This is a genomic window from Streptomyces sp. NPDC035033 (assembly GCF_040636735.1).
GTDB lineage: Bacteria > Actinomycetota > Actinomycetes > Streptomycetales > Streptomycetaceae > Streptomyces.
The window spans coordinates 1-56,623 of sequence record NZ_JBEZUZ010000036.1 but is presented as its reverse complement, the minus strand read 5'-3'; the positions used below and the strand labels follow the sequence as shown (position 1 = coordinate 56,623).

Genomic DNA, 56,623 nt, shown 5'->3' with positions numbered 1-56,623 from the left:
GGGCCGCCGTTCGCCGGCGCCGCCGTCCGATCTGCGTACGATCATGAAATGTCCGCAGCTGGCCCCCGGCCCCGGCCCCGGCCCGCCCCCACGACCCGGACCCAGGTCACCCTCGGCCGTGCCCTGCCCGTCCTGGTCATGGCCCTGGTCGTCGCCGCCGACCTCCTCACCCCCGAATCCGAGCGCGTCGACCGGCTGCTCATCACCGCCCCCGCGCTCGCCGCGGTCACCTGGAGCGTCCGCGGCACCGTCGTCATGGGCCTCGTCGCCATGGCGCTGCGGGCGCTGCTCCTCGTGGCCCGCGGCGAACCCGCCACGGACGAACTCCTCGCCAGCGAGGGCCTCCTCCTCGGCATCACCACCGCCTCCGCCTGGGTCAGCGCCGTCCGCACCCGCTACGAGCAGGACCTCGCCGAGGTCACCGCCGTCGCCGACGTCGTCCAGCGGGTCGTGCTCCGCCCGCTGCCGCCCCGCCTCGGCCCCGTCGAACTGCACCTGCTGTACGTCGCCGCCGCGGCCAAGGCCCGCATCGGCGGCGACTTCTACGAGGCCGTCCAGATCCCCGGAGCCGTACGGATCATGCTCGGCGACGTCCAGGGCAAGGGCCTCGGCGCCGTCGAGACCGCCTCCGTCCTCCTCGGCGCCTTCCGCTCCACCGCCTACGACGCCCCCGACCTCGCCGCGCTCGCCGACCGCCTCGACGAGGGACTGGCCCGCTACGCGGGCTGGGACCCCGACTCCGACGCCGCCGAACGCTTCGCCACCGTCGTCCTCGTCGAACTCCCCGACGGCCGCGGCACCGCCCGCCTCCTCAACTGCGGCCACCCCGCCCCGCTGCTCCAGCACGGCACCGACGTCACCACCGTGGACGTCGCCGAACCCTCGCTCCCGCTCAACCTCGCCGGCCTCGCCGACTCCCGCCACCACGTGGAGGAGTTCCCCTTCGGCCCCGGGGACCGGCTGCTGCTCTACACCGACGGCGTCAGCGAGACCCGCGACCGGGACGGCATCTTCTACCCGCTGGAGGAACGCGCCCGCCGCTGGGTCGCCGCCCCCTCCGACCGGGTCCCGGAGCTGCTCCACCAGGACCTCGCCGCCTACGGCGCCGGCGGCCTCGACGACGACGTCGCCGCCCTGCTCGTCGTCCGCACCGATCCGGCCGCGGCGGAGCCCCTGCCCCGGTGACGACCGCCGGAACGCCTCCGTCCGCCCCCAAACACCGACTTCGGGGCGGCCTGGGTCGTTACCGCCCCCTTCCATGATCTGTGCGCCCTTCGTGCGCTCTGGCCGCTCCCTTCCCGATACGTGAGGCTTGCGTGCGTCCGGCAGGCGGACAGGCGTACCCCAGTCGAGAGGAACGGGTGCACGTGCCCCAGGAGACCCCCATCACCGACGGCTCGTCCGAGGAGTTCCCGGGCTTCCCCGGCATCACGGCGGCCCTCACCGAGGCCGACGCGGACCGCGTCGCCGCCGACGGCCCGTGGGCCTCCGGCGGCACCGTCCACCCCGAGGCCGTCCGCTTCGGTCAGACCGTCGTCACCGCCCTCCTGGCGCGGGACACGGCCCCCGGCGAGCTGCTCCCCGTCGCACTCGCCGAGCGGGTGGCCCGGGTGCGCGGCCTGGCCCTGCCCGGCCACCACCGCATCGAGACCGACGACGGCCACCGCCTCTCCGCCTTCAGCCTGCGACAGCTCGCCCCCGGCCCGCACCCCCTCGTCGTCCTCCCGTCCGGCTGGACCCCCTACGGCTGGGGCCTCTTCCCCGGCGCGTACCTCGCCCTCGCCCTGCGCGGCTACCACGTCCTCGCCTACACCCCGCGGGGGCTCGGCGTCCCCGGTCTCCCCACCACCTCCGAGGGGCACGTCGACGTCGCCGGCCCGCACGACGTGGCCGACGGGTCCACCGTCGTCGACTTCGGCGTCGAACGGTTCGGCCCCGCCGTCATCGGCTTCATGGGCGAGTCGTACGGCTCCGGCATCAGCCGGCTCGTCGCCGCCCACGACGAACGCGTCGCCGCCGTCGTCGCCCTCAGCGGCTGGGGCAACCTCGCGACCAGCCTCTACGACCACCGGACCCGCCACCTCGCCGCCGTGAAGGCCCTCATCGGCTTCACCGGCGGGCCCGTGGAGGAGAAGTTCGACGAGGAGAACCGCCGGATCCTCGGCGACTTCCTCGACGGACGGAACCTCGACGCCGTCGTCCGCTGGGCCGAACGCCGCTCGCCGGAGACGTACCTCGACCTCACCGAGGACCACGGCACGCCCACCTTCTGCTCCCACACCTGGCACGAGAGCCTCTTCCCGGTCAACCAGACCGTCGACGCCTTCGACCGGCTCCGGGTGCCCAAGCGGCTCAACCTCTGGATCGGCGACCACGGCGTCCCCGAGGGCGCCGGCCTCCTCGGCGTCGCGCCCGGCGCCCCCGACCCGGTCCTGGACGAGGCCTACGCCTGGCTCGACCACCACCTCAAGGGCGAACGGAACGGCGTGGAGGAGTGGGACGAGGTCTGCTCCCAGGTGATGTTCACGTACGTCACCGAGCCCGCGCCCGACCCGGTCGCCGGCCGGCCCGCCGGCGCCCCGCGGATCGTCGAACCCGCCGTCCGCGAGTCCCGCCCCACCTGGCGGGACGTCACCCTCCGCCACGAGCTCCTCGGCCTCACCGGCGACGGCCCCGGCGGCACCGACGGCCGGCTCGTCCCCGCGGAGGGGGCCGGGGGGACGACCGGCTGGCGCCGCACCTTCCTCGCCGGCGTCGACACCGAGGCCACCGCGATGGGCGAACCGCTCAGGACCGGCCAGGCCGAATGGAAGGGCGACCCCAAGATCTACGACACCCGCAAGATCGACCGGCGGCACGCCCTCGCCTGGACCACCGACCCCCTCGTCCCGGCCGACGGCGGCCCGGTCGGCCGCCGCGTCCGCGGCGCCCCCCGGCTCCGCCTCACCGTCCGCTCCACCGTCACCACGGCCGGCCTCGTCGCCCACCTCTTCGACGTGGCCGGGGACGGCACCGCCCGGATCATCACCCACGAGCCGCTGAACGCCCACGACCTGACGGCCGACCAGGACACCACCGTCACCTGGCGCCTCCAGGCCGCCGCGTACGACATCCCCGCCGGCCACCGCCTGATGCTCGTCGTCGACAGCAAGGACCCGCTGTACGGGGACGCCTCCGTCACCTGGACGCAGACCGGGATCGGCTCGCCGCCCGCCGCCGAGTCCTTCCTGGAACTGCCGCTCGGCTGACACCCCCGCGGCGGGGGCGCGGCGCCGGGGTCAGGCGCGGTACGCCGGGACGTGCGCGGCCGCCCAGTCGGCCAGCTCGCGGGAGCAGGCGGCGACCGCCTCGCGCCAGGTGCGGTCCGCGCCGTCGCCGGCGTCGTCGCTCACGTGCTTCACGATGCGCAGCGGCACCCCGGTGAGCTCCGCCACGGTCGCCAGGGCGTAGCCCTCCATGTCGACCAGCGGGGCCCGCTCGGCGAGCCGGGCGCGCGTGGCCTCGTCGGAGACGAACGCGTCCCCGGTGGCGAGGACCACGTCACCGCCGTCGGGGAGCGCGATCGGCGCCCCGCACGTCTCGCCGGTCAGCGTGGCCAGCAGCTCGCCGTCCAGGTCGTGCTGGAGGACCGTGCCGACGACGTGCGTGCCCGTCCAGCCCGCGCGCAGGGCGCCCGCGGTGCCGAGGTTGACGATCCCCGAGGGACGCGGGCCCCGGGCCAGGACCGTGGCGAGCGCGGTCGCCGCGTTCACCTTGCCCATGCCGGTGAGGAGCACGGGCAGGGCCGTGTCGAGGAACTGCGCCTCCTCCTTGACGGCGAGGACGAGCAGCGGGCGGTCGGGGGCGATGTCTCCCAGGAGTTCCATGGGCCCCACGCTAATTCGCCCGCCCCGGGCCCGTACAGCCGGAACGGCGCGGAGGGCGCCGCGGGGCCCACCGGGATCGGACCGGCAGCAGGCGCCGGATCGGGTCGCCGAGCTGCCGGGCGTTGCGGCGGGGCCGCGTGTCCACCAGCTCCGCGTCCAGGGGCGCCATCGAGTCGCCCGTTCCCCACGGCGCGGGCTGTTCGGGGTCGAGCCGGTGCACCCGCCGGGCCCGCCCGGCGATCGCCCGGAGCGACTCCGGTCGACCTCGTCGACGGAGCCGAGGACCCCGTTCGTCATGGCGGTCCCCCGGGGAGCGAAGATTTTTACTGACCGGTAGCCTCTGGCTGTACTTGACCGATCCCGCACCACCGCACAACCGTTCCCGCGCCACCGTGCGCCGCGCGCGGAGCCCCGGCCGCTGGTGCAATGGGGGTGGGCGGGCGCCCGCCGCCCGCCCGGTGACCGCACGGCGGTGGAGGTGTCGTGGCGGAACGAGACGGGGTCCCCGCCCCCGCGCCGGACGCCGGTCCCCCGGCGCCCGGGAAGCGGCCCGGCGACGGGCGGACCGGGGAGCGGGCGCGCGCCGGGGCCGGGGAACGGCCCCTCCCGGCCGCGCTGGACGCGGCCATCGCGGAGATCGGCACCACGCTCGACGAGACCACCACCTGCCGCGAGCTCATCGCCTTCCTCACCCGGCACCTCGGCGGCACCGTCACCCTCGAACCGGCACCCGGGCCCGGCGAGGAGACCTCCCCCGCCCCGCTCCTCTCCCGGTCGGAACCCGGTCGCCCCGAACCCGTCACCGCCCCCGCCCCCGCCCCCACCCCCACTCCCACCCTCACCGTCCCGCTCGCCGTGGACCGCGAGCGCCCCCTGGGCACGGTCACGGCCGGCCGCGCCGCGCCCCCGTACACCGACGAGGACCGCGCCCTGCTGCGGCAGGCCGCCCGGCTCGCCGCTCGCCACATCCGGCACGCCCGCCGGCTCGCCGCCACCGAGGACACCGCCCTCCACCTCCAGCGGGCGCTCGTCGCCGAACCGGGCCGCCCCCACCCCAACCTGGAGATCGCCGGCCGCTACCTGCCGGCCGGGCCGCGCACCCTGGTCGGCGGCGACTGGTTCGAGACGGTACGGCTCCACTTCGGCCGCAGCCTGCTCGTCGTCGGGGACGTCATGGGACACGGCCTCGACGCGGCCGTCGACATGAACGCCTACCGCTCCGCGCTCCGCGAGGTCGCCGCCACCGACCTCCCGCCGCACCGCGTCCTGCGCCACCTGGACGCGGTCGTCGCGGAGGACGGCGCCCGCCGCCCCGCCACCTGCCTCCTGGTCCGGGTGGACCCGGGGCGCGGCACCGCCACCTTCGCCAGTGCGGGCCACCTCCCGCCGGCGGTCTTCGCCCCGGACGGCACGGCCGAACTCGTGGACCTGCCCGTCGGCCCGCCGCTCGGGACCGGCGTCGGCGGCTACGACCCCGCCACCCGCCCGCTCGGCCAGGGCGACACGCTGCTGCTCTTCACGGACGGCCTGGTCGAGCGCCGGGGCGAGGACATCGACGTCTCGCTGGCCCGGCTGGCCGGACTGCGCCTGCCGCCGGACCTCGGACCGGAAGGGGTCGCCGACGAGGTCCTGGGGCGGCTCGACGCCCACCGCGCCGAGGACGACGTCGCCGTCCTCGCGGCCCGGGTCCGCGCCCGCCCGGCGCTGTGACCCGGCGGCGGTGACACAGCGCTGCCCCGACCCCACCCATAGTGGTGACAAACCGTCACCGTGCCCTTCCCGACGGCCGGTTTCCGGCCTCGACGGGATTCTTTCGCCAGGACGCTTGTGCCGCGCCCCGTCGCCCGGCACGCTCCTCGTATGAACACGGCCAGGCATGCCAGTGAACGTCTGATGAGCTGGCCCTCGCTGACCCGTGGCCGTGCGCACTGCGGTGCGGAACTCGGTCTCGGGACGGCGACGGAGGAGATCGTCCACTTCCACGGCGAGCACGAGGCCGACGTCCACCTCACCCGCGCGATGGTCGCCCGGCTGCGCCCCGCCCTCCAGAACTCGACCGCGGTACGGCTCCGGGCCGGCTCCGGCTGGGTGACGGTCCGGCTCGACGCGGGCTCCGACATCGACCTGCTCGCCACCCTCGTCAGCGCGGCGCTCCAGGCCACCGCGGCCCCCGACGCGGCCCCGGACCGCTGTACCCGCGCCCGCCCGGCCCTCGTCGTGCGCTGACCGGACGGGCACGGGCCGGGCGTCAGGCGCGAGCGCCGTCGCCCGTCTCCCGGCCGGGAACCGGGAAGAGCATGCAGGTGCTGGTGGCGTGCGCGAGGAGCCGGTCCTCCGCGTCGTACAGCCCCGCCTCCGCGAGCGCGGTGCGCCGGCCCCGCGAGATCACCGTGCCGACCGCCCGCACCTTGCCCGTGTCCAGCGTGATCGGCCGCAGGAAACGGGTCTGCAGGTCGAGCGAGGTGTACGCGGTCCCCAGCGGCAGCGTGGTGTGCACCGCGCAGCCCGCCGCGGAGTCCAGCAGCGTGGCGTAGACCCCGCCGTGCACGCTGCCGATCGGGTTGTAGTGCTCCTCGCCGGGCTCCAGGGCGAAGACCGCCCGCCCGTCCTCGACCTCCTCCAGCGAGAACCCGAGCAGCGCCGCGATCGGCGGGCCGGGCAGCCGGCCCGCGATCATCTCGCGCAGGAAGTCGAGGCCCGCCATCGACGCCGCCGCCCGCGCCGTGGCGCCGGCGTCCTGCCACTCGACCGTCCGTGACCGTCCCATGTCCGCTCCGCTCCGCCGTCCCCGTCCGCCGCTCCGACGGCTGACTCTGTACGGCGAAGCTAGACCTCGCCCCGGCTGACTGTCAATGACGCAGCCAGGTGGCTAGAGTGGGGCGATGAAGTGGCTGGAGACGGACACCGAGAACTGCTCGGTCCGCCGCACCCTGGACCTGGTGGGCGAGAAGTGGAGCCTGCTCATCCTGCGCGACGCCTTCAACGGCGTCCGCCGGTACGACGACTTCCGCCGCCACATCGGCCTCTCCGAGGCCGTCCTCGCCGACCGCCTGCGCAAACTCGTCGCCGCCGGCGTGCTCCGCGTCGTCCCCTACCGGGAACCCGGCGCCCGCACCCGCAACGAGTACCGCCTCACCCCCAAGGGCATCGACCTCTGGCCCGTCCTGCTCGCCCTGAAGCAGTGGGGCGACACCCATGTCGGCGACCCCGAGGGCCCCTCCCTCGACATCCGCCACACCGCCTGCGGCTCGCCCGTCGAGGTCGTCGTCCGGTGCGCCGGCGAGGACGCCGAGGTCCTCACCGCCCGCGAGGTCACCGCCACCCCCGGCCCCGGCGCCCGCCCCCTGCCCTGAGCCGGTCCCCGCCCCACCCGTTCGGCCGCATCGCTGCGGGGCCCGGCCCTCCGGCGGGTACCGGACCAGACATGCCCCCCACCTCCGGTACGCCGCGCGACCAGCCGCCGCCCGAACGCGCTCCCTGGTTCCGGCGGTCGCACGCCCGCCTGCTCGAATCGTCCGTGGGGCTCGCCTGGAACCGCGGCCGCGCCATGGAACTCATGCACCGCGCCATGGGGTTCGCCGCCCTCAGCCTCCTCACCCTCGTCCCCCTCCTCATCGTCGTGGCCGCCGCCGACCTCTCCAGCGGCCAGGGCTTCGCCCGCTGGCTCGTCCAGGGCCTCGGCGTCACCGAGGTCTCCCAGGAAGAGGTCGAACGGCTCTTCGGCCAGCCCGGCCAGGCCCTCCAGCGCACCACCGCCTTCGGCCTCGCCGCCCTCGCCGCCTTCGGCGTCACCTTCGGCTCCGCCGTCCAGACCGGCTACGAACGCGCCTGGGACCTCCCCACCGCCCGCTGGCACACCATGTGGCGCCACGTCGTCTGGCTCGCCGTCCTCGTCGCCGCCCTCCTCCTCTTCGTCGCCTTCCCCGCCCCCGAGGGCGCCCCCGCCGCCGTCACCGGCCTCGTCGCCCTCGGCGACCTCCTCGGCACCTTCCTCTTCTTCTGGTGGTCCCAGCGCTTCCTCCTCTGCGGCCGCATCCGCTGGCGCGCCCTCCTGCCCGGCGCCGTGCTCACCGCCCTCGGCCTCCTGGGACTGCGGATCTTCTCCCAGCTCGTCTTCTCCCCCCTGATCGCCTCCAACGTCGTCACCTACGGCGAGTTCGGCACCGTCCTCGTCCTCCAGTCCTGGCTCGTCGGCGTCGGCTTCGTCGTCTACGGCAGCGCCCTCGTCGGCCGCCTCGTCCACGAGAACCGCGTCCGCCGCCGCCTCGCCCGCACCGGAACCGCCGCCCGATAGCCCCATCCGTCGCGCCTCACCGGTCCCCGCGCCGCCGCCCCCCTCGGCGCCGCCGCGCCCGCGCCGACCGGTCGACCCGCCCCCGGGACCGGTCACACGATCCGGTGATCGGCCCCGGAGCGGCCGGACCGCCCGGAGCGGACCGCTTGGATGGGAGGGAACCGTCCGGCCCGTCGAGAGAGAGCCGCCCATGGCGAACACCTGGCTGCCGCCCGTCGAGTACGTCGCGACGCTGCCCAGAGCGACCGCGTACGCCTGCCTCTACTTCACCGACGCCACCGGCCGGGCCCTCCAGCTCCGCGCCGCCCGGGGCGAGGACGTCTGGCAGTGGCCCGGCGGCAACATGGACCCGGGGGAGAGCCCCTGGGAGACGGCGGTACGGGAGTGCCGGGAGGAGACCGGACTGGTCTTCACCGGGGAACCCCGGCTCCTCGGCACCCACTTCACCGGCGACCGCGGCGCCCACTGGCCCGCCAACCACATCGGCTTCATCTTCGACGGCGGCGAGCTGACGGACGAACAGATCGCCGCCGTCGTCCTCGACCCGGCGGAGCACACCGCGTACGCGCTGCGCACCCTCGACGAGTGGCGCCGGGAGATGCACCCCGCCGAGTTCGCCCGCCTCGCCGCGGTGGACCGGGCCCGCAGGACCGGCGTCCCCGTCTACCTGGAGTCCGACGCGGCCGCCGGGCACCCGTAACCCTTTCCCGCCCCAGCAGTTGACCAGGGCATGAAGAAGCGCAGCATGCTCGCCATCGCCTCCCTCGCCGCAGGCGTCGTCACCGCCCTCGTCACGCCGCCGCCGCAGGCCAGCGCCGCGGAGAACCCCCTCGGCGCGGGCGGGGCCACCGGTCTCCTCCAGCAGGACGGCGCCGCGGACGTCCTCCACGAGACCGTCACGACCGTCGAGAACACCGTCGCCGACGGCTCCGCCCAGGGCCTCCGCTGACCCCCGGTCCCCTCCGCTCCCGGTGCCCCGCGTCCCGTCCGGCGCGGGGCACCGGCGCGCCGTGACCCGCCAGGAGGCGGCCCGTGCGCGCGCCGGGCACGGGTGATGACAGGATGTCCCCATGAGCAACAACGTTTTCTTCGACATCACCATCAACGACGAGCCGTCCGGCCGGATCGTCTTCAAGCTGTTCGACGACGTCGTCCCGAAGACGGCGAAGAACTTCCGCGAGCTCGCCACCGGCGAGCACGGCTTCGGCTACGAGGGCTCCTCGTTCCACCGCGTCATCCCCGCCTTCATGCTCCAGGGCGGCGACTTCACCGCCGGCAACGGCACCGGTGGCAAGAGCATCTACGGCGAGAAGTTCGCCGACGAGAACTTCGAGCTGAAGCACGACCGCCCGTTCCTGCTCTCGATGGCGAACGCGGGCAGGAACACCAACGGCTCGCAGTTCTTCATCACCACCATCGTCACCGACTGGCTGGACGGCAAGCACGTCGTCTTCGGCGAGGTCGTCGAGGGTCAGGACCTGGTCAAGAAGATCGAGGCCCTGGGCTCCCCCTCCGGCAAGACCCAGGCCAAGATCACGATCAGCAAGTCCGGCACCGTCGAGGGCTGACCCGGCCCCGCCCGGCACCCCACGGAACGGGGCGGGCGGAGCGGCGTCCACCGGACACCCCTCCCACCGCCCCGGCCTCCGGGAACCTCAGCTCCCCTCGCCGCCGTACCGCCGCTCGAACTTGGCGACGCGCCCCTCCGTGTCCACGGTCCGCGCCTTGCCCGTGTAGAACGGGTGGCTCTCCGAGGAGATCTCGACGTCGATCACCGGATAGGTCTCGCCGTCGTCCCACTCGATCGTCTGCTCGCTCGTCGCGGTCGACCGGGTCAGGAACGCGTACCCCGCCGAGCGGTCACGGAAGACCACGGGCCGGTACTCGGGCTGCTTGTCCTGCTGCACAAGGCCTCCTCGCCTCGGGCGGCCGCCGCGCGACCGCCCCGCCGCGTCCGGCCGAACGGCACGGACCCTCCCCACCCTCCCCGGGCCCGCCCCCGCCGACCAGCGCCGCTGACCCGACCGGGTGAGCCCTATCCACCGTGCCGCGGCCAGCGGGCCGCCAACAGCAGCGCGATGTCGTCGGGCCGGTCCGACGCGCGCACCGCCTCGTGCATCAACCGGTCCGCCGCCTCCGTCAGCGTCAGCGAACCCGTCGCCGCCAGCGTCCGCCGCAGCCGCTCCACCCCCTCGTCGATGTCCGCGCCCGGCCGCTCCACCAGCCCGTCCGTGAACAGCGCGAGGACCGCGCCCTCGGCCAGCCGCAGCCGCGTCACCGGATACGTGGCGCGCCCGTCCACCCCGAGCACCACCCCGCCCGCGACGTCCAGCGGCTCCGCCGTCCCGTCCGGATGCCGCAGCAGCGGCTGCGGATGCCCGGCCCGCACCGCCCGCACCTCCCCCGACCGCGCGTCCAGGACCAGGTAACAGCAGCTCGCGAACTGCCCCGGATCCAGGTCGATGAGGAGCCGGTTGGTGCCCCGCACGACCTCCTGCGGCGGCAGCCCGCTCAGCGCGAACGCCCGCACCGCGCTCCGCAGCTGCCCCATCGTCGCCGCCGCCGCGACCCCGTGCCCCTGCACGTCCCCGATCACCAGCGCCAGCTCCCCCCGCGCCGTCTCCACCACGTCGTACCAGTCGCCGCCCACGTCCATGCCCTGCGTCCCGGGCAGGTAGCGCGCCACCGTCTCCACGCCCTGCCGCACCGGCAGCCGGTGCGGCAGCAGCGCGTCCTGGAGCCCCCGCGCCACCGCGGCCTCGGAGTCGTACCGCTGCGCCCGCTCCAGCGCCTGTGCGATCAGCCCCGCCAGCGCCGTGAGCACCGCCCGCTCCTCCGGGCCGAAGTCCCGCGGCCGGTCGAAGCCGAGGATGCACGAGCCCACCGGCCGGCCCGAGGCGATCAGCGGCAGGAAGGCCCGCGCCCCCGTCTCCGCGTCCAGCGGCAGCTCCGGATAGGTCCGCCGCAGGCTCTCCATCGACTCGAAGAACAGCGCCCGGCCGGACGTCAGCGCGTCCACCCCCGGCACCCGGGCGTCGAGCGCCACGCCGTCGAACGGGTCCAGGAAACCCGGCGGGAACCCCGTCTCCCAGGCCAGGTACAGCCGCCGGTCGCTCAGCAGGTAGATCGCCAGCTGCCGGCCGCCGAAGGCCGGCAGCAGCTCCTCGGTGACCACCGCCGACACCTGCCGCGCCGTCACCGCCTCCGTCAGCGCGATCGCCAGCGCCACCGGCCGGTAGAGCCCCGCCGCCCGCGCGTCCGCCGGCCCGAGCCCGTCCCCCGCCCGCGCGGACGGCTCCGGAGGCGGTACGGAGGGGGGTACGGGCGCGGCCCGCGCGCCGTCCTCCGCCACCGGGACGTCCTCCGGCACGAGGACCATGGTCACCCCGTCCCGCCCCGGGTGCAGCGACACCGACAGCCAGTGGCCCTCCTCCGGACGCGCCAGGAACCGCACCGGCTCGGTCGACAGCAGCGCGGCCCGCAGCTGCTCCTCGTGGAACGGGTGGGCGAACCACGGCAGCGCCTCCCACAGCGGCCGCCCCGCCAGGGCCCGGCGCGGCCGGCCGAGCAGCCGCTCGGTGCGCTCGTTCACGTAGGTGACGCGGCCGAGCCGGTCGATGGCCAGGATGGCCCGCGGCAGCCGGTCCGTGGCGTCCGAACCGACCAGCCCCGTCCCCAGGTCCACCAGGGCGCCCGCCAGATGCCGGTGACCGTCCGCCCCCACGAACCGCGAGCGCGTCGACACCTCCAGCAGGTGCAGCCCGCCGTCCGGTCCCTTCAGCCGCAGCCGCCGCACCGACCCCCCGCCGTCGGCCGCGCCCGTCCGGCGGGCCGCCGCCCACAGGGCGTAACCGTCCTCCGGGTCCAGCCGCGAGGTCAGCGCCTCGACCGGCAGCGGGGAGGCGTCCGGCACGCCGAGGATCGCCCGCAGCCCGTCGTCCATGGTCACGGTCCCCGCCGCCAGGTCCCAGTCGAAGGAGCCGAACCGGACCGGCGGCACCGCGCCCGACGGCAGCTGGACACAGAGCGGCTCGCCCGGCCACGCCACGGCCGTCCCGCCGGCCGCGAGCCCCGCGAGGACCTCCCCGAGCCGCAGCCCCGCCCCGGTCATCCGCTCCCGGTCCCGCGCGCCGACCGGCAGCCCCGGCGCCGGGGGCCGCAGCACCACGAGGACCCCGAACCGCTCCCGGCCGGCGACCACGGGCGCGTACAGCGACGCGAACGGGAACGGCAGGCTCGCCACCAGCTGCGGGAACCGCCGCATCGACTCCTCGACGTCCGACAGGTACACCGGCTGCCCGGACCGGTGCACCTCGGCGACCGGGAACGGCCGGTTGGTGTGCATCCGTGACCACGGCCGGAACAGCTCCCCCGGCAGCCCCGCGAGCACCGAGAGCCGCAGCAGCCCCTCCGTACCGGAGCGCAGGTACACCCCGCCCGCGTATCCGCCGACCGACTCGACGGCGTCCGTCGCCGCCTCCGCCAGCACCTGCGTCAGGGCCTGCGGCGACGCGCCGGGGAACGCCCGGCCGGAGGAGGGACCGGAGGACGGGCCGGGAGGCGGGCCGAGCGGGGTCACACAGCCAGCATGCGCCCGCCGCGAAACCCGCCGCATCCCGGGCGCCGGCCCCGGAAGGCCGCCGCCCTGGTTGACCGCGCGCTTCCGGACCGTCACACTCGGTCGTCGTCCACCGCCGCCACCGGCGGCCTGGGACACCCCACCACCCTCACCACCACCTCGCGCGCAGGGGGCACCGATGACCGGCCGGGTACTTCCGTACGACGTCCACGGCGACGGGCCGGGGAGGGCCCTCGTCCTCCACAACTGGTTCGGCGACCGCAGCAGCTTCGATCCGCTCCGCGCGCACCTCGACGCGTCGGCGGGCAGCTACGCCTTCCTCGACTGCCGCGGCTACGGCGAGGCCCGGGACGCCGACGGCGCCTACACCATGGAGGAGGTCGCCGCCGACGCCCTGGCCGTCGCCGACGACCTCGGCTGGGACTCCTTCTCGGTCATCGGCCACTCCATGGGCGGCAAGGCGGCCCAGCTGATGCTGCTCGACGCGCCCGACCGGGTCCGTTCGATCGTCGGGATCTCGCCCGTCTCCGCCGCGGGCTTCCCCCTCGACGAGGAGAGCCGGCGGCTGTTCGCCGGCGCCGCCGACGACCCCGCGCTGCGCCGGGCCATCATCGACCGCACCACCGGCGGCCGGCGCGACGCCCCGTGGCTCGACGCCGTCGTCGACCGTTCGGTGACCCGCTCCTCGGCCGCCGCCTTCCGCGCCTACCTGGACTCCTGGTCCGGCACCGACTTCCACGAGCGGGTCCGCGACAACCCGGCGCCCGTGCTGCTGGTCGTCGGCGCGCACGACCCGGCGCTGGGCGCCGAGGCGATGGAGGCGACCTGGCTGCGCTGGTACCCGAACGCCCGTCTGGAGGTCCTCGCGGACGCCGGGCACTACGCGCCGGAGGAGACCCCGAAGGACCTCGCACGGGCCATCGAGGCCTTCCTCGCCGCCTGACCCCGCGGAGCCGGCCGGTCGCACGGCACCGGCCGGCCGCGGGGTCCTCCGCGGGGCGGGACGGCCGGCGGGTGGGACCCTGGAGGTACGGGCAGGGCCGGCCGGCCCTGCCGCGCGGGAATCGCCCACCGGGAAGGCGGCGCGCCATGTACTTCGCCGACCGCACCGACGCCGGGCGGCAGCTCGCCGCCCGCCTCGCCCACCTCGAGGGCCGTGACACCGTCGTCCTCGGCCTGCCCCGCGGCGGGGTCCCGGTGGCGGCCGAGGTCGCCGAGGCCCTGGACGCGCCCCTGGACGTCTGTCTCGTCCGGAAGCTGGGGGTGCCGTACCGGCCCGAGGTGGCCATGGGAGCGATCGGCGAGGGCGGGGTCCGGGTCGTCAACGAGCAGATCGTGCGGGACGCGGGCGTGACCGCGCGGGACCTGGCGGAGGTGGAGGAGCGCGAGCGGGCGGTCCTGGCCGAGCGGTCCCGCGCCTACCGGGGCAGCCGCCGGCCGGTGGCGCTGGAGGGGCGGACGGTGGTCGTCGTCGACGACGGGATCGCCACCGGCGCGACCGCGCTGGCCGCGTGCCGGGCGGTACGGGCCGGCGGGGCCGGCCGGATCGTCCTCGCCGTCCCGGTCGCCCCGCACGACTGGACGGCCCGGCTCGGGGGCGAGGCCGACGAGACGGTCGCCGTCCACACCCCGGTGGGGTTCGCCGCGGTCGGCCAGTTCTACCGGCGGTTCGACCAGACGCCGGACGCCGAGGTGGTGGCCCTGCTCGCGCGGAGCCGCGCGGAGCACGGTCCGGCCGTCCAGAACACCGCCGTACGGATCCCGGCCGGGGGACCGGTGCTGCCGGGCGACCTGGCGGTGCCCGACGGGGCGGCCGGGCTCGTCCTCTTCGCCCACGGCAGCGGCAGCGGCCGGCACAGCCCCCGGAACCGGGAGGTGGCCGCCGCCCTGAACCGGGCGGGGCTCGGGACGCTCCTCTTCGACCTGCTCACCGAGGCCGAGGCGGCCGACCGCTCCCGCGTCTTCGACACCCCGCTCCTCGCCGAACGGCTGGGCCGCGCCGCCGCCTGGGCGGCCGGCGAGGCCGTGACCGGAGGGCTGCCGCGGGGCTACTTCGGCGCGAGCACCGGGGCGGCCGCGGCGCTGTGGGCGGCGGCCGAACCGGGCGACGACGTGGCCGCCGTGGTGTCGCGGGGCGGCCGTCCCGACCTGGCGGAGGAGCGGCTCGCCGGGGTCAGGGCCCCGACCCTGCTGATCGTCGGCGGGAGCGACGACCTCGTCCTCGACCTCAACCGGCGGGCCGGGGAGATGCTGCGCTGCGAGAGCCGGCTGGAGGTCGTGCCCGGCGCCGGCCACCTCTTCGAGGAGCCGGGGGCCCTGGAGGAGGTGGCGGAGCTGGCCACCGCCTGGTTCGGCCGCCACTTCGGGGCGGCGGCCGGGGCGGGTCAGTAGGCGCCGTTGACGTTGTCGATGGAGCCGTACCGGTCGGCCGCGTAGTTGCAGGCGGCGGTGATGTTCGCGACGGGGTCGTACGGGTCGAGCGAGGTGCCCGGCACGTGGTAGGCGGCGAACGTCGGGTCGATGACCTGGAGGAGGCCCTTGGAGGGGATGCCCTTCGCGGCGTTGGAGTCCCAGAGGTTGATGGCGCGGGGGTTGCCGGAGGACTCGCGCATGACGTTGCGGAGGATGCCGTCGTACGAGCCGGGGATGCCGTAGCGGGCCATGACGTCCAGCGACTCGCGGATCCAGCCGTCGAGGTTGTCGGCGTACCGGGTGGCGGCGGCGGGAGCGGCCTGGACGGCGGGGGCGGCGGCGCGGCTCGCGGACCGGCTCGCCCGTTCGGCGGAACCGGTGGAGGCGGGCTTCGCCGAGGTCTTCGTCACGGTCTTCGGCGCGGCCTTCCCGGCCGACTTCTGGGCCGGCTTCCGGGTCGTCTTCTCCGGCGCGGGGGCGGCCTTCGCGGAATCCCGACGAATCGTCAGTTCGAGGCCCGGGTGAATGAGTGACGGATTGTCACCGACGGCCGTCCTGTTCGCCTGGTAAAGCGCCTTCCAGCCGCCCTGAATTCCCTTCCGGTGGGCGATGAGGGAAAGCGAGTCGCCCTTCACCACGGTGTACGCGCGGGCGGCGGGGGCCTTCGGCGCGGTGGCCGGGGCGGCGTTCTGCGCGGCGGTCACGGCGGCGGGGGCGGCGGCCGAGGGCGCGGCGGCGGACTGCGCGACGGGCGCGGCGCCGGCCGTGGCGGGCGCGACCAGGGGGAGGGCCAGGGCGACCCCGCCGGTGCCCGCGAAGGCGAGACCACGGGAGACGGGACGGCGTCGGGGGCGGCGGTGCTTGCCGTGAGCGGCCATGACGGTTTCCTCTCCGGCGCCTGCGAGGTGAGCTGTCGGGTTCGGACGGGAGGTGTCCGGCCGCGCGCACGCGGCTTCACCCCGAGCCGTTCCGGAGAGCCGGACCGGCGGTGTGGTGGGTCCCCCGCTCCTGCCGTCGGGTGCAATGGGAGGTCTTCCGAGCGGTGGCAGGATTCGGCGATCCGCTCGAATGGGGGTGACCGTAGGCGAGAAATGCGGCGGGGAACAAGACGTGAAAGCGCGGGAAAAGGAACGGCAAAGATCGCTCGCCCGGAATTCAAGATCGACCGTTCCGGCGGCCCCTCCCGAATCCCTTGCGCCGTCCGGCTCGTGACGGAACGGGGCCCGCCGGGGAGGCGGGAAAAGTGAGTCGCGTCACGGAAAAAGAAATGTCCGAATAGGCCGTCTCATTCCCTTCGGGGGCAGTGTGGCGTAATGCCCCTGCTCGGGCGTGTCGGCGACGACCGGGGGAGTGGTGAACGACACGCGCGGAGCATATGTCGCAAAACAGACATTCATCCTTAATGATGCGGGAATGTCGTCCTCCATCCCGTTGCTCGACCCGGACGCCCTCGACCGCGAGGCGGCCCGGCTCTGCGAGAGCGCCGCCTGGGAGCGGATGCTCCTCCCCGCCCGCCCGACGCCCGACCCGGAGCCCTGGCGGCGCCTGCTCTCCGTCCCCGTGGACCGGCTCGTCGCCGACGCGCTCGACGCCCTGCCGCCGGCCCCGCCGGCCGAGCGCCCGCTGCCCGGCCGGATCGGGGCCGTCCTCCCCGACCGGCTGCACGTCTGGCGCCGGATCGGCCGCCCCGACGTGCGGCCCTCCGTCCACCTGGCCCACGCGCGCCGGGTGCTGACGGAATGGGGCTGGCAGAACACCCCGTACAAGCTGCGGGACGTGCGGGGCGCGCGCTGCGTCTGCGGCGCCCTGCTCGCCGCCCACCGGCTCGGCCACGGCAGCGCCGCGACCATGAACGAGGCCGGCGCCTGGATCATGACCGAGCTGCGGTCCCGGGGGTGGCACGGCCTCATCGGCCCCTGGAACCGCGCCCCCGGCCGCACCGCCGAGGACGCGCTCGCGCTCCTCGACGCCACGATCCGACGGGCGGCCCTGGCCGGCCGCTGAGCGACGCCCGACGCCCGGCGGCCCGGCACCGCCGAAGGGTTCACCCCTCAAGCGCCTCGCGGGCGGGGCTCGCATCGAGGGCGCCGGGGCCCGGGCCCGCTGCCCGCCGTGCCGGTCGGCGCCGGGCTCCTCGTCCACCCCGCCGTCATCGAGCCCGGCCCTTTCGAAGCCGCCCTCTAGTGGGAGACCGGCTGCTGGCCGGCGCGCTCCGCCTCGTTCTGCACGAGCAGGGAGAGGAGCGAGGCCAAGGGGAGCCCCGCTTCCGCGGGGTGGCGCAGCGCCTTGCCCGGCTCTATGCGGTAGGTGTTCGTCCGCCCCTCTCGCGTGTGGGAGAGGTAGCCGTCCCGTTCGAGGTCGACGATGATCCGCGACACGGCGCGCTCGGTGAGCCGGCACCGTGCGGCGATGTCACGGATGCGGGCGTTCGGGTTGTCCGCGATCGCAGCCAGTACACGGGCGTGGTTCGTGATGAACGTCCATCCGGTGTGGGATTCAGGGACTCCAAGCATGGTCCTGGATTTTACGCGACCGGGCTTGCCAGAAGGGAAATGCATGACATAACTTTCCTGCATCAGACGTCCTACACCCCTCCGACGGAGGGATCAGTCGGAGGGAGTTCCCGTATGCCCTGGGACGATGTCGCCGCCGGACGCCTGTCCGCATGCGACGGTGAGCCATGGACGGGGCAGGGGGCCGAGGGCGCGTCGCCGCAGGGCGTGGTGCTCCAGTACGAGTACCGCGAGGCGCAGGTCGTCGAGGCCCGGGGGGAGTACGACATCCACTCCATCGGGCCTCTGGCCGACGCGCTGAAGGCCGCGACCGCAACGCATCCGAAGGTGATCCTGGACGTCTCGGGGGTGGCCTTCGCGGACTCGTCCTTCTTGAACCTCATGATCCTCACCCACCAGTCGGGAAAGCTGCGCGTGGCAGCGCCGTCGGCCCAGATCAGGCGACTGTGCGCGATCACCGGCGCCGACCAGGTCCTGCAGATCCGGGACACGATCGCCGACGCCGTCGCCACGTAGCACCGCGGCCGGGCTCCGGTGGGTCCGGCGACGAGGCCCTTTCCGAGAGGCGTGGCACGGCCTGAGCGCTGCTGCTGGTCGTGGGCCGGGCCGACTTCCTGCGAGGAGGTCCCATGGCCGGATGCGGATGCGGATGCGGATGCGGATGCGGCGGCGACCGCTGCTGTGTGCCGGCGTCCCGCTCTGCTTTCCGATGCCGGCTCCTCACCGACGCGGCCGCCTTCGCGTACCGGCGATCGCCGGAGGACGAATCGCCCTCGTGACCGGCGCATCGCGGCCACACCTGGCGAGGAGCGGCTTCGACGGCGCTTGTCGGTTCTGGCGTGCGCCGGTGGCCCGTCCTGTTCTCGACCGAGCGGACCGGAAGAGCGCCTCCGCCGTTCTGCGGCGGCCCGGGAGGCGCTCCTCGCGGCGGTCGCGCCCGCTATCCCCGCGAGTCTCGGTGGACTTCCGCGACCGCCTCCAGGGCGGCGCGCCACGGGTACGCGGTCGGGTCGCCCTCTCCTGGCGGGTTCGGTACGAACCCGCCCTCGCCGTACACCACGCGCACGCCGGCACCGCGCAGGGTCTCGATCGACCGCTCGAACTGCGGGTGCGCGACGTACGCCTGGTTGACGCACGGCACCATCGCCATGGGGAGGCCCTTGCCGATGCCCTCGGCGACGACGCCGACCAGCCAGTTGCCCGTCAGCCCGAGCGCCCAGGAGTTCACCGTGTTGAAGGTCGCGGGTGCGACGAGGACGGCGTCCGGCTTCGGCCACACGTCCGGCTGACCGGGAAAGCGGTGGTCCCACCGCACGGGCCGGCCTGTCAGGGCGGCGAGGCCGTCCAGGGACTCGTGGAGCCAGCGGGCCGCCGTCGGGGTGAGACCCAGGCAGACGTCCCACCCATCGGCCTGTGCCTCCTCGATGACCCGGGCGACGTCGAAGACCGGGGGTGCCGCGCTGCAGAACAGGTACAAGGTCCGCGTACTCATGGATCCATCCGATCACATGGAATCGCCCCCGATCCAAGGGAGTCGGGGCGAAGCCCTCTCGTGCGGCACTGGGCGCGAGGAGCGTTCCGGACGGCGGGTCAGGAACGGAGTGCCGGTACGCCTGCCCCGGACGGCGACCACACCGGAAAACGCGCCGAGGAGCAGCGCGGGCCGGCGAGACGGACGCGACGCGGACCCGCTGGGCGAATCCCGTACTCGTACGGCCGGCTGATCGGTCGGTGGACGGGTGTGAGGTGCGACCCACACCTGTCCTGAAGCCGTGTCAGGTCGTCTGCGTGCCGGGGCGTGCCGGTCGGCTTCTCCCGTGGGCGGCGCTTCGGTCCCGCGGTGCCGTGCCCGGTGAACCCTGGCAGACGCATGCGTGAATCTGCTTGAATGATGCACATCGCAAGCAGGTTCACACATCGCGAGTGTCTCTTTCGTGCAAGGAGTGCGCATGGCCCCCTCCCGTACCGCCGTCGAGATCGCCACCCAGCCCGCCGTCTGGCGCGAAGCGCTCCGCACCCTGCCCGCGCACACGGCCGCCCTGCCCCGCCGCGGCGAGCGCGTCGCCGTGATCGGCTGCGGCACCTCCTGGTTCATGGCGCAGGCGTACGCGGACCTGCGCGAGGCCGGCGGCCACGGCGAGACCGACGCCTTCGCCGCCTCCCGCTTCCCCTTCGCCCGCCGCTACGACCGGGTCGTCGCCCTCACCCGCTCCGGCACCACCAGCGAGGTCCTCGCGGTCCTCGACCGGCTCTCCGGAACCGTCCCCACCACGGCGCTCACCGCCGACCCGGCCACCCCGGTCATGGACCTCGCCGACGCCGTCGCCGTCCTCGACTTCGCCGACGAGGAGTCGGTCGTCCAGACCCGCTTCGCCACCACCGTCCTCGCCCTCCTCCGCGCCCATCTGGAGGCCGAGGACGCCCTCCCGGACGGCGTCGCCCCCGTCGCCCGCGCCGCCGAGGACGCCGAACTCGCCCTCGTCCGGCCGCTGGAGACCGCCGTCCGCGAGGCCGAACAGTTCACCTTCCTCGGCACCGGCTGGACCTACGGCCTCGCCCAGGAGGCCGGGCTCAAGATGCGGGAGGCGGCCGGCGCGTGGACCGAGGCGTACCCGGCGATGGAGTACCGCCACGGGCCCGTCAGCATCACCGGCCCCGGCCGTGTCGCCTGGAGCTTCGGCCCCCTGCCCGGCGGCCTCGCCGAGGAGATCCGCGCGGTCGGCGGCGTCCTCGTCGCCGGCGGCCTCGATCCGCTCGCCGAACTCGTCCTGGCCCAGCGCCTCGCCGTCGCGGTCGCCGAGGCCCGCGGCCTCGACCCCGACCGGCCCCGGAACCTCACGCGCTCGGTCGTCCTCGCGGACGCCGGCGCCTGAACCGGCCGCCGCGCGCCGCCCGTCCCCGTGCCCGCGCGCACAGGGCCCCGTCCCCGTACCCCCGCGCGCCCCGTACCCCGCCCCGTACCTCCGCCCGTCCCCGTCCCGTCCCCCGCATCCGGAGCAGGACCATGCCACTGACCCCGACCCACGAGATCGTCCGGCGGGCCCGTGCCGCCGGCGCCGGTGTGGGCGCCTTCAACGTCCTCCAGCTGGAGCACGCGCAGGCCATCGTGGCCGGCGCCGAGCGGGCCGACCGGCCCGTCGTCCTCCAGGTCAGCGAGAACACCGTCCGCTACCACGGCGCCCTCGAACCCGTCGCGCTGGCCTGCCTCGCGCTCGCCCGCGCCGCCAAGACGCCGGTCGCCGTCCACCTCGACCACGCCGAGAACCCGGAGCTCGTCCACGAAGCGGTGGAACTCGGCCTCGGCTCCGTCATGTTCGACGCCGCGAAGCTCCCCTACGAGGAGAACGTGGCCGCGACCCGCGAGGTCGTCGAGCACTGCCACCGGCACGGCGTCTGGGTCGAGGGCGAGCTCGGCGAGATCGGCGGCAAGGGCGGCGCCCACGACCCCGGGGTCCGCACCGACCCCGACGAGGCGCGCGCCTTCACCGCCGCCACCGGCGTCGACGCCCTCGCCGTCGCCGTCGGCAGCGTCCACCAGATGGTCACCCGGGACGCCGTCCTCGACCTCGGCCTGATCGCCCGCCTCCGGGCCGCCGTCGACGTCCCCCTCGTGCTGCACGGCTCCTCCGGCGTCCCCGATCCGCTGCTCGCCCGGGCCGTCGCCGCCGGCATGACCAAGGTGAACGTCTCCACCCACCTCAACAGGGCCTTCACCCGGGCCGTCCGCGACCACCTCACCGCCCACCCCGCCGAGGTGGACCCGCGCCGCTACCTCACCCCCGCCCGCACCGCCGTCGCCACCGAGGTCACCCACCTCCTCGGCCTGCTCGACCCCCGCTGACGGCCGGGCCGCCCGGCACCGGTCCCGGCACCGGACCCGGTGGCGGGCCCGGTGGTGAGCCTGGTGGTGCCGACACCAGGTCCGGCGCACCCTCCCGTCCCGGCGCCGGCCCGGCCAGGATCACGTCCATGACCGAACTCCCCCGTCACCACACCACCCTCGTCACCGGGGCCACGCAGGGCCTCGGCCGGGGCGTCGCCCTCGACCTCGCCGCCCGCGGCGGCACCGTCCTGCTGCACGGCCGCGACGCCGGCCGGCTCGCCGCCGTCGCCGCCGAGGTCCGCGCCCTGGACGCCGGCGGAGAGGTCCGCACCTACCGCGCGGACCTCTCCGACCTGGACCAGGTCGAGGCCCTCGCCGCCCGGGTCCGCGCGGCGGAACCCCGCCTCGACGCCCTCGTCCACAACGCGGTCGCCGGCGGCGGCCCCCGCCCCCTCGAACGCGAGGTCTCGGCCCAGGGCCACGAACTGCGCCTCGCCGTCAACCACCTCGCCCCCTACGCCCTCACCCGCGGCCTGCTGCCGCTGCTCACCGCCTCCGCGCCGGCCCGCGTCGTCAACGTCGCCTCCATCGGCCAGGAGACCGTCGACCTCGACGACCTCATGTTCGAGAAGGAGTACGAGGGGCTGCGCGCCTACTGCCGCAGCAAACTGGCCCTGATCATGGCGACCTTCGCCCTGGCCGAGGAGCTCGACGGCACCGGCGTCACCGTCAACGCCCTCCACCCGGCCCACCTCATGGACACCGCGGCCGTCCGGGCCTACGGCCTCACCCCGCTCGTCGGCGTCGAGGAGGGCGTCCGCCCCACCGTGCGGCTCGTCGTCGACCCCGAGCTGGCCGGGGTCACCGGACGGTACCTCGACCGGTTCACCGACGCGCGCGCCCACGAGCAGGCGTACGACACGGAGGCCCGCCGGCGCCTCATGGCGCTGACGGACCGTCTGGTGGGGCGGGTGCCGGCGGGCGCGTGACGCCCGCCCCGGTCACCGGCGGCGGTCGGGGGCCGTGCCGCGGACGCCGGGGACGGGGGCGCGACCACGGCGGCACGGGACGGCGGGGGTCCGCCGGGGACGGGGGCGCCCCCGGGACCGTGGAAGGTCCCGGGGGCGCGGGGTGCCGGGCGGTCCCGGCGGACTCGCGGTGGCGCGGGTCAGCGGAGGTCGAAGCGGTCCAGCTCCATGACCTTGGTCCAGGCCGCGACGAAGTCCGTCACGAACTTCTCCTTGGCGTCGTCGCTCGCGTACACCTCGGCGAGGGCGCGCAGCTCCGAGTTCGAGCCGAAGACCAGGTCGGCGCGGGTGCCGGTCCACTTGACCTCGCCGGTCACGTCGTCGCGGCCCTCGAAGGTGTTGGCGTCGCCGGAGGTCGCCGACCAGGTGGTGCCCAGGTCCAGCAGGTTGACGAAGAAGTCGTTCGTCAGCTTGCCGGGGGTCTCGGTGAGGACGCCGAGGGAGGTCTGCGGCGCCGTGATGCCCAGGACGCGCAGGCCGCCGACGAGGACCGTCAGCTCGGGGGCGCTGACCGTGAGCAGGTTGGCGCGGTCGACGAGGAGGTACTCGGCGGGGAGGCGGACGCCCTTGCCGAGGTAGTTGCGGAAGCCGTCCGCCTGCGGCTCCAGGGCGGCGAAGGACTCGACGTCCGTCTGCTCCTGGGAGGCGTCCACGCGGCCCGGCGTGAACGGCACCTCGACGTCCTGGCCGGCGTCCTTGGCCGCCTTCTCGACCGCCGCGGAGCCCGCGAGGACGACGAGGTCGGCGAGGGAGACCTGCTTGCCGTCGGTCCGGCCGGCGTTGAAGGACTCCTGGACGCCCTCCAGGACGCGCAGCACCTGGGCCAGGTCGTCCGGGTTGTTGACCTGCCAGCCGCGCTGCGGCTCCAGGCGGATGCGGCCGCCGTTGGCGCCGCCGCGCTTGTCGCTGCCGCGGAAGGAGGAGGCGGCGGCCCAGGCCGCGCCGACCAGCTGGGCGACGGTCAGGTCCGAGGCGAGGATCTTCTCCTTGAGGGAGGCGATGTCCGCCGCGTCGATCAGCTCGTGGGTGCGGGCCGGCAGCGGGTCCTGCCAGACGAGCTCCTCCGACGGGACCTCGGGGCCGAGGTAGCGCACGACCGGACCCATGTCACGGTGGGTCAGCTTGTACCAGGCGCGGGCGAAGGCGTCCGCGAACTGGTCGGGGTTCTCGTAGAAGCGGCGGGAGATCTGCTCGTAGACCGGGTCGAAGCGGAGCGACAGGTCCGTGGTGAGCATGGTCGGGAGGTGCTTCTTCTCCGGGTCGTACGCGTCCGGGATGATCGCCTCGGCGTTCTTGGCGACCCACTGGTGGGCGCCCGCCGGGCTCTTCGTCAGCTCGTAGTCGTACTCGAAGAGGTGCTTGAAGAAGTCGTGGCCCCACCGGGCGGGCGTGGTGGTCCAGGTGACCTCCAGGCCGCTGGTGATGGCGTCGGCGCCCTTGCCGGAGCGGTAGCCGCTCGCCCAGCCGAGGCCCTGCGCCTCGATCGGGGCGGCCTCCGGGTCCGCGCCGACGTTCTCGGCCGGGCCGGCGCCGTGCGCCTTGCCGAAGGTGTGGCCGCCGGCGATGAGGGCGACGGTCTCCTCGTCGTTCATCGCCATCCGGCGGAAGGTCTCGCGGATGTCGCGGGCGGCGGCGACCGGGTCCGGGTTGCCGTTGGGGCCCTCGGGGTTGACGTAGATGAGGCCCATCTGGACCGCGCCGAGGGGCTCCTCCAGCTCGCGGTCGCCCGAGTAGCGCTCGTCGCCGAGCCAGGTGGTCTCCGGGCCCCAGTAGACGTCCTCGTCGGCCTCCCACACGTCCTCGCGGCCGCCGGCGAAGCCGAAGGTCTCGAAGCCCATCGACTCCAGGGCCACGTTGCCGGTGAGGATCATGAGGTCGGCCCAGGAGATGGCCTGCCCGTACTTCTTCTTCACCGGCCACAGCAGACGGCGGGCCTTGTCCAGGTTGCCGTTGTCCGGCCAGCTGTTGAGCGGGGCGAAGCGCTGCTGGCCGGCGCCGGCGCCGCCGCGGCCGTCGCTGATGCGGTAGGTGCCCGCGCTGTGCCAGGCCATGCGGATCATGAACGGGCCGTAGTGGCCGAAGTCGGCCGGCCACCAGTCCTGCGAGGTGGTGAGGACCTCGGCGATGTCCCGCTTCACGGCGGCGAGGTCGAGCGACTTGAACGCCTCGGCGTAGTCGAAGTCCTCGCCGAGCGGGTTGCCCACGGCGGGGTTCTTGGCCAGGATCCGCAGGTTGAGCCGGTTCGGCCACCACGTGCGGTTGCCACCGCCCTGCGTGGGGTGCGCGGCGCGCCCGTGGGCGACGGGGCAGCCGCCCGCTCCCTCGGCCTTCACGTCGCCGCCGTGTGCATCGAGGTTCTCAGACATGGGTATTCCTTCCGGACACGCGCGGGAAGGCCGCGGACACGGAGGTCCGACGGGGCGGCGCCGGCCGGGGTGCTCCCCGGAGCCGGTACGTCACGTCCTCGTCTCCCGCCGTGCGCGGACTCTTCCTGTCCCTTGGCCATCAACGAAACTGATCCTACAATGGACTAAGTCCAAGTCAAGAAGAATGCCAAAGTGGTGGGGCCGGGCCCGGGCGCAGGACGCCCCGCGCCCCCGTCCTCGCCGAGAAGGAACAGGTAGGCCCCCTATGAGTGACCTGCTGGAGCGGCTGCGGGCCAGAGGCTGGCGGATGACGTCGCAGCGGCGCGTCGTCGCGGAGGTCCTCGCCGGCGAGCACGTGCACCTCACCGCCGACGAGGTGCACGCGCGCGCCGTGGAGCGACTTCCCGAGATCGCCCGGGCGACCGTCTACAACACCCTGGGCGAACTGGTCTCCCTCGGGGAGGTGGTGGAGCTCTCCACCGACGGCCGCGCGAAGCGGTACGACCCCAACGCCCACCGCCCGCACCAGCACCTGGTCTGCACGGAGTGCGGCACCATCCGCGACGTCCGTCCCACCGGTGACCCGCTGGCCGTCCTGCCCGACTCCGAGCGGTACGGCTTCACCGTCTCCAAGGTCGACATCACCTACCGCGGCCGCTGTCCGTCCTGCTCGGCCTGACGCCCCGCCCCGTTCTGCCCGTCGCCCGCGCCGCGCGCTCCGCCGTCCCCCGGTGGAGCGCGCGGCGCGCGGCATGTCCGGGGGAGGGGCCGGGCTTGACGGTCCGCGGGCCCGCGCTGTTGGATGGGCCGCAGGCTATTGGTCGTACGGCCAATAAAGTGCCGTCCGCCCGCCGCCCAGGAAGCCCGCCATGTCCCTCACCGCCTTCCCCCGCCCCGAACACCGGCTCCACGTGGCCGTCGACGCCGCCGACCCGCGCGAGCGGGGACGGCTGCGGGGGGCCGGGCTCGCCGCGGGGCTGCACGCCGCCCTCGACGTCTACGACCGGCTCTTCGCCCTCGCCGGCATCGCCGAGGGGACCGTGCGGGACGACGCCCGCCGGGCCCTGGACGCGATCGACGCCTTCCGGCCCGCCCTGCGCGAGCAGATCGAGGGCCTCGCGGAGGGAGCGGGCGTCGCACCGTGGCGGGTCGCCGCGCTCAACGCCCGCACCGAGATCCTCGCCCGGGGGCGCGCCGTCCCGCCCGGCGAGTGCTCCACCGTCGTCCGCCGGGTCCCGGCCCCCGGCGGCGGCACCACCCACCTCGGCGTCCAGACCTGGGACTGGCACGTCGAACTCGGCGCCTCCTGGCACACCGTCGACGCCGCCGGCGGCACCCACCGCCACGTCGGCCTCACCGAGCACGGCATCCTCGCCAAGATCGGCGTCAACAGCGCCGGACTCGCCCTCCACTTCAACATCCTCGGCCACCGGTACGACCGCGTCGGCGGCCTGCCCGTGCACGTCCTCGCCGCCCTCGTCCTGGAGGAGGCCGACGGCGCCGCCCACGCCGTCGAGCTGATCCGCTCGGCCCCGATCGCCTCGTCCGGCTCCTTCCTGCTCTTCGACGAGGAGCGGGCCGTCCTGCTCGACCTCAGCCCCGAGGGCGTCTTCGAGGTCCCGGCCGCGGCCGACGCCACCCACCTGCGCACCAACCACTTCCTGAGCCCGCGCCCCGCGCGCCACGAGAAGACCTGGCTCTACCAGCCCGACTCCGGCGAGCGGTACGACTTCCTCCGCGACCGGCTCGCACGGGAGTCCGTCACCACCCCGGACGACCTGCTGCGCCTCCTCGTGACCGGCCCCGGCGAGCCGCCCGTCACCTGCGTCCCCGACCCGGAGGCGCCCCTCGGCCGGCGCTGGGCCAGCCTCGCGACCGTCCTCCTCGACCCGGCGGCCCGCACCGCGCGGATCCTCGACGGCACCCCCGCCGAGCACGCCGACCGCCCCTGGTACACGCTGCGCGCCTGACCGCCGCCGGGCGGGCGGTCCCGCCGCGCGCGGGCGCCGGTCCGGCCGCACCCTGGAGAGGGCGCGCCCGCCCGCCCCGCGGCCGCTGCGCCCCCAGCGACGCCGGAAAGGAACGCGCCATGAAGGCCCTGCAGTACCGCACCGTGGGTGCCGCCCCCGAGGTCGTCACCGTCCCCGATCCGGAGCCCGGCCCCGGACAGGTCCTCCTCAAGGTCACCGCCGCGGGCGTCTGCCACTCCGACATCGCCGTGATGAGCTGGCCCGCCGAACAGCTGCCCTTCCCGCTGCCCCTCACCCTCGGCCACGAGGGCGTCGGCACCGTCGCGGCCCTCGGCGACGGCGTCACCGGCCTCGGCGAGGGCGACGCCGTCGCCGTCTACGGCCCCTGGGGTTGCGGAACCTGCTGGACGTGCGCCCAGGGCAAGGAGAACTACTGCCTGCGCGCCGCCGGGCTCGGCATCCACCCGCCCGGCCTCGGCGCGCCCGGCGCCATCGCCGAGTACATGGTCGTCGACAGCCCCCGCCACCTCGTCCCGCTCGACGGCCTCGACCCGGTGAAGACGGTGCCGCTGACCGACGCCGGCCTCACCCCGTACCACGCCGTCAAGCGCTCCCTGCCGAAGCTCGTCCCCGGCTCGACCGCCGTCGTCATCGGCACCGGCGGCCTCGGCCACGTCGCCGTCCAGCTGCTGCGCGCCATGACCGCCGCCCGGGTCGTCGCCCTCGACGTCACCGAGGAGAAGCTCGCCCTGGCCCGGGCCGTCGGCGCCCACGAGACCGTCCTCTCCGACGCCTCCGCCGCCGCCACCGTCCGCGACCTCACCGGCGGCCGCGGCGCCGAGGTGGTCCTCGACTTCGTCGGCGCCCCGCCCACCACCGCCGCCGCCGGCGCCATGGCCGCGGTCGAGGGCGACGTCACCATCGTCGGCCTCGGCGGCGGCACCCTGCCGGTCGGCTTCGGCGCCCTCCCGTACGAGGTGAGCGTCGCCTCCCCGTACTGGGGCACCCGCGCCGAACTCGTCGAGGTCCTCGACCTGGCCCGCGCCGGAGCCGTCGACGTCCACGTCGAGACCTACGGCCTGGACGAGGCCCCCGAGGCGTACGAGCGGCTGCACGCGGGCCGGATCAACGGCCGCGCGGTCATCCTCCCGAACGGCTGACCCGCCCCCACGCGCGCGTGGCCGGGCCCCACGGTCAGGACCACGGAGACGGCGGTCGTGACCCGCCCCCACGCGCGCGTGGCCGGGCCCGCCGGCCGTCCACCGGCGCCACGTAGGCTCGTGACGTGCCACCCACCCGTCTCTACCGCGTCGCCGTCCTCGTCCTCGAAGGGGCCAAGCCCCTCGACGTCGGCATCCCCGCCCAGGTGTTCACGACCCGCGCGAGCATGCCCTACGAGGTACGCGTCTGCGGCGCCGTCCCCGGCCTGGTGACCGGCGGCGACGGCCTGTCGTACAACGTCGCCCACGGCCTGGACGCGCTCGCCTGGGCCGACATCGTCTTCGTCCCCGGCTACCGCTTCCCCGACCGCGAGGACCCGCCCGCCGCCGTCGTCGAGGCCCTGATCGCCGCCCACGCGCGCGGGGCGCGGCTCGCCGCCATCTCCACCGGCGCCTTCGCCCTCGCCGCCACCGGCCTCCTCGACGGCAGGCGGGCCACCACCCACTGGCACTACGCCCGCGCCCTCGCCGAGAAGTGGCCCCTGGTCCGGGTCGACGAGAACGTGCTCTTCGTCGACGAGGGCAGCGTCCTCACCTCCGCGGGCGCCGCCTCCGGCCTCGACCTGTGCCTCCACATCCTCCGCGGCGACCTCGGCGTCGGCGCCGCCAACCACGCCGCCCGCCGGCTCGTCGCCGCCCCCTACCGCAGCGGCGGCCAGGCCCAGTACGTCCCGCGCAGCGTCCCCGAACCGCACGGCGAGCGCTTCGCCGCCACCCGCGAGTGGATCCTGCACCGCCTCGACGAACCCCTCACCCTCGACGTCCTCGCCCGCCACGCCGCCGTCTCGCCCCGCACCTTCTCCCGCCGCTTCGTCGAGGAGACCGGCTACACCCCCATGCAGTGGCTGCTCCGCGCCCGCGTCGACCGGGCCCGCGAACTGCTCGAACGCTCCGAGCTCGGCGTCGAGCAGATCGCCGCGGAGACCGGCCTCGGCACCGGCGCCAACCTGCGGATGCACTTCCAGCGCATCCTCGGCACCACCCCGAGCGACTACCGGCGCACCTTCACCCGGGGCGACTGAGACCCCCGCCGGGCCGGATCGCCAGATCTTGGCACGATCCTTGCGGACCGTGGCGATCTCGCCCCTGCCGCGCCGGGGCCGGACGAGCGAGGCTGGGGGCGAAGAAACGGAAGGGACACCCGCTCATGACTCGCATCGCCATCAACGGTTTCGGTCGCATCGGACGCAACGTGCTCCGCGCCCTCCTGGAGCGCGACACCGCGCTGGAGGTCGTCGCCGTCAACGACCTCACCGAGCCGAAGGCGCTCGCCCGTCTCCTCGCCTTCGACTCCACCTCCGGCCGCCTCGGCCGCCCGGTCTCCGTCGACGGCGACACTCTCGTCGTGGACGGCCGCCGCATCAAGGTCCTCGCCGAGCGCGAGCCGGCGAACCTGCCCTGGGCCGAGCTCGGTGTCGACATCGTCCTGGAGGCCACCGGCCGCTTCACCAGCGCCAAGGACGCCCGCCTCCACCTCGACGCCGGTGCGAAGAAGGTCCTCGTCAGCGCCCCCTCCGACGGCGCCGACGTCACCCTCGCCTACGGCGTGAACAGCGACACGTACGACGCCGAGCTGCACACGATCGTCTCCAACGCCTCCTGCACCACCAACGCGCTCGCCCCGCTGGCCGCCGTCCTCGACGAGCTGGCCGGCATCGAGCACGGCTTCATGACGACCGTGCACGCCTACACCCAGGAGCAGAACCTCCAGGACGGCCCGCACCGCGACGCCCGCCGCGCCCGCAACGCCGCCGTCAACATCGTCCCGACCAGCACCGGCGCCGCCAAGGCCATCGGCCTCGTGCTCCCGCAGCTGGACGGCAAGCTCTCCGGCGACTCGATCCGCGTCCCCGTGCCGGTCGGCTCGATCGTCGAGCTCAACACGACCGTCTCCCGCGAGGTCACCCGCGAGGAGATCCTCGACGCCTACCGCAAGGCGGCCGAGGGCAAGCTCGCCGGCGTCCTGGAGTACTCGGAGGACGAGCTGGTCTCCTCCGACATCACCGGCAACCCGCACTCCTCCATCTTCGACGCCGCCCTCACCCGCGTCGACGGCCGCCACGTCAAGGTCGTCGCCTGGTACGACAACGAGTGGGGCTTCTCCAACCGCGTCATCGACACCCTTCAGCTGCTCGCCGGCTGACCCCGCGTCACCACCCGCGACGCCCCCTCGGCTTCGGCCGAGGGGGCGTTGTCAGTGCCGGATGGCAGCATGTCGATCATGAGCCGAATCATCTCGTACACCACCGGCGACCGGGCCGGGGCCGTCGCGTACCTGGGCGCCGCCGACCGCCTCACCGACGACCAGCGGCGCGTGCTCGCCATGATGCGCGAGCGGGCCGAGGCCGACCGGCGCGACCTCGACCACCAGGGCCTCGACTGGGGGCTGACCGTCCCCGAGGCCCTGGAGCACCTGATCGAGGGCCGCGCCGACGCGGAGGGGGAGTACGCGGGCAAGGCGTACGCCCGGGCGCTCCAGCACATCATCGACCACTGCGGCTCCGACCCCGCGGACCTGGGCGTCTACTCCAGGCCCAGCACCTTCTTCGGCCTTCTCGACGAGCAGTTGAGGCGGCACGGCGTGCCCGCCGACCTGCTGCCGCACGGCTACCTCTTCTCCGGCCCGCCGGACGAGATCCCCTTCCACATCCCCCACGCGATCGACGGCCCGGACATCGGCATGCTGCCGCTCGCCAAGGCGAAGCCGGCCGTCGACGCCTACCGGGCGGTCCGCGACAAGATCGACCCGGACTTCGTCCACGACCTCGACCTCCTCACCGAGAAGCTGGAGTTCGAGCACGAGGAGTGGGAGTCCACCAGGGCGCGGGGCTACGACTGGTACACCCACGACACGATCTTCTTCTCGATCACCGGCTGAGGCGGCCGAGGCGCCCGGGACGGCCGAGGCGTCCGGAGACGGCCGGGTGTCCGGACACGGCCGTGGGCCGGCCCGGAGTTCCGGGCCGGCCCACGAGCGGGGGACGGGTGCGGGGGGACTAGTCGGTGCCGGTCTCCATGGCGGCGCGGTCCAGCGCCGTCTCCTCGCTGTCGGGGGTCTCGCCGCGCGAGGCGATCGCCTCGGCGCCGCCCTCGGCGAGCGAGCCGATGAGGCCGGTGGCGGCGGCCTGCGCGGCGCCGATGGCCGGGCTGCCGGTGCCGATGAGGCCGATGCCGGCGTACTGCTCCAGCTTGGCGCGGGAGTCGGCGATGTCCAGGTTCCGCATGGTCAGCTGGCCGATCCGGTCCAGCGGGCCGAAGGCGGAGTCCTCGGTGCGCTCCATGGACAGCTTGTCCGGGTGGTAGCTGAAGGCCGGGCCGGTGGTGTCGAGGATCGAGTAGTCCTCGCCGCGCCGCAGCCGCAGGGTGACCTCGCCGGTGACGGCGGCGCCGACCCAGCGCTGGAGCGACTCGCGGATCATCAGCGCCTGCGGGTCCAGCCAGCGGCCCTCGTACATGAGGCGGCCGAGCCGGCGGCCCTCGTTGTGGTACTGGGCGAGGGTGTCCTCGTTGTGGATCGCGTTGACGAGGCGCTCGTACGCCGCGTGCAGCAGCGCCATGCCGGGGGCCTCGTAGATGCCGCGGCTCTTGGCCTCGATGATCCGGTTCTCGATCTGGTCGGACATGCCCAGGCCGTGCCGGCCGCCGATGGCGTTGGCCTCCATGACCAGGTCGACGGCGGAGGCGAACTCCTTGCCGTTGATGGTGACCGGGCGGCCCTGCTCGAAGCCGATCGTCACGTCCTCGGCGGCGATCTCGACCGACGGGTCCCAGAACCGCACGCCCATGATCGGGTCGACGGTCTCGATGCCGGTGTCCAGGTGCTCCAGGGTCTTCGCCTCGTGGGTGGCACCCCAGATGTTGGCGTCGGTGGAGTACGCCTTCTCGGTGGAGTCCCGGTAGGGGAGGTCGTGGGCGACGAGCCACTCCGACATCTCCTTGCGGCCGCCGAGCTCGGTGACGAAGTCGGCGTCCAGCCACGGCTTGTAGATCCGCAGGTGCGGGTTGGCCAGCAGGCCGTAGCGGTAGAACCGCTCGATGTCGTTGCCCTTGAAGGTCGAGCCGTCGCCCCAGATCTGGACGTCGTCCTCCAGCATCGCCCGCACCAGGAGGGTGCCGGTGACGGCGCGGCCCAGCGGGGTGGTGTTGAAGTAGGCCCGGCCGCCCGAGCGGATGTGGAAGGCGCCGCAGGTGAGCGCGGCCAGCCCCTCCTCGACCAGCGCGGCGCGGCAGTCGACCAGGCGGGCCACCTCGGCGCCGTAGGTCCGGGCGCGCCCGGGCACCGAGGCGATGTCGGGCTCGTCGTACTGGCCGATGTCGGCGGTGTACGTGCAGGGGACCGCGCCCTTGTCACGCATCCACGCGACCGCGACGGAGGTGTCGAGACCACCGGAGAAGGCGATGCCGACGCGCTCGCCGACGGGAAGGGAGGTGAGAACCTTGGACATGGAAAGAGTATGCATCAATCCGCATGGCTATGCAACGCCATGCCCGGGCGCGACCGGACGGGCCCGGTGGACCGGCCTCCCGCGAGGCGCCGGTCCACCGGGCCCGCTGTTCAGCCGGCCGCGCGGTAGGCCGCGGTCAGCCGCTCCACCGCGCCCGCCGGGTCACCGGAGAGCAGCCGGTGGTCGGCCTCGGCGAAGGGCTTCGCCACCGCCTCCGTGACCCGCTGCCCGACGCGATCCTGCACCAGCAGCCGGGCCCGGGCCACCAGGCGCCGCGCCTCGGGTGAATCGCCCCGCCCGGCCGCCTGGAGCACCCGGGCCGCGAGCCCGAGCGCCTTCAGCGTCGTCTCCCCGCCCTTCGGCGCCGCCGTCAGGGTGGTGAGCCCCCAGCCGTACGGGTACTGCGGGTCGTACGCGGCGTCGCCGACGTTCACCGGCAGCTGCGCCTCCGACCTCGGCCAGGTCACCGGGAGCTGTCCGGTGAACGGCACCCGCCCGTAGAGCACGTCGGCGACGCCGTCGCCCTCGGTGCCCGGCAGCCAGGACGCCACCAGGGCGTCGATCCCCGGCAGCCGGTCGCCGATCAGCTGCGGCCGGCCGGAGACCACGAGCACCGCGCACGGCATCGCCGCGCACACCCGGTCCACGGCCGCCTTGTCGGCGGCGCTCAGCTCCAGGTCGTGCCCGTTGCCGACGTCCCCGACGCCCTCCGCGTACGGCGTCTCGCCGACCACCACGACCCCGGCGTCGTACCCCTCGACCGGCGCGGACGCGTCCTGGGACCAGGTGAGCCCGGGCGCGTTCTTCCGCATCCCTTCGAGGATCGTCGTGCCGGTGGTGTGCTTCCCGGAGGAGCCCTGCCAGCTGATGGTCCAGCCGCCGGTCTGGTTGCCCAGGTCGTCGGCGTTGGAGCCGGCCACGTACACCTTCTGCGCGGGCTTCAGCGGCAGCAGCCCGCCCTCGTTCTTCAGCAGCACCTGTGAGGCGGCGGCGGCCTCGCGGGCCACCGCCCGGTGCTCGGCCGAGCCGACCGAGGAGAGGTGGGTGGTGTCCGCGTACGGCTTCTCGAAGAGACCGAGGCGGAACTTCTGGGTGAGGATCCGGGCCACGGCGTCGTCGATCCGGGAGACCGGGATCCGGCCGGCCCCGACCTCGGCGACCAGGGTCCGGGTGAACCCCTGGTAGTCCGTCGGCACCATGATCATGTCCAGGCCGGCGTTGACCGAGGTCCGCACGTCGCTCGGGTAGTCGCCGGGGATCTGGTCGATGGCCTGCCAGTCGCTGATGACGAAGCCCTCGAAGCCCATCCGGTCCTTCAGCACCCCGTTGATCATCTCGGCGTTGGCGTGCATCTTCACCGGGCCGTGCTCGTCCCCGATGACGTCGAGCGAGGAGTACGAGGGCATGACCGTGCCCGCGCCGCGCTTCACCGCCTCCGCGAACGGGGCGAGATGGACCGCCTCCAGCTCCTCACGGGTGACCCGGGTGACGCCCTGGTCGATCGTGTACGAGCCGGTCGTCGACGAGCCGAACTCCGTGCCGCCGTCGCCGACGAAGTGCTTGGCGCTGGTGAGGACCTTGTCGTTGCGGTCGAGGTCCTTGCCGTTCCGCGCGCCCTGCATGCCCTGGATGACCGTCTCCATCGCGGTCACCAGCGCCGGGTCCTCGCCGAAGGCCTCGTACGACCGGCCCCAGCGCTCGTCCCGCGTCACGCACAGGCACGGCGCGAAGTCCCACGGGACTCCGGTCGCCCGCACCTCCTTCGCCGTCACCGCGCCGGTCCGGGCGGCGAGCGCCGGGTCGCGGGTCGCGCCGATGCCGATGTTGTGCGGCATGACGGTCGCCCCGGCCACGTTGTTGTGCCCGTGCACCGCGTCCACCCCGTAGATCAGCGGGATCTGGAGCCGGGTCGCCCGGGTGCGCAGCTGGTAGCCGTCGATCATCCGCGCCCACGCCTCCGGCGTGTTGGGCGAGGGCACCGAGCCGCCGCCCGAGAGCAGCGAACCGAGCGCGTACCCGGCGATGTCGCCGGGGGCCCGCAGCGCGTTCCGCTCGGCCTGGGTCATCTGCCCGGCCTTCTCGGCCAGGGTCATCCGGGCCAGCAGGTCGGCGACCCGCCGCTTCACCGGCAGCCGTGCGTCGAGGTACGGCAGCCCGTGCGCGTTCACCACGACGACCGGGTGCTCGGCGGGCGCCTTGGCGCCCTCGACCGTCAGCCGTACCGGGATCGTCTCGGCGGCCTCGCCCGCGCCGTCCTCCCGCGTCTCGACGGTGATCGAGCGGGTGGTGCCGGAGGGCGTCCCGGCCGGGAAGACGAGCGTTCCGGCGACCGGCCGGTAGTCCTCACCGGGCTCGGCCGGCCCGTCGTCCTTCGTCGCGTAGGCGACGGTGACGGGCCGGTCGGTCGGCGCCGCGCCCGTGGTGGTCACGGTGACGTCGATCCGGGCGGCGGTCCCCTCCGCCACCGGGTGCACGGCGGCCCCGGTGACGACCTGCGTGGTCAGCGCGGGGTCGGCCGTGCCGTACAGCTCGATCCCGTCGAGCGCGAAGGAGCCCGGCGCGCCCGTCGGCAGCGTCAGCGCGTACCCCCACATCCGGTCCAGGCCGAGGACGTGGTCGATGCCGCCGACCGGCTGGTAGTCGGCGCGGTACCGGAAGGAGGAGAAGGGGAGTTCGACCAGGTGCCAGCCCTCCCAGTCGTCGGTGAAGGAGGTCGTCCACAGCTCGGACGCCTCGCCGTTCGCGCCGCCGTCCTTGAGCTCGAAGTGGATCCGCCTGCCCGAGCCGGGCGGCAGCGGCGCGGTGTTCTGTCCGTACCACCAGAACCGGATGCCGCCGTGCGCGGTCCAGTCCTGGGCGGGCCGGTCGAAGGCGAAGTCGTGGGTGAAGCCGCCCCAGCCGCTGATGTCGTAGCGGCCTTCGAGGACCTTGTCGCCCTCGGGGGCGTCGGCCCGTTCGGCGAGCGTGAGCGCCGGGTGGTCGTCGGCGTCGCTGCCCCAGGTGAAGATCCCCTCGGCGGGCGGGGCCGCGAACGGCACCTCGCCCTCGAAGCGGTCGACGATCCGGGGCGCCGGGGCATCGGCGGCCGGCGCGGCGGAGGTGGGCGCGGCGCCGACGAGGCCCGTGATCAGGGCGGTGGCGGCGATGGCGGCGAGCCCTCGGGCGCGCGCTTTCTTGCGGTGGCGCTGGTGCGGCATGCGGTCTCCTGGAGACGGGGAGGAGGAAAGGGGGGCACGGTCACGACGGCTGGTGGGTCCACTTCTGGTTGGCGCCGCCGGTGCAGGTCCAGATCTGGGCGCGGGTGCCGTCGGCGGAGGAGTTGCCGGTGACGTCCAGGCACTTGTCCGCGGCCGTGTTGACCACGTCATGGGTGGCCGGGTCGTACGTCCACCGCTGGGCGCCGGTCCCGTTGCAGGTGTAGAGCTGCACCTTGGTGCCGTCGGCGGTCGCGCCGCCCGTCGCGTCGAGGCACTTGCCGAGCGCCCGGACGCTGCCGTCGGCGGCGAGGGTCCACCGCTGGGCGGCCGTGCCGTTGCAGGTGTAGAGCTGCACGGCGGTGCCGTCGGCGCTCGACGCGCCGGCCACGTCGAGGCACTTGCCGGCGAGCCCCGTCAGCGGACCGGTGGGCGCCCCGGCGCCCGGCGTCCCGGACCAGGTGAAGGTGGCGGTGGTGCGGGCCGGGAGGGTGTACGTGAAGGACTGGCCGCCCCAGTCGACGCGGACGGACTGCGCGGAGCCGCCGCCGTTGTGCGCGATGAGGGCCTTGGAGCCGTCGGGGTTGCGCCAGGCCACGTTCTGCACCGTCGCGTCGTCGGTGGAGGCGATCCGGTACGCGCCCGGCTTCACGAACTTGGTGAGGTGACCGGTCGTGTAGTACTCGATCGTGTAGTCGACCTGCCCGGCCCGGGCGCCGCCCTCCTGCACGGTGACCAGACCGGTGCAGGTGCCGCAGCCGCCGTTGTGCGGCCCCATGTCCTGGTTGAGCGCCAGGCTCCACTTCACCAGGCTGCTGCTCCAGTTGCGGGCGTAGGACACGATGTCCTTCAGGTCCTCGTCGTGCTGGTTCCCGACCCAGGTGCCGCCGGAGTGCTCGGTGGAGAACTGGCGCACCGACGGGTACTGGGCGTGCACCTGGCTGCCGACGGCCGGGTCGCCGAAGTAGCCGTGCCAGGCGATGCCGCCGAAGAGCGGGTCGTTCCGGACGCCCGCGTCGGCGAGGACGGCGGCGCCGAAGTTCGCGTAGTCGCCGTAGTTCCAGTCGTGCACCAGGACCTTGGTGGTGATCCCGGCGGCCCGGAAGGCCGGGTAGACGTGGTTCTTGGTGAACTCGACCAGGCCGGACGGGTTCCAGCTCATGCCCGGGTAGTTCATCGCCGTGGGGTTGCCGGCCTGGCAGCAGTTCGGCTCGTTCTGCACCGAGAGGTAGTCGACCTTGATTCCCGCCGCCTGGTAGCTCTGGACGTACTTGACCAGATACTGCGCGTAGGTGGGGTAGTGCTCCCACTTCAGCCAGCCCATCTGGTCCATCCGGCCGTTGTCCTTCATCCAGCCGGGTGCGCTCCACGGCACGCCCTTGACCCGCAGCGCCGGGTTGAGCTGCTTGGCCTGCGCGGTCAGCAGCCGCACGGGGGTGTCGTAGCCGTTGGCGCCGAAGTCGTTCAGGTCGCAGCAGGTGTCGTCGAGCGAGACCATGCCGGGGCGGGAGAGGTCCGAGGCGCCGATGGGGTTGCGGACGAAGGAGAGCCCGATGCCGTCGGTGGGGGAGAAGAGCCGGCGCATCACCTCGTCGCGGGTGGCGGCGCTGACCGCGCCGCCGCGCAGCAGGTGGGCGGTGGTGTCGGTGATCGAGGCGCCGCCGCCCTCGAACCGCTGGTAGGTGGTGGACTCGTCGACGGTGATGGTGTGGCCCGCGGCGCCGCCGGCCGGTCCGAAGGCGAGCGGGGCCTGCGGGGCGAGTCCCCGGGTGACGGTACGGCCTCCGGCGTCGGAGGTGGTGGTCAGCCAGACGTCCACCCGCTCGCCGGCCGCCTGCGCGGTGCCGGGGGCGGTGAGGACCAGTCCGGTCGCCACGAGGGCGCCGGTGAGGAGCGCGGCGAGGGAGCGGGGGCGCCCCCGCAGAAGTTTGAGTTGCACCTGACAACCCTTTCGTCGGAGGCGTGCCGCGGTGCCGTGCGGTCCCGGCCCGCCCGGATCCGTACGCGTCCCGCAAGGCGGCAAGCCTTTTATCAAGCTGTGAACTTATGGAGGCGCCCGGCGCGCGTCAACCCCTCCCGCCTCCAACTCCCGAACGCGCGGGCGGCTTTCGAGGGCCGTCCGACCGGCTGCGGGGCGCGGCGCGTTCGGGAGGTTGCGGTGGGCGGCTGACCCGGTCCGCGACGATCGTCCGCGCCTGCCGCGCCTGTCCGCGCGGGGACGGGGGCGGCGGTCCGCCGCCGTCCTCGACGACCCCCGCGTCCGCCTCGGCGGCGCCGCCGCCGTCCGCCGGGACGCTAGGAGGGGTCCGGCCGGAGCCCCGCGATCCGGGCCAGCACCGGCAGGTGGTCGCTCCCGGTGGCCGGGAGGGTGCGGATCGCGGGGATCCGGGCGCCGCCCGCCAGGACCTGGTCGATGCGGGCCAGGGGGAGGCCGGCGGGGTAGCTCAGGGCGAGGCCCCGCTCGGGGGCGGCGAGGCGCGAGGTCAGCGGGGCCAGACCGCGGTCGTCGACGGTGCCGTTGAGGTCGCCGGCCAGGACGATCCGCTCGGACGCCTCCGCCGCCAGGATCCGCCCGAGGCGGGCCGCGCTCTCGTCGCGCCGGGCCGACCCGAACCCGCCGGGCCCCAGCCGGACGGACGGCAGGTGGACGACGTACGCCGCCACCTCCCCGTACGGCGTGCGCACCCCGGCCCGCAGCGCCCGCTGCCACGGCTCCGCGACGCCGCGCGGCTTGATGTCCAGCGCCCGGGCGCCCGTGAGCGGGTGACGGGACCAGAGGCCGACCGTGCCCCGCACGGCGTGGTACGGGTAGCGGGGCGCCAGGACCTCGCGGTAGACCGCGAGCGCCGGATCGACCAGCTCCTGGAGGGCGACGAGGTCGGCGCCGCTCTCCGCCAGGGCCCGGGCGGTCCCGGCCGGATCGGCGTTGTCGTCGGCCACGTTGTGCTGCGCCACGGTGAGTTCGCGGGCCCCGGGCGGCGCGGCGGGCAGCAGCGGCGGGCCGAAGACGGCGGCCCAGGCGACGGCCGCGACGAGCAGCGCGACCAGGGCCGCCCGGGCGCGCCGCACCACCGCGCAGAGGAGGAGCGCGGCGGTGAGCGGGCCGAGCCAGAACAGGAAGGTCTCCAGCAGGCTGCCCAGCCGCCCCGGGGTGTTCGGCACGAACCGGTGCAGCGCGAGCAGCCCGGCGGTCACCGCGCCGAGGACGGTGAGCACCCGGCCGCGCCGCCGTCCGCCGCCAGCCTTCCGCCGGAACGCCCGCCGCCACCCCGCGCCGTCCGGTTTCCCTTCCCGCCCCGCCACCGCCATCCGCCCTTTCCCCGGTCTTCCCCCGACCTCGCTGATCAGGACGTTTCCGGGCGGTCGGCGGTTGCCGCCCGTTTGACCACCGCTTGGAGTGGGCATGTCAGCGCGCGGCCGTCCTGGCCGCCGCCGCACGGTGCCCCCACCCCTCGACCCCTTCAGGGAGCCGGAGTTGAAGACCCCGCGTCGCGTCACCAAGGGGGCCGCCGTTCTCGGCAGCGCCCTCGCGCTCCTCCTCGCCTTCCCGCCCACCGCCCTCGCCGCCCCGCCGCCCGCCCTCCCGGCCCGCGCGGACGCCCTGGAGCAGACCTACCAGCCGGCCTACGACTACGACACCGACGGCTGCTACCCGACGCCCGCGATCGGCCCGGACGGCACCCTCAACCCCGGCCTGAACCCGTCCGGCACGGTCAGCAGCCAGTGCCGGGACTCCGGGGACCTCGCCAACACCAACGGCTACGCCCGCTCGCTCTGCAACAACGGCTGGTGCGCGGTCCTCTACGGCCTGTACTTCGAGAAGGACCAGGCCGTCTGGGGCAGCGGGCTCGGCGGCCACCGCCACGACTGGGAGCACGTCGCCGTCTGGATCCGGGACGGGCAGGCCCAGTACGTCTCCACCTCCAACCACGGCTCCTTCACGGTCCACGCCCGGGACGCGATCCGCTGGGACGGCACCCACCCGAAGGTCGTCTACCACAAGGACGGCATCGGCACCCACTGCTTCCGGGCCGCCAACGGCAACGACGAGCCGCCCGAGAACCACCGCGGCACCTGGCAGTTCCCCGCCCTCGTCGGCTGGAACGGCTACCCGCCCGGCATCCGCGAGAAGCTCTCCGGGGCCGACTTCGGCAGTGCCCACTTCGGGCTCAAGGACGGCAGTTTCGCCGACCACCTGGCCAAGGCGAAGCCGGCCGGCATCGCCTTCGACCCGTACGCCTAGGCGCCGCCGCCCGGGGCCCCGTCGGCGGGAGCGGCCGGCGGGGCGGGCTCGGCCGCGGACGGCCCGGCGCGGACGACGGCCTGGTCGCCCCGCGGCCCGAACAGGTGCAGGATCTCCACCGCTTCGGCGTCCGCGGGGCCGAACCAGTGCGGCTCGGTGGTGTCGAACTCGGCCACCTCGCCGGGCCGCAGCGTGACCTCCCGCTCCCCGAGGACGAGGCGCAGCCGGCCGGCGAGGACGTAGAGCCACTCGTAGCCCTCGTGGGTGACCAGCTCCGGCCGGCGGGGCGCCAGCACCTGCTTGAAGACCTGCACCCGGCCCGGATACTGCGTCAGGGGCACGAGGACGCTCCCGCGTTCCTTGCGCAGGGGCCGCAGGTGGACCCGGGGGTCGCCGCTGGCCGGCGCCGCCACCAGCTGGTCGAGCGCCACGCGGTGCGCCCGGGCCAGCGGGATGAGCAGGTCCAGGGTCGGCCGCCGCTTGCCCGACTCCACCCGGGACAGCGTGCTGACCGAGATGCCGGTCGTGGCCGCGAGCTCCTCCAGCGTGAGCCCCCGGTCCCGCCGCAGCCCGCGCAGCCGGGGTCCGATGCCGTCGAGGATCCGCGCCAGCTCCGCGTCCCCGGTTCCCTTGTCCATGGAGCCATTTTGCGGCCTCCGCAAAAACGGTGGGCCGCGACCGCCACCGGGGCCGAGCCTTGCGGGACCATCGTTCCCGGACGCCGGAGGCGGACCATGACCACGACCACGACGACACCCCCCGTCCCACCCGCGCTGAGCGCGCGCGGCCGCCGGACGGTCCTGGCCGTCTGCTGCCTGAGCATGTTCCTGGTGGGCCTCGACACCACCGTCGTCAACGTGGGCCTGCCCGCCATCGGGCACGGCCTGGGCGTCGACACGCGCGGCCTCGCCTGGGTCGTGGACGCCTACACCCTCGTCCTGGCCGGTCTCCTGATCTCCTCCGGCGCGCTGGCGGACCGCTTCGGCCGCCGCCGGGTCTTCCAGTGCGGCCTGGCCGTCTTCGGCGCGGCCTCGCTGCTCTGCGCGCTCGCCCCGACGGCGGGTGCGCTCGTCGCGGCCCGCGCCCTGCAGGGCGTCGGCGCCTCGATGCTCAGCCCCGTGGCGCTCGCGATCGTGGTGAACGCGACGCCGGACCCGAAGGAGCGGGCGCGGGCGATCGGCATATGGGCCTCGGTGTTCGGACTGAGCATGGCCGCCGGGCCCGTCACGGGCGGCGCGCTGCTCGCGGGGCTCGACTGGCGGGCGCTGTTCTGGGTCAACGCGCCCGTCGTCGTGGTCGCCCTGGTGCTCAGCGCGGTGTTCGTGCCGGAGTCCCGGGCCGCGCGGGCCCGGCGGCTCGACCCGCCCGGCCAGTTCCTGCTGACCGCGCTCCTCGTCCTCGTGGTCGGCGTCCTCATCGAGGGGCCGCGCGTCGGCTGGACGTCGCCCGCGGCGCTGGCGGGCTACGCGGCGGCCGCCACGGCGCTGGCCGGGTTCGCCCGGGTCGAGTCCCGCCGGAGCGAGCCGCTGATCGACCCGCGGCTCTTCGCGAACCCGCTCTTCAACGGCGCCGTCGTGGGCGCGGTGGCGGTCTTCGTCGCCCTCAACGCGGCGCTGCTGCTGAACACCCTCTACCTCCAGCACACCCGGGGGTGGACGCCGCTGGCCGCCGGCGCGGCGACCCTGCCGCTGGCCGTCGGGGCGACCGTCTGCGCCCCCTGGGCCGGCCGCATGGTCGGCCGTACCGGACCGCGGACGCCCCTGTTCCTCGCCGGCGGTTTCCTCACGGCCGGCGGGCTCTGCCTGGTCCGGCTCACCCCGCACACCGGACTCCTCCCGCTCCTGGCCGCGTACGCGCTCATCGGCGTCGGGTTCGGCTTCGCCAACGCCCCGATCACCACCACCGCGGTGGACGGCCTGCCGCCCGCCCGGGCCGGCGTGGCCGGGGCGATCACCTCCACCGCGCGGCAGGTCGGCGCAGCCCTCGGCATCGCCCTCGCCGGCGGCCTGGTCACGGGCGCCGCCCCGGCGGAACTCGCCCGCGCCTCGCGCCCGGGCTGGGCCCTGGTCGCCGGCTGCGGAGTGCTGCTCCTCCTCGTCGCCCGCGCCGCACGGCCGAAGGGGGCCGCCGCGGCCCCCGCCCCCTCCCGGGGGCGGTGAGCGGCGGGGTCCGTCCCGCCGGGCCCCGGGGTCAGGTGGAGACCCGGTCCCGCAGGGCCGTCTGCCAGGCGGGGGCCGGGACGCTGGGGGCGCGTTCGGGGCGGCGGCCGCCCTGGGCGAAGAAGTCCACCAGCGGCAGCAGTCCGGCGCCGACGGTGACCGCCTCGGGGCCGAGCGTGCCGAGGGCGATCTCCGTACGGCCGCCGGGGTGGCGGAGCGCGTACGCGCGGGCGTACGCCGTCACGGCGGCGAGGAAGCGGCTGCCGAGCTGGAGGCCGGCCCAGCCGCCGACGAGGATCCGCTCCGGCTGGAAGAGGTTGATCAGGTCGGCCAGTCCGGCGCCCAGGTACTCGGCGGTCTCGTCGAGAACGGCGAGCGCGGCCGCATCGGGGACCGGACCGGCACCCGAAGGGGCGTCCCCGGACGGACCGGCACCGGGAGACGCGGTTCCGGCAGGGCCGCCGCCGGGGAGCCCGTCTCCCGAAGGGCCGGCCCCCCGCGCCTCCGCGTCCGCCGGGTGGGCCGCGGCGAGCATCGCGGTCAGGGCCGTCTCCTCGTCCGCGCCGGCCGGGGGTTCGCCGCCCGCCTCCCGCCACCGTTCGAGGAGGGCCTCCGCGCCGGCGTACGCCTCCAGGCAGCCCTGGGCGCCGCAGCGGCACCGCCGGCCCCGGACCCGGACCGTCAGGTGGCCCCACTCCAGGGCCCGCCCGGGGCCGAGCGGATCCGTCACCACGCACGCGCCGACGCCCGAGCCGAAGAGGACGACCACCGCGCTGCGGGCCCCGCGTCCGGCGCCGAACCACATCTCGGCCTGGCCCAGGGTCTTGGCCCCGTTCTCGATCCGGTACGGCACCTCCGCCGGCAGGTCGACGGCCTCGCGCAGCAGCCGCTCCAGCGGCACCGCCTCCCAGCCGATCGTCTGGCCGTGCACCACCGCCCCGTCCTCCGGGGTCCGCTCGACGATGCCGGGGACGCCGATCCCGACGCCGAGCAGCCGCTCCGCGGGGACCCCGGCGGTGCGCAGCACCTCCGCGATGCCGTCCCGGAGGTGCTCCACGACCACCGCCACCTCGTACCGGGCGGTCCTCGGCCCCGACGTCGCCAACGGGCGCTCGGTTCGGGCGAGTTCGGTGAGGGCGAGGTCGAAGAGCTCGACCCGGACCCGGGTCTCGCCGACGTCCACGCCGATCATGCACCCGCTGTCCGGCGCGATCCGCAGCAGGGTGCGCGGCCGGCCGCCGGCCGAGCCGACGCTGCCGGCCTCCTCGACGAGCCCCTCGGCGACCAGCTCCGCGACCACGTTGCTGACCGACCCCGAGCTCAGGCCGGTCGCGGGCCCGAGCGCGAGCCGGCTCGTCGGGCCGTCGAAGTAGAGCCTCCGCAGGACCGCCGTCCGGTTCTCGCGCCGCAGGTCGCGCACCGTACGGCCACTCTTCCCGTGCACTGTCGTCCCCGTCCGTCGTAGTCGTCCGCTGCAACATACCCGCACGACAAGCCTTGACGCGACCTTCTCATGGGGTTTAACTCACATCCTAAATTAAGCCGACGCGACGGGGATCGGTCCGGGCGTCCCCCGTCGGCACTCCCGCCTTCCCTGAAAGGGACCAGGAGCCATGCGCAGAATCAGAGCCGCCGTCACGGGTGCCGTCACCCTCTCCCTCGCCCTCACCGCGACCGCCTGTGGCGGCGGGGGAGAGGAAGGCGGCGGCCAGGCGAAGAAGACCCTCACCTACTGGGCCACCAACCAGGGCTCCAGCCTGGAGGTCGACAAGAAGGTCCTCCAGCCCGAACTGGACGAGTTCGAGCGCCGCACCGGCGTCAAGGTCCAGCTGGAGGTGATCCCCTGGTCCGACCTGCTCAACCGGATCCTCACCGCCACCACCTCCGGCCAGGGCCCGGACGTCCTCAACATCGGCAACACCTGGAGCGCCTCCCTCCAGGCCACCGGCGCCCTGCTGCCCTGGGACGCGAAGAACTTCGAGGCGATCGGCGGCAAGGACCGCTTCGTCGACTCCGCCCTCGGCTCCACCGGCGCCCCCGGCAAGGACCCGGCCGCCGTCCCCCTCTACTCGATGGCCTACGCCCTCTACTACAACAAGCAGATGTTCAAGGACGCCGGCATAGCGAAGCCGCCGACGACCTGGGACGAGGTGGTCGCCGCCGGCAAGAAGCTCAGCAAGGACGGCAAGTGGGGCATCGGCGTCGAGGGCTCCAACCTCTCCAACAACATCCACCAGGTCTTCGTCCTCGGCAAGCAGCACGGCGCCGACTTCTTCACCGCCGACGGCAAGCCCGACTTCACCTCCGACGGCGCCGTCGCCGCCGTCAAGCAGTACGTCGACCTGATGGCCACCCACAAGATCGTCGCCCCGGGCAACGCCGAGTACGCCCAGAACCAGTCCCTCAGCGACTTCGCCAAGGACAGGACGGGCATGGTCCTCTGGCAGACCCCCTCGCAGACCTTCGCCTCCCAGGGCATGTCCGAGGAGGAGTGGGGCGTCGTCCCCGCCCCCGTCCCCTCCGGCCGGCCGGGCACCGGCACCGCCACCAACTCGATGGTCGCCGGCATCAACATGGCCGTCTTCAAGAACACCAAGAACCTCGACGGCGCCCTGAAGTTCGTGAAGTTCATGACCAGCGACGAGGAGCAGATCGCCCTCAACAAGACGTACGGCTCCGTGCCGCCGGTCAAGACCGCCCAGAAGGACCCGGCCTTCTCCGGCCCGTCCCTCGCCGTCATCCGCGACACCCTCGCCTCCAGCGCCGCCGCCCTCCCGCAGGTCCCGGAGGAGTCCCAGTTCGAGACCGTCGTCGGCACCGCCGTCAAGGAGCTCTTCGCCGACGCCGCCGCCGGCCGGCCCGTCACCACCGAGTCCGTCAGGGCCAAGCTCGACAAGGCCCAGCAGCAGATGCCGAAGAAGTAGGCACCCGTCCCATGACCCAGACCGCCGTCACCCCCGCGCGGGAGCCAGCGGTGCGCAAGGCCACACCCGGAGGGGCGCGCACCGCACGCCGCTCCGGGCGTCGCCGCCTCGCACTGCCCTACGTCCTGCTGCTGCCCGCCCTGCTCCTCGAACTCCTCGTCCACCTCGTGCCGATGCTCATGGGCATCGTCATGAGCTTCAAGGAGCTCACCCAGTTCTCCATCCGCGACTGGGCCGCCGCTCCCTGGTCCGGATTCGACAACTTCTCCGTCTCGCTCGACTTCGACGCGGCCGTCGGGCGGTCACTGCTCACGTCCTTCCTGACCACCTGCCGGTTCACCGTGCTCTCCGTCGGCCTGTGCTGGCTCCTCGGCACGGCCGCCGCGGTCCTCCTCCAGGAGAACTTCCGCGGCCGGGCGGTCCTGCGCACCCTCTTCCTCGTCCCGTACGCGCTGCCCGTCTACGCCGCCGTCATCACCTGGGCGTTCATGTTCCAGCGCGACAACGGCCTCATCAACCACCTCCTCCACGACCAGCTCGGCATCGGCGATGGACCCGCCTTCTGGCTCATCGGCGACAACAGCTTCTGGGCGCTGCTCGCCGTCTCCGTGTGGAAGGGCTGGCCCTTCGCCTTCCTCACCGTCATGGCCGGTCTCCAGAACATCCCCCGGGAGATGTACGAGGCCGCCGCCCTCGACGGGGCCGGCGTCTGGAAGCAGATCCGGCACATCACCCTGCCGTCGCTGCGCCCCGTCAACCAGGTCCTCGTCCTGGTCCTCTTCCTGTGGACCTTCAACGACTTCAACACGCCGTTCGTGCTCTTCGGCAAGGCGGCCCCGGAGGCGGCGGACCTCATCTCGCTCCACATCTACCAGTCGTCCTTCCAGACGTGGAACTTCGGCACCGGCTCGGCCATGTCCGTGCTCCTGCTGCTCTTCCTCCTCCTCGTCACGGGCGTCTACCTCCTGCTCACCACCCGCGGAAGGAAGACCTCCGATGTCTGACGCCGCCCACGCCCGCGCGGTCCGGCCGCGCTCCCCGATGGCCCCGCCCCGCTCCTTCTTGTGGACCCGGCGGATCGTCCTCACCCTCCTCGCCGGCTTCGTCCTGCTGCCGGTGTACGTGATGGTCTCCAGCTCGCTGAAGCCGCTGGAGGACGTCTCCGGGACGTTCGAGTGGATCCCCTCGACGCTCACCCTGCGCCCCTACGCGGACATCTGGGAGACGGTCCCGCTCGCCGACTACTTCGTGAACTCGATCGTCGTCGCCGGCGCCGCCACCGTCCTCTCCGTGACCGTCGCGGTCTTCGCCGCGTACGCCGTCAGCCGCTACTCCTTCCGCGGCAAGCGGGCCTTCACGGTCACCGTCCTGTCGACGCAGATGTTCCCCGGCATCCTCTTCCTGCTGCCGCTCTTCCTCATCTACGTCAACATCGGCAACGCCACCGGCCTCGCCCTGTTCGGCTCCCGCGAGGGGCTGATCCTCACCTATCTGACCTTCTCGCTGCCCTTCTCCGTCTGGATGCTCACCGGGTACTTCGACTCGATCCCGCGCGAGCTGGACGAGGCGGCGAAGGTGGACGGCTGCGGCCCGGTCGGCGCGCTGTTCCGGGTGATCGTGCCCGCCGCCCGGCCCGGCATCGTCGCCGTCGCCGTCTACGCCTTCATGACCGCCTGGGGCGAGGTCCTTTTCGCCTCGGTCATGACCGACGACACCACCCGCACGCTCGCCGTCGGGCTCCAGGGCTACGCCACCCAGAACGACGTCTACTGGAACCAGGTGATGGCCGCCTCCCTCGTGGTGAGCGTCCCCGTCGTCGCCGGCTTCCTCCTCCTCCAGCGCTACCTCGTCGCCGGCCTCACCGCGGGTGCGGTCAAGTGACGTCCCCCCAGCGCCCTCCCCGGCCCCGTACCGCAGAAAGGCACCCCGTGTCCGACCCCACCGCCACCCCGATCGACCTGGCGGCCTTCCCGCCCTCCTTCGCCTGGGGCACGGCGACCTCCGCCTACCAGATCGAGGGGGCCGTCGCCGAGGACGGCCGCGCCCCCTCCATCTGGGACACCTTCTCCCGCGTCCCCGGCGCGATCGACAACGGCGACACCGGGGACACCGCCTGCGACCACTACCACCGCTGGCCCGAGGACATCGCCCTGATGAAGGAGCTGGGCACCGACGCCTACCGGATGTCGATCGCCTGGCCCCGGGTCGTCCCCGGCGGCGACGGACCCGTCAACGCCGCCGGACTCGACTTCTACGACCGGCTCGTCGACGGCCTCCTCGGCGCCGGCATCACCCCCTCCGTCACCCTTTACCACTGGGACCTGCCGCAGACCCTCCAGGACCGCGGCGGCTGGACCTCCCGCGAGACCGCCGAGCACCTCGCCGCGTACGCCTCCGTGGTCGCCGGCCGGCTCGGCGACCGGGTCACCCGCTGGGCCACCCTCAACGAACCCCTCTGCTCGGCCTGGATCGGCCACCTGGAGGGCCGCATGGCCCCGGGCCTGACCGACCTGACGGCCGCCGTCCGCGCCTCGTACCACCTGCTCCTCGGCCACGGCCTCGCCACCGCCGCGATCCGGGCCGCCGCGCCCGGCGCCCGCGTCGGCCTCGTCACCAACCACTCCACCGTCGCGCCCGCCTCGGGCCGCCCCGAGGACCTCGCCGCCGCCGCCCGCATGGACGGGCACAGCAACCGCTGGTGGCTCGACCCGGTGTACGGCAAGGGCTTCCCCGCCGACATGCGCGAGCTGTACGGCGTCGCACTCCCCGAGAAGCCCGGCGACCCGGAGACCATCGCCGCCCCGCTCGACTGGCACGGCCTCAACTACTACTTCCCGGTGACCGTCGCCGACGACCCCGAGGGCCCCGTCCCGTACGCCCGCGAGGTCCGCCTCCCCGACGTGCCGCGCACCGGCATGGACTGGCAGATCGAGGCGGCGGGCCTGGAGAGCCTGCTGCTGCGGCTCACCGAGGAGTACGGCGTCCGCGAGCTGTACGTCACCGAGAACGGCTCGGCCTTCCCCGACGCCGTCGGCCCCGACGGCTCCGTCCACGACCCCGACCGCACCCGCTACCTGGAGCAGCACCTCGCCGCCTGCGCGAGCGCCGTCCGCAAGGGCGCCCCGCTCGCCGGCTACTACGCCTGGTCGCTCCTGGACAACTTCGAGTGGGCCTACGGCTACGACAAGCGCTTCGGCCTCGTCCACGTCGACTACGCCACCCAGGAGCGGACCGTGAAGACCAGCGGCCGCCGCTACGCCGAACTGATCCGCGCCCACCGGGAGCTGGGAGCCTAGCCGCCCCTCCCGTGCCCTGCCGGAGACCGGTCCGAAGCCCTTCGGACCGGTCTCCGGCATGCCCGCGCACCGGCGCCGAGGAGAGAGATCGATGCTTAATGCAAGACAAAAGAAAAGTCGTGTCGCACGCCTTGACCGTCAACTCGCGGCGCATGCAAGGTTTCGGCGAGCGCTCCCCCACGTGTCCACCACGCACCACGAGGAGATCCCATGCCCTCCGTCGGGTCCCCACCCGCACGCCGGCGCCCCGCCTCCGCACTCCGCCGCTCCACGGCCGGCGCCCTCGCCGCAGCCCTGGCCGGCACCCTGCTCGCGGTCGTCCCCACCACCCCGGCCCAGGCCGCCGAGACCCTGCTCTCCCAGGGCAGGACGGCCACCGCCTCCACCCTCGAAGGGGCCGTCTTCCCCGCCTCCGCCGCCGTCGACGGCGACTTCGGCACCCGCTGGGCCAGCCAGTGGCAGGACCCCCAGTGGCTCCAGGTCGACCTCGGCGCCACCCGGCAGCTCAGCCGGGCCGTCCTCACCTGGGAGGCCGCCTACGGCAAGAGCTACGCCATCCAGGCCTCCGACAACGGCACCGACTGGCGCACCGTCACCTCCGTCACCGGCGGGGACGGAGGCACCGACGAGGTCACCCTCTCCGGCTCCGGCCGCTACGTCCGCATGAACGGCATCGCCCGGGGCACCGGATACGGCTACTCCCTCTGGGAGTTCCAGGTGTACGGCTCCACCGACACCACCGGCCCGACGCTGCCCGGCGGCGGCGACCTCGGCCCCAACGTGCACGTCTTCGACCCGTCCACGCCCGGCCTCCAGGCCAAGCTGGACCAGGTCTTCCAGCAGCAGGAGTCGGCCCAGTTCGGCGCCGGCCGCCACGCCTTCCTCCTCAAGCCCGGAACCTACAACGGCCTCAACGCCCAGCTCGGCTTCTACACCCAGATCGCCGGCCTCGGCGTCCGCCCCGGCGACACCACCATCAACGGCGACGTCACCGTCGACGCCGGCTGGTTCAACGGCAACGCCACCCAGAACTTCTGGCGCGGCGCCGAGGGCCTCACCCTCAACCCCGTGAACGGCACCGACCGCTGGGCCGTCTCCCAGGCCTCCTCCTTCCGCCGCATGCACGTCAAGGGCGGCCTCAACCTCGCCCCGAACGGCTACGGCTGGGCCTCCGGCGGCTACATCGCCGACTCCAGGATCGACGGGCAGGTCGGCAACTACTCGCAGCAGCAGTGGTACACCCGCGACAGCTCGATCGGCGGCTGGTCCAACAGCGTCTGGAACCAGACCTTCTCCGGCGTCGAGGGCGCGCCCGCGACTTCCTTCCCCGAGCCGCGCTACACCACCCTCGACACCACCCCGATCTCCCGCGAGAAGCCCTACCTGATCTGGCAGGACAACCAGTACAAGGTCTTCGCCCCGGCCAAGCGGACCAACGCCCGCGGCACCACCTGGGCGAACGGCACCCCGCAGGGCGAGACGATCCCGCTGACCCAGTTCTACGTCGTCAAGCCCGGCACCAGCGCCGCGACCATGAACCAGGCCGTCCAGCAGGGCCTGCACCTGCTCTTCACGCCCGGCGTCTACCACGTCGACCGGCCGATCGAGATCAACCGCGCGAACACCATCGTGCTCGGCCTCGGCCTCGCCACCCTCATCCCGGACAACGGCGTCACCGCCATGAAGGTCGCCGACGTCGACGGCGTCCGCCTCGCCGGCTTCCTCGTCGACGCCGGCCCGGTCAACTCCCCGGTCCTCCTGGAGATCGGCCCGCAGGGCGCCGCCGCCGACCACGCCGCCAACCCGACGACCGTCCAGGACGTCTACCTCCGCATCGGCGGCGCAGGCCCCGGCAAGGCCACCACCAGCATGGTCGTCCACAGCGATGACGTCATCGTCGACCACACCTGGGTCTGGCGCGCCGACCACGGCGACGGCGTCGGCTGGGAGACCAACCGCGCCGACTACGGCGTCCGCGTCCACGGCGACGACGTGCTGGCCACCGGCCTCTTCGTCGAGCACTTCAACAAGTACGACGTCGAGTGGTACGGCGAGCGCGGCCGGACGATCTTCTACCAGAACGAGAAGGCGTACGACGCCCCGAACCAGGCCGCCATCCAGAACGGCACCACCAAGGGCTACGCCGCCTACCGCGTCGACGACTCGGTGAACACCCACGAGGCGTGGGGACTCGGCAGCTACTGCAACTACAACGTGGACCCGACCATCGTCCAGGACCACGGCTTCAAGGCGCCCGTCAAGCCCGGGGTGAGGTTCCACAGCCTCCTGGTGGTCTCCCTCGGCGGCATGGGCCACTACAACCACGTCATCAACGACACCGGCGCGTCCACCATCCCCGCCGGCACCTCGACCGTGCCCTCCACCGTCGTCAGCTTCCCGTGACGACCCGCCGGGGCGCGGCGCCCGCCGCCGCGTCCCGGCCCCCGCTCCTTCCGGGCGGCGACCCGTCCCGCCGCGCCGCCCGGAAGGCACCCCCTCTTCCCCCGCCGCACCCGTAAGGGAGCCCCCATGCCCGCGCACACCGGCACCGGAGCCGTCCGGCGCCCCCGCACCCGCACCGCCGCCTCCCTCGTCCCGCTCGGCGCCCTGCTCGCCACCTCCCTGACCACCCTCTCGGCGGCCCCCGCCTCCGCCGCCGAGACCCTGCTCTCCCAGGGCAGGACGGCCACCGCCTCCTCCACCGAGGGCGCCGGCTTCCCCGCCTCCGCCGCCGTCGACGGCGACCCCGGCACCCGCTGGGCCAGCCAGTGGAGCGACGGCCAGTGGATCCAGGTCGACCTCGGCCGCACCGCCACCCTCAGCCGGATCGTGCTGAACTGGGAGGCCGCTCACGCCACCGCGTACGACATCCAGCTCTCCGACAACGGCACGGACTGGCGGACGGTGAAGTCCGTGACCGGCTCCGACGGCGGCACCGACGAGATCGCCGTCTCCGGCACCGGCCGGCACGTCCGCCTCCAGGGCGTCACCCGCTCCGGCGGATACGGCCTCTCCCTCTGGGAGTTCAAGGTGTACGGCGAGGAGGGCGGCACCCCGCCCCAGACCGGCGGCGCCGTCCGCGTCACCGGCAGCCAGGGCGACTGGCAGCTGACCGTCGGCGGCCGGCCCTACACCGTCAAGGGCGTCACCTGGGGCCCGTCCGTCGCCGACGCCGGCCGCTACATGCCCGACGTGAAGTCCCTGGGCGCCAACACGATCCGCACCTGGGGCACCGACGGCTCCACCAAGCCGCTCCTCGACGCCGCCGCCGCCCAGGGCATCCGCGTCATGAACGGCTTCTGGCTCCAGCCCGGCGGCGGCCCCGGCTCCGGAGGCTGCGCGAACTACGTCACCGACACGACGTACAAGACGAACATGCTCAACGAGTTCGCGAAGTGGGTCGAGGAGTACAAGTCCCACCCGGCGACCCTCATGTGGAACGTCGGCAACGAGTCCGTCCTCGGCCTCCAGAACTGCTACTCCGGCACCGAACTCGAAGCCCAGCGCAACGCCTACACGAGCTTCGTCAACGACGTCGCCAGGAAGATCCACACCATCGACCCCGACCACCCCGTCACCTCGACGGACGCCTGGACCGGCGCCTGGCCCTACTACAAGCGCAACGCCCCCGACCTCGACCTGTACGCGATGAACGCCTACGGCGACATGTGCGGGGTCCGCGAGGACTGGGAGCAGGGCGGCTACACCAAGCCGTACCTCATCACCGAGACCGGCCCGGCGGGGGAGTGGGAGACCCCGAAGGACGCCAACGGCGTCGCCGAAGAGCCCACCGACGTGCAGAAGGCCGAGGGCTACACCCGCGCCTGGAACTGCGTCACCGGCCACCAGGGCGTCGCCCTCGGCGCCACCGTCTTCCACTACGGCACCGAGCACGACTTCGGCGGCGTCTGGTTCAACCTCCTGCCCGACGGCCTCAAGCGGCTCTCCTACTACGCCCTCAAGAAGGCGTACACGGGCGGCACCGCCGGCGACAACACCCCGCCCGTCATCACGAACATGACCGTCACCCCGTCCGGATCCGCCCCGGCCGGCGGCGAGTTCACGATCCGCGCCGACGTCCGCGACCCCGACGGCGACGCCGTCACCACGAAGGTCTTCCTCAGCGGCAACTACGCCAACGGCGACAAGCGGCTGATCGAGACCCCCCACCGCCGCAACGCCGACGGCTCCCTCACCGTCACCGCCCCCGCCAAGCTCGGCGTGTGGAAGGTGTACGTCCAGGCCGAGGACGGCCGTGGCAACGCCGGCATCGAGACCAAGTCCGTCAAGGTCGTCGCCCCGCCGGCCGCCGGCGCCAACCTCGCGCTGGGCCGCCCCACCACCGCCTCCTCCTTCCAGGCGTCCTACGGCGACTGCCCCTGCCCGGCCGGCAACGCCACCGACGGCAACCCGGGCACCCGCTGGGCCAGCGACTGGGCCGACCCGCAGTGGATCCAGGTCGACCTCGGCTCCGTCCGCGCCTTCTCCCGCCTCCAGCTCGTCTGGGACCCGGCCTACGCCCGCGCCTACGAGGTCCAGGTCTCCGACGACGGCCGGAACTGGCGCACGATCCACACCCAGACCGCCGGCGACGGTGACGTCGACACCATCGAGGCAGCGGCCACCGCCCGCCACGTCCGGCTGCACCTGACCGCACGCGGCACCGGCTGGGGCTACTCCCTCCACGAGTTCGGCGTCCACGGCTGACCGGCCCGCACCACCCTTCCTCCCACCCCACTGAGGAGATCCCCATGAGATCGAGTCCGAAGCGGCTCTCCGTACTCCTCGTCAGTACAGCCCTCCTCGCCGGCGCCCTCGGCTTCGGCACGATGGCCCGGGCCACCGACCCGGCCGACGGCGTCCCGCCCGCCGTCGCCGCGGCCGCGAACCACGTCGGACACCGGATGGCCGCCTCCACCCAGGCGTCCGGCGACGACGTCGACGGGGACGGGTACATCCCCGCGAACCCGCCGGTCACCGGCGTCGTCCCGTCCACGGCCACCCCGCCGCCGGCCTACCACCACGAGTTCCAGGCCGGCTGCGCCGTCTCCCACACCGCGCCGGACGACCCGATCGTCTACCCCGGCCAGTTCGGCAAGTCCCACGACCACACGTTCATGGGCAACACCTCCACGAACGCCGCCAGCACCACCGCCTCCCTCCACGGAGGCGCCACCACCTGCAAGGCGCCCGCGGACGCCTCCGCGTACTGGATGCCCTCGCTGTACAAGGGCGACCAGAAGATCCTCCCCGTCGGCCCCCAGGTCATCTACTACAAGGCCGGCGTCACCGACTACCGCAGCGTGCGCCCCTTCCCCAAGGGGCTCCGCTTCGTCGTCGGCAACCCGACGCAGACCGAACAGCAGTTCCGCGCCCACAAGGGCTTCGTCGAGGGCTGGGAGTGCGGTGACAGCTTCTTCAACACCGACATCCCGGCGAACTGCCCGAGCCGGCCCGACGTCCAGCTCAACCTCCGCATGCAGGCCCCCAGTTGCTGGAACGGCCTGCACCTCGACACCCCCGACCACCAGAGCCACATGGCGTACCCGGTCGTGAAGCCCGGCACCAACGACAACATGTGCCCGGCCTCCCACCCGGTCGCCCTGCCGATGATCGAGTTCAAGATGGCGTGGCCGGTCAACGGCGACATGAGCCAGGTCCGCCTGGCCAGCGGCCGCGGCTACTCCTTCCACTACGACTTCTTCAACGCGTGGGAGGAGCGCACCCTCAAGGCCCTCGTCGACCACTGCATCAACGGCGGCCTCCAGTGCGACACCCGGGGCTTCGACCTGTACCGCCCCGAGCGCGGCGCTGTGCTGGACGCCGACCACCGCCTCCCCTGACCCACCCCGTACGGGAGCGGCCCGGACGCCCGCGACGGCGCCCGGGCCGCACCCGTCCCCGACCACCCGGAGCCCTCCCGTGGACGCCCGCGCCCGCTTCCCCGACGACGACGCCCTCATCGACCGCCTCCCGCCCGGCTTCCGCGTCGGCGCCGCCACCTCCGCCTACCAGATCGAGGGCGCCGCCGCCGAGGACGGCCGGACCCCCTCCATCTGGGACACCTTCTGCCGCGTGCCCGGCGCCGTCGACAACGGCGACACCGGGGACACGGCCTGCGACCACTACCACCGGATGCCCGAGGACGTCGCCCTCATGGCGGAGCTCGGCCTCGACACGTACCGCTTCTCCGTCTCCTGGCCCCGCGTCCAGCCCGGCGGACACGGCCCCGCCAACCCGGCCGGACTCGCCTTCTACGACCGGCTCGTCGACGAACTCCTCGCCCGGGACATCACCCCCTGGCCCACCCTCTACCACTGGGACCTGCCCCAGGAGCTCCAGGACGCCGGCGGCTGGCCCGCCCGGGACACCGCCCACCGCTTCGCCGACTACGCCGCCCTCGTCCACGACCGGCTCGGCGACCGCGTCACCCACTGGACCACCCTCAACGAGCCGTTCTGCTCGGCGGTCCTCGGCCACGTCGAAGGCGTGCACGCGCCCGGCGGACGGTCCCTCGCCGACGGCGTCGCCGCCGTCCACCACCTGCACCTCGCGCACGGCCTCGCCGCCCGGCGGCTGCGCGCCGACGCCCGGCACCCGCTCGACCTGGCCGTCACCCACCTCCTCGGCACCAGCGCCCCCGCCACCGACGACCCCGCCGACCGGGAGGCCGCCCGCCGGGCCGACGCCTTCGGCTTCCGCTTCTACCTCGACCCGATCCTGCGCGGCGGCTACCCCGACGACCTGGTCGCCGACCTCGCCGCGCACGGCGTCGAGATCCCGGTCCGCGCCGGCGACCTGGAGACCATCGCCACCCCCATCGACACCCTCGGCGTCAACTACTACCGCTCGATGCGCAGTTCGGGCACGGACGAGAACGGCTCCGCCACCGACGCCCTCGGCCGTCCCGTCACCCGGAACCTGCCGCACGGCGGCCTGCCCGTCACCGGCCTCGGCTGGGAGGTCATGCCCCACGACCTCACCGCCCTGCTGCTGCGCATCGCCCGTGACTACCCCGGCACCCGGATGGTGATCACCGAGAACGGCGCCGCCTACGACGACGTCCCCGACGCCCGCGGCCACGTCGACGACCGCGAGCGCACCGCCTACCTCTCCGCCCACCTCGCCGCCGTCGCCCGCGCCCGCGAGGCCGGCGCCGACGTCCGCGGCTACCTGGCCTGGTCGCTCCTCGACAACTTCGAGTGGGCCTACGGCTACGCCCAGCGCTTCGGCATCGTCCGCGTCGACTACGCGACCCAGGCGCGCACGCCCAAGCGCAGCGCCCTGTGGCTCCGCGACACGGCCCGGCGGCTGCGCGCGCGGGCCTGAGCCGCGATTGCGGGGGCCCGCGGCGCGGCAGACGATGGAAGGAGGACCGAAGGAGACGTCATGGCCGAAGAGCAGGGCGACCCGCTCGCCGCCTGGACCGAACGACTGCTCCGCCTCGGCGGCGGGATATCACCGGAGGACGCCAGGACGTTCGTCCACGACCTCTACACCCACGCCCAGTCCGACCGGGACGAGGAACGCGCCACGGCCGAGTTCGAACGCGAGGAGTAGCCCCTCCCGCCGCGGCCACGACCCGCCGGGAACCGGCCGGCGCCACCGGACGTGTAACGGGGGACGAGTGCGCCGGGACGAAGGGGACGGGATGGCCGACGGGGCGAGGATCGAGGGGAACAGCCTGCTGCTCGGGGACGGGGTGAGGATCCGGTTCGTACGGACGCTCCGGCTGCCCGAGACGGGCACGCACCGGCTGCCGCCGGGACTGGGGGAGTTCCCGCTCCGCCGGGTCGAGGACCACCCCGACACGGTGCCCGAGCAGTGGCGGGCCAAGGGCGGCGTGATGCTGCCCGTCCACCTCCGCGAGGCGATGTGGCTGAGCTTCGCCGGCAGCCCCGAGCCCGCCGCGCTCCAGGTCGGCGTCGGCAAGGTCTGCGCGGTCTCCGGGAAGAAGTGGACCGGCCGGCTCTCCCGCCGCCCGCAGAACTACGTGGTGCTGCCCCGCCAGCCGTGGCTGGACGGCATCAACTCCGGCAAGGGCACGGTCCGCCAGTTCGTCGCCGTCCCGCTCGGCATGGGCGCCACCGTCGAGGGCCAGGTGACCGGGGAGGAGACCGTCGGCGGCATCCAGCTCCAGGCGTTCCCGCTCGCGCCGAAGCCCCGCGCCGCCTGGCGCGAGGAGCAGCGGCGGCTCGCCGAGGAGCGGGCCCGGCGCCTCGCCGCGGGGCCGCCGGCGTTCGGCGCGGGCTACGGCGCCGCGCCCCCGATGCCGATGGCGGCCCCGGCGG

Annotated in this window: 47 protein-coding genes, 1 pseudogene and 1 riboswitch; of the genes and pseudogenes, 34 read left to right on the top strand and 14 right to left on the bottom strand. The window is 74.2% G+C overall.

Annotation, left to right across the window (positions count from 1 at the left end; genetic code table 11):
- Nucleotides 1–48: 48 nt before the first annotated feature.
- Entirely contained in the window at nt 49–1,185 is a 1,137-nt protein-coding gene (locus AB0E83_RS17025) for a PP2C family protein-serine/threonine phosphatase (RefSeq protein ID WP_362111575.1), read from the top strand.
- Between the two features lie 182 nt (nt 1,186–1,367).
- A complete protein-coding gene (locus AB0E83_RS17020; RefSeq protein WP_362111572.1) occupies nt 1,368–3,248 on the top strand; it encodes a CocE/NonD family hydrolase C-terminal non-catalytic domain-containing protein in 1,881 nt (626 codons plus the stop codon).
- Between the two features lie 30 nt (nt 3,249–3,278).
- On the opposite strand, the gene AB0E83_RS17015 is transcribed toward AB0E83_RS17020, so the two are convergent.
- Nucleotides 3,279–3,866, bottom strand: a complete 588-nt coding sequence (locus tag AB0E83_RS17015; RefSeq protein WP_362111569.1) for a nucleosidase — start codon at nt 3,864–3,866, stop codon at nt 3,279–3,281.
- Nucleotides 3,867–4,349: 483 nt separating this feature from the next.
- On the opposite strand from AB0E83_RS17015, the gene AB0E83_RS17010 reads away from it, so the two are divergent.
- Complete coding sequence (locus AB0E83_RS17010; protein ID WP_362111566.1) at nt 4,350–5,576, top strand: PP2C family protein-serine/threonine phosphatase; 1,227 nt, start codon at nt 4,350–4,352, stop codon at nt 5,574–5,576.
- A gap of 150 nt (nt 5,577–5,726) precedes the next feature.
- Nucleotides 5,727–6,092, top strand: a complete 366-nt coding sequence (locus AB0E83_RS17005; RefSeq protein ID WP_362111563.1) for a luciferase family protein — start codon at nt 5,727–5,729, stop codon at nt 6,090–6,092.
- Nucleotides 6,093–6,114: 22 nt separating this feature from the next.
- Here AB0E83_RS17005 and AB0E83_RS17000 read toward each other — a convergent pair whose 3' ends face one another.
- Entirely contained in the window at nt 6,115–6,633 is a 519-nt protein-coding gene (locus tag AB0E83_RS17000) for a PaaI family thioesterase (RefSeq protein ID WP_362111560.1), read from the bottom strand.
- Between the two features lie 115 nt (nt 6,634–6,748).
- On the opposite strand from AB0E83_RS17000, the gene AB0E83_RS16995 reads away from it, so the two are divergent.
- From AB0E83_RS16995 to AB0E83_RS16975, 5 genes are all read left to right on the top strand, one after another.
- On the top strand, nt 6,749–7,219 hold the full coding sequence (locus AB0E83_RS16995) for a helix-turn-helix domain-containing protein (RefSeq protein WP_362111557.1): 471 nt from the start codon (nt 6,749–6,751) through the stop codon (nt 7,217–7,219).
- Nucleotides 7,220–7,290: 71 nt separating this feature from the next.
- Nucleotides 7,291–8,160 (top strand): YhjD/YihY/BrkB family envelope integrity protein, encoded by an 870-nt coding sequence (locus tag AB0E83_RS16990; protein ID WP_362111554.1) that lies wholly within the window; start codon nt 7,291–7,293, stop codon nt 8,158–8,160.
- A gap of 190 nt (nt 8,161–8,350) precedes the next feature.
- Entirely contained in the window at nt 8,351–8,860 is a 510-nt protein-coding gene (locus AB0E83_RS16985) for an NUDIX hydrolase (RefSeq protein ID WP_362111551.1), read from the top strand.
- A gap of 30 nt (nt 8,861–8,890) precedes the next feature.
- A complete protein-coding gene (locus AB0E83_RS16980; RefSeq protein WP_362111548.1) occupies nt 8,891–9,109 on the top strand; it encodes a hypothetical protein in 219 nt (72 codons plus the stop codon).
- A gap of 121 nt (nt 9,110–9,230) precedes the next feature.
- Nucleotides 9,231–9,728: a peptidylprolyl isomerase gene (locus tag AB0E83_RS16975; protein WP_362111545.1), complete on the top strand. Its 498-nt coding sequence runs from the start codon at nt 9,231–9,233 to the stop codon at nt 9,726–9,728.
- A gap of 87 nt (nt 9,729–9,815) precedes the next feature.
- Here the strand turns inward: AB0E83_RS16975 and AB0E83_RS16970 are convergent, their stop codons facing one another.
- A complete protein-coding gene (locus AB0E83_RS16970; RefSeq protein ID WP_362111542.1) occupies nt 9,816–10,067 on the bottom strand; it encodes a type B 50S ribosomal protein L31 in 252 nt (83 codons plus the stop codon).
- Between the two features lie 128 nt (nt 10,068–10,195).
- Nucleotides 10,196–12,775: a SpoIIE family protein phosphatase gene (locus AB0E83_RS16965; RefSeq protein WP_362111539.1), complete on the bottom strand. Its 2,580-nt coding sequence runs from the start codon at nt 12,773–12,775 to the stop codon at nt 10,196–10,198.
- 142 nt (nt 12,776–12,917) lie between these two features.
- On the opposite strand from AB0E83_RS16965, the gene AB0E83_RS16960 reads away from it, so the two are divergent.
- Nucleotides 12,918–13,682, top strand: a complete 765-nt coding sequence (locus tag AB0E83_RS16960; protein WP_362111536.1) for an alpha/beta hydrolase — start codon at nt 12,918–12,920, stop codon at nt 13,680–13,682.
- A gap of 146 nt (nt 13,683–13,828) precedes the next feature.
- A complete protein-coding gene (locus tag AB0E83_RS16955) occupies nt 13,829–15,130 on the top strand; it encodes a phosphoribosyltransferase family protein (protein ID WP_362111533.1) in 1,302 nt (433 codons plus the stop codon).
- On the opposite strand, the gene AB0E83_RS16950 is transcribed toward AB0E83_RS16955, so the two are convergent.
- The gene (locus tag AB0E83_RS16950) at nt 15,124–16,029 is read right to left on the bottom strand and encodes a LysM peptidoglycan-binding domain-containing protein (protein WP_362111530.1); all 906 of its coding nucleotides are present in this window, start codon (nt 16,027–16,029) and stop codon (nt 15,124–15,126) included. The two genes, AB0E83_RS16955 and AB0E83_RS16950, sit on opposite strands and share 7 nt — an antisense overlap.
- A gap of 4 nt (nt 16,030–16,033) precedes the next feature.
- Nucleotides 16,034–16,219, bottom strand: a riboswitch (cyclic di-AMP (ydaO/yuaA leader).
- A gap of 345 nt (nt 16,220–16,564) precedes the next feature.
- Between AB0E83_RS16950 and AB0E83_RS16945 the strand changes: the two genes are divergently transcribed.
- On the top strand, nt 16,565–17,155 hold the full coding sequence (locus tag AB0E83_RS16945; RefSeq protein WP_362111527.1) for a hypothetical protein: 591 nt from the start codon (nt 16,565–16,567) through the stop codon (nt 17,153–17,155).
- A gap of 176 nt (nt 17,156–17,331) precedes the next feature.
- Here AB0E83_RS16945 and AB0E83_RS16940 read toward each other — a convergent pair whose 3' ends face one another.
- Nucleotides 17,332–17,664 carry a helix-turn-helix domain-containing protein gene (locus AB0E83_RS16940; protein ID WP_362111524.1) on the bottom strand — a complete coding sequence of 111 codons (333 nt, stop codon included), beginning with the start codon at nt 17,662–17,664 and terminating at the stop codon, nt 17,332–17,334.
- A gap of 114 nt (nt 17,665–17,778) precedes the next feature.
- On the opposite strand from AB0E83_RS16940, the gene AB0E83_RS16935 reads away from it, so the two are divergent.
- On the top strand, nt 17,779–18,180 hold the full coding sequence (locus AB0E83_RS16935) for an STAS domain-containing protein (protein WP_362111522.1): 402 nt from the start codon (nt 17,779–17,781) through the stop codon (nt 18,178–18,180).
- 424 nt (nt 18,181–18,604) lie between these two features.
- On the opposite strand, the gene AB0E83_RS16930 is transcribed toward AB0E83_RS16935, so the two are convergent.
- The gene (locus AB0E83_RS16930) at nt 18,605–19,156 is read right to left on the bottom strand and encodes a flavoprotein (RefSeq protein ID WP_362111519.1); all 552 of its coding nucleotides are present in this window, start codon (nt 19,154–19,156) and stop codon (nt 18,605–18,607) included.
- Nucleotides 19,157–19,613: 457 nt separating this feature from the next.
- Here AB0E83_RS16930 and AB0E83_RS16925 point away from each other — a divergent pair, with 457 nt between their 5' ends.
- The 3 genes from AB0E83_RS16925 to AB0E83_RS16915 all read left to right on the top strand — a co-directional run bounded on the left by AB0E83_RS16925 (nt 19,614) and on the right by AB0E83_RS16915 (nt 22,476).
- Nucleotides 19,614–20,537 (top strand): sugar isomerase, encoded by a 924-nt coding sequence (locus AB0E83_RS16925; protein ID WP_362111516.1) that lies wholly within the window; start codon nt 19,614–19,616, stop codon nt 20,535–20,537.
- A gap of 131 nt (nt 20,538–20,668) precedes the next feature.
- Nucleotides 20,669–21,505 (top strand): class II fructose-bisphosphate aldolase, encoded by an 837-nt coding sequence (locus AB0E83_RS16920; RefSeq protein ID WP_362111513.1) that lies wholly within the window; start codon nt 20,669–20,671, stop codon nt 21,503–21,505.
- Nucleotides 21,506–21,633: 128 nt separating this feature from the next.
- Nucleotides 21,634–22,476: an SDR family NAD(P)-dependent oxidoreductase gene (locus AB0E83_RS16915; RefSeq protein WP_362111510.1), complete on the top strand. Its 843-nt coding sequence runs from the start codon at nt 21,634–21,636 to the stop codon at nt 22,474–22,476.
- A 179-nt stretch (nt 22,477–22,655) separates the two neighbouring features.
- Here the strand turns inward: AB0E83_RS16915 and katG are convergent, their stop codons facing one another.
- Entirely contained in the window at nt 22,656–24,881 is a 2,226-nt protein-coding gene (gene katG, locus AB0E83_RS16910) for a catalase/peroxidase HPI (RefSeq protein ID WP_362111507.1), read from the bottom strand.
- A gap of 265 nt (nt 24,882–25,146) precedes the next feature.
- On the opposite strand from katG, the gene AB0E83_RS16905 reads away from it, so the two are divergent.
- The 6 genes from AB0E83_RS16905 (at nt 25,147) to AB0E83_RS16880 (ending at nt 30,949) form a co-directional block, all read left to right on the top strand.
- Nucleotides 25,147–25,560, top strand: coding sequence for a Fur family transcriptional regulator (locus AB0E83_RS16905; RefSeq protein WP_362111504.1), 414 nt, complete (start codon nt 25,147–25,149; stop codon nt 25,558–25,560).
- 190 nt (nt 25,561–25,750) lie between these two features.
- Complete coding sequence (locus AB0E83_RS16900; protein WP_362111501.1) at nt 25,751–26,851, top strand: C45 family peptidase; 1,101 nt, start codon at nt 25,751–25,753, stop codon at nt 26,849–26,851.
- A 119-nt stretch (nt 26,852–26,970) separates the two neighbouring features.
- Entirely contained in the window at nt 26,971–28,011 is a 1,041-nt protein-coding gene (locus AB0E83_RS16895; protein ID WP_362111498.1) for an NAD(P)-dependent alcohol dehydrogenase, read from the top strand.
- 125 nt (nt 28,012–28,136) lie between these two features.
- A complete protein-coding gene (locus AB0E83_RS16890; RefSeq protein WP_362111495.1) occupies nt 28,137–29,093 on the top strand; it encodes a helix-turn-helix domain-containing protein in 957 nt (318 codons plus the stop codon).
- A gap of 125 nt (nt 29,094–29,218) precedes the next feature.
- Nucleotides 29,219–30,214, top strand: coding sequence for a type I glyceraldehyde-3-phosphate dehydrogenase (gene gap / locus AB0E83_RS16885; RefSeq protein WP_362111492.1), 996 nt, complete (start codon nt 29,219–29,221; stop codon nt 30,212–30,214).
- Between the two features lie 78 nt (nt 30,215–30,292).
- The gene (locus AB0E83_RS16880) at nt 30,293–30,949 is read left to right on the top strand and encodes a hypothetical protein (RefSeq protein WP_362111489.1); all 657 of its coding nucleotides are present in this window, start codon (nt 30,293–30,295) and stop codon (nt 30,947–30,949) included.
- Nucleotides 30,950–31,067: 118 nt separating this feature from the next.
- On the opposite strand, the gene argG is transcribed toward AB0E83_RS16880, so the two are convergent.
- The 4 genes from argG to AB0E83_RS16860 form a co-directional block, all read right to left on the bottom strand.
- Nucleotides 31,068–32,516, bottom strand: coding sequence for an argininosuccinate synthase (gene argG, locus AB0E83_RS16875; protein ID WP_362111486.1), 1,449 nt, complete (start codon nt 32,514–32,516; stop codon nt 31,068–31,070).
- A gap of 110 nt (nt 32,517–32,626) precedes the next feature.
- Entirely contained in the window at nt 32,627–35,713 is a 3,087-nt protein-coding gene (locus AB0E83_RS16870) for a glycoside hydrolase family 3 N-terminal domain-containing protein (RefSeq protein ID WP_362111483.1), read from the bottom strand.
- A gap of 40 nt (nt 35,714–35,753) precedes the next feature.
- Entirely contained in the window at nt 35,754–37,586 is a 1,833-nt protein-coding gene (locus AB0E83_RS16865) for a ricin-type beta-trefoil lectin domain protein (protein ID WP_362111618.1), read from the bottom strand.
- A 419-nt stretch (nt 37,587–38,005) separates the two neighbouring features.
- Nucleotides 38,006–39,019 carry an endonuclease/exonuclease/phosphatase family protein gene (locus AB0E83_RS16860; protein ID WP_362111480.1) on the bottom strand — a complete coding sequence of 338 codons (1,014 nt, stop codon included), beginning with the start codon at nt 39,017–39,019 and terminating at the stop codon, nt 38,006–38,008.
- 166 nt (nt 39,020–39,185) lie between these two features.
- Between AB0E83_RS16860 and AB0E83_RS16855 the strand changes: the two genes are divergently transcribed.
- Nucleotides 39,186–39,953, top strand: coding sequence for an NPP1 family protein (locus AB0E83_RS16855; protein WP_362111477.1), 768 nt, complete (start codon nt 39,186–39,188; stop codon nt 39,951–39,953).
- Here AB0E83_RS16855 and AB0E83_RS16850 read toward each other — a convergent pair.
- On the bottom strand, nt 39,950–40,591 hold the full coding sequence (locus tag AB0E83_RS16850; protein ID WP_362111474.1) for an XRE family transcriptional regulator: 642 nt from the start codon (nt 40,589–40,591) through the stop codon (nt 39,950–39,952). The two genes, AB0E83_RS16855 and AB0E83_RS16850, sit on opposite strands and share 4 nt — an antisense overlap.
- 96 nt (nt 40,592–40,687) lie before the next feature.
- On the opposite strand from AB0E83_RS16850, the gene AB0E83_RS16845 reads away from it, so the two are divergent.
- The gene (locus AB0E83_RS16845; RefSeq protein ID WP_362111471.1) at nt 40,688–42,112 is read left to right on the top strand and encodes an MFS transporter; all 1,425 of its coding nucleotides are present in this window, start codon (nt 40,688–40,690) and stop codon (nt 42,110–42,112) included.
- 31 nt (nt 42,113–42,143) lie between these two features.
- Here AB0E83_RS16845 and AB0E83_RS16840 read toward each other — a convergent pair whose 3' ends face one another.
- Nucleotides 42,144–43,556 carry an ROK family protein gene (locus tag AB0E83_RS16840; RefSeq protein ID WP_362111469.1) on the bottom strand — a complete coding sequence of 471 codons (1,413 nt, stop codon included), beginning with the start codon at nt 43,554–43,556 and terminating at the stop codon, nt 42,144–42,146.
- Nucleotides 43,557–43,725: 169 nt separating this feature from the next.
- On the opposite strand from AB0E83_RS16840, the gene AB0E83_RS16835 reads away from it, so the two are divergent.
- The 10 genes and pseudogenes from AB0E83_RS16835 to AB0E83_RS16790 all read left to right on the top strand — a co-directional run.
- Entirely contained in the window at nt 43,726–45,036 is a 1,311-nt protein-coding gene (locus AB0E83_RS16835) for a sugar ABC transporter substrate-binding protein (RefSeq protein WP_362111466.1), read from the top strand.
- Nucleotides 45,037–45,047: 11 nt separating this feature from the next.
- Entirely contained in the window at nt 45,048–46,040 is a 993-nt protein-coding gene (locus AB0E83_RS16830; RefSeq protein WP_362111463.1) for a sugar ABC transporter permease, read from the top strand.
- Nucleotides 46,041–46,077: 37 nt separating this feature from the next.
- Nucleotides 46,078–46,917: a carbohydrate ABC transporter permease gene (locus tag AB0E83_RS16825; protein WP_362111615.1), complete on the top strand. Its 840-nt coding sequence runs from the start codon at nt 46,078–46,080 to the stop codon at nt 46,915–46,917.
- Between the two features lie 47 nt (nt 46,918–46,964).
- Entirely contained in the window at nt 46,965–48,332 is a 1,368-nt protein-coding gene (locus AB0E83_RS16820; protein ID WP_362111460.1) for a GH1 family beta-glucosidase, read from the top strand.
- 210 nt (nt 48,333–48,542) lie between these two features.
- Nucleotides 48,543–50,735, top strand: coding sequence for a discoidin domain-containing protein (locus AB0E83_RS16815; RefSeq protein ID WP_362111457.1), 2,193 nt, complete (start codon nt 48,543–48,545; stop codon nt 50,733–50,735).
- Between the two features lie 126 nt (nt 50,736–50,861).
- Entirely contained in the window at nt 50,862–53,039 is a 2,178-nt protein-coding gene (locus AB0E83_RS16810) for a discoidin domain-containing protein (RefSeq protein WP_362111454.1), read from the top strand.
- A gap of 44 nt (nt 53,040–53,083) precedes the next feature.
- Complete coding sequence (locus tag AB0E83_RS16805) at nt 53,084–54,175, top strand: DUF1996 domain-containing protein (RefSeq protein WP_362111451.1); 1,092 nt, start codon at nt 53,084–53,086, stop codon at nt 54,173–54,175.
- A gap of 79 nt (nt 54,176–54,254) precedes the next feature.
- A complete protein-coding gene (locus AB0E83_RS16800; RefSeq protein WP_362111448.1) occupies nt 54,255–55,661 on the top strand; it encodes a GH1 family beta-glucosidase in 1,407 nt (468 codons plus the stop codon).
- A 60-nt stretch (nt 55,662–55,721) separates the two neighbouring features.
- A complete protein-coding gene (locus AB0E83_RS16795; protein ID WP_362111445.1) occupies nt 55,722–55,892 on the top strand; it encodes a hypothetical protein in 171 nt (56 codons plus the stop codon).
- A gap of 91 nt (nt 55,893–55,983) precedes the next feature.
- A pseudogene (locus AB0E83_RS16790) lies at nt 55,984–56,623 on the top strand (hypothetical protein); the annotation flags it as partial.

Excerpts from the sequence above, each read along its gene's own strand:
- AB0E83_RS17025 (WP_362111575.1), top strand. The coding sequence starts at position 49 with ATGTCCGCAGCTGGCCCCCGGCCCCGGCCCCGGCCCGCCCCCACGACC.
- AB0E83_RS17015 (WP_362111569.1), bottom strand. The coding sequence starts at position 3,866 with ATGGAACTCCTGGGAGACATCGCCCCCGACCGCCCGCTGCTCGTCCTC.
- AB0E83_RS17005 (WP_362111563.1), top strand. The coding sequence starts at position 5,727 with ATGAACACGGCCAGGCATGCCAGTGAACGTCTGATGAGCTGGCCCTCG.
- AB0E83_RS17000 (WP_362111560.1), bottom strand. The coding sequence starts at position 6,633 with ATGGGACGGTCACGGACGGTCGAGTGGCAGGACGCCGGCGCCACGGCG.
- AB0E83_RS16995 (WP_362111557.1), top strand. The coding sequence starts at position 6,749 with ATGAAGTGGCTGGAGACGGACACCGAGAACTGCTCGGTCCGCCGCACC.
- AB0E83_RS16990 (WP_362111554.1), top strand. The coding sequence starts at position 7,291 with ATGCCCCCCACCTCCGGTACGCCGCGCGACCAGCCGCCGCCCGAACGC.
- AB0E83_RS16985 (WP_362111551.1), top strand. The coding sequence starts at position 8,351 with ATGGCGAACACCTGGCTGCCGCCCGTCGAGTACGTCGCGACGCTGCCC.
- AB0E83_RS16980 (WP_362111548.1), top strand. The coding sequence starts at position 8,891 with ATGAAGAAGCGCAGCATGCTCGCCATCGCCTCCCTCGCCGCAGGCGTC.
- AB0E83_RS16975 (WP_362111545.1), top strand. The coding sequence starts at position 9,231 with ATGAGCAACAACGTTTTCTTCGACATCACCATCAACGACGAGCCGTCC.
- AB0E83_RS16965 (WP_362111539.1), bottom strand. The coding sequence starts at position 12,775 with ATGCGGCGGGTTTCGCGGCGGGCGCATGCTGGCTGTGTGACCCCGCTC.
- AB0E83_RS16960 (WP_362111536.1), top strand. The coding sequence starts at position 12,918 with ATGACCGGCCGGGTACTTCCGTACGACGTCCACGGCGACGGGCCGGGG.
- AB0E83_RS16955 (WP_362111533.1), top strand. The coding sequence starts at position 13,829 with ATGTACTTCGCCGACCGCACCGACGCCGGGCGGCAGCTCGCCGCCCGC.
- AB0E83_RS16950 (WP_362111530.1), bottom strand. The coding sequence starts at position 16,029 with ATGGCCGCTCACGGCAAGCACCGCCGCCCCCGACGCCGTCCCGTCTCC.
- AB0E83_RS16945 (WP_362111527.1), top strand. The coding sequence starts at position 16,565 with ATGTCGTCCTCCATCCCGTTGCTCGACCCGGACGCCCTCGACCGCGAG.
- AB0E83_RS16940 (WP_362111524.1), bottom strand. The coding sequence starts at position 17,664 with ATGCTTGGAGTCCCTGAATCCCACACCGGATGGACGTTCATCACGAAC.
- AB0E83_RS16935 (WP_362111522.1), top strand. The coding sequence starts at position 17,779 with ATGCCCTGGGACGATGTCGCCGCCGGACGCCTGTCCGCATGCGACGGT.
- AB0E83_RS16930 (WP_362111519.1), bottom strand. The coding sequence starts at position 19,156 with ATGAGTACGCGGACCTTGTACCTGTTCTGCAGCGCGGCACCCCCGGTC.
- AB0E83_RS16925 (WP_362111516.1), top strand. The coding sequence starts at position 19,614 with ATGGCCCCCTCCCGTACCGCCGTCGAGATCGCCACCCAGCCCGCCGTC.
- AB0E83_RS16920 (WP_362111513.1), top strand. The coding sequence starts at position 20,669 with ATGCCACTGACCCCGACCCACGAGATCGTCCGGCGGGCCCGTGCCGCC.
- AB0E83_RS16915 (WP_362111510.1), top strand. The coding sequence starts at position 21,634 with ATGACCGAACTCCCCCGTCACCACACCACCCTCGTCACCGGGGCCACG.
- katG (WP_362111507.1), bottom strand. The coding sequence starts at position 24,881 with ATGTCTGAGAACCTCGATGCACACGGCGGCGACGTGAAGGCCGAGGGA.
- AB0E83_RS16905 (WP_362111504.1), top strand. The coding sequence starts at position 25,147 with ATGAGTGACCTGCTGGAGCGGCTGCGGGCCAGAGGCTGGCGGATGACG.
- AB0E83_RS16900 (WP_362111501.1), top strand. The coding sequence starts at position 25,751 with ATGTCCCTCACCGCCTTCCCCCGCCCCGAACACCGGCTCCACGTGGCC.
- AB0E83_RS16895 (WP_362111498.1), top strand. The coding sequence starts at position 26,971 with ATGAAGGCCCTGCAGTACCGCACCGTGGGTGCCGCCCCCGAGGTCGTC.
- gap (WP_362111492.1), top strand. The coding sequence starts at position 29,219 with ATGACTCGCATCGCCATCAACGGTTTCGGTCGCATCGGACGCAACGTG.
- AB0E83_RS16880 (WP_362111489.1), top strand. The coding sequence starts at position 30,293 with ATGAGCCGAATCATCTCGTACACCACCGGCGACCGGGCCGGGGCCGTC.
- argG (WP_362111486.1), bottom strand. The coding sequence starts at position 32,516 with ATGTCCAAGGTTCTCACCTCCCTTCCCGTCGGCGAGCGCGTCGGCATC.
- AB0E83_RS16870 (WP_362111483.1), bottom strand. The coding sequence starts at position 35,713 with ATGCCGCACCAGCGCCACCGCAAGAAAGCGCGCGCCCGAGGGCTCGCC.
- AB0E83_RS16860 (WP_362111480.1), bottom strand. The coding sequence starts at position 39,019 with ATGGCGGTGGCGGGGCGGGAAGGGAAACCGGACGGCGCGGGGTGGCGG.
- AB0E83_RS16850 (WP_362111474.1), bottom strand. The coding sequence starts at position 40,591 with ATGGACAAGGGAACCGGGGACGCGGAGCTGGCGCGGATCCTCGACGGC.
- AB0E83_RS16845 (WP_362111471.1), top strand. The coding sequence starts at position 40,688 with ATGACCACGACCACGACGACACCCCCCGTCCCACCCGCGCTGAGCGCG.
- AB0E83_RS16835 (WP_362111466.1), top strand. The coding sequence starts at position 43,726 with ATGCGCAGAATCAGAGCCGCCGTCACGGGTGCCGTCACCCTCTCCCTC.
- AB0E83_RS16830 (WP_362111463.1), top strand. The coding sequence starts at position 45,048 with ATGACCCAGACCGCCGTCACCCCCGCGCGGGAGCCAGCGGTGCGCAAG.
- AB0E83_RS16825 (WP_362111615.1), top strand. The coding sequence starts at position 46,078 with ATGGCCCCGCCCCGCTCCTTCTTGTGGACCCGGCGGATCGTCCTCACC.
- AB0E83_RS16815 (WP_362111457.1), top strand. The coding sequence starts at position 48,543 with ATGCCCTCCGTCGGGTCCCCACCCGCACGCCGGCGCCCCGCCTCCGCA.
- AB0E83_RS16810 (WP_362111454.1), top strand. The coding sequence starts at position 50,862 with ATGCCCGCGCACACCGGCACCGGAGCCGTCCGGCGCCCCCGCACCCGC.
- AB0E83_RS16805 (WP_362111451.1), top strand. The coding sequence starts at position 53,084 with ATGAGATCGAGTCCGAAGCGGCTCTCCGTACTCCTCGTCAGTACAGCC.
- AB0E83_RS16795 (WP_362111445.1), top strand. The coding sequence starts at position 55,722 with ATGGCCGAAGAGCAGGGCGACCCGCTCGCCGCCTGGACCGAACGACTG.